Origin of the sequence: Sporosarcina sp. E16_3 (genome assembly GCF_017347125.1) — a bacterium.
In the GTDB taxonomy this organism is placed as follows: Bacteria; Bacillota; Bacilli; order Bacillales_A; family Planococcaceae; genus Sporosarcina.
In genome coordinates, this window is record NZ_JADPRX010000033.1 from 1 (window position 1) to 47,107 (window position 47,107).

Sequence of the window (47,107 nt, forward strand, 5' to 3'; positions counted from 1 at the left end):
GCGCCTCCTTACATAGACCATCCAGCGCAGGCGCGTCTTCGTGGTAGCCGGAGCGATAAGACTGAAAGCGGTCTTCTTTCCGGCTTATCGCGGGAGGCATCCACAAAGCGCCAAAGCGGTATTAGCAGGAATTCCGATTCATTCCATATATATTGATAATTACCCAGTGACCTCTGACCCACTTCGTGTGGGGCTAGAGGGAGTCTAAACGATAAAAAACCACTCCAAAGTTGTTTAAACTGGAGTGGCTACTTATGTGGACAATAATCACCCACGTGATTCAAATCCCTATAGGAATGATATACATCCCTGTTTCTTCATCATTTTTCACAACTACATCAACCCCGTAAATCTCTTTTACGTTTTGAACAGTGATCACTTCACTCGGTGTACCTTTGGCAACGATTTTTCCGTCTTTCATCGCAATAATGATATCACTGTACCGTATCGCCTGATTAATATCATGTAAAACCATGACGATTGACATACCATGTGCGCGATTCAAGCCCTTGATCAGTTCCAATAATTCATATTGATAATAAATATCAAGATAAGTCGTCGGTTCATCTAATAGGAGGAAAGGCGTTTTTTGCGCTAACGCCATCGCAATCCAGACGCGCTGCATTTGACCTCCAGACAATTCGTCTATTGGTACTGTTCGCTTATCCGTCAGATTGGTACACGCGAGCGCCCACTCAATCGCCTGCTGATCTTCGTCAGTCGCAGAAGTGAATAAACTCTTATATGGAATTCGCCCATAACTCGTTAGTTTTTCGACAGTCATATCGGACGGTGCATTATTTTGTTGATGAACAACGGCTAATTTTTTCGCCAGCTCTTTCGGTTTAAAGTCAGCGAGTGCTATTCCCTCTAATAGAACTTGTCCACTTTGCGGATGATTATTATTCGCCATCACGCTAAGGAGTGTCGATTTCCCACAACCATTCGGCCCAATAATCGTCGTCACTTTCCCACTATCAATTGTACTGTTGACGCCATGCAACGTATTTACCTTTTTATCGTAGGAGAAAGTAATAGCCTTAATGTCCATAAATACGATCACTCTTTCTCAGCAAGAATATAAGGAAAGGTCCCCCGATGACGGCCATAATGATAGAAGCTGGAATCTCATTCGGCGCGATAATCGTTCTGCCTAACGTATCCGCCGTTAAGATCAGCAAGGCCCCTGCCAGTGCTGAAAACGGTATAAGCACTTTGTGGTCCGTTCCGACCAAAGACCGCCCAATATGGGGTATAAGCAAGCCGACAAACGCAAATAGGCCCGCGACTGCAGTTGCAACGGAAGCAAGCAGTACAGCCACTAACGAAATCACCAATCGCGCCAGGTTTACATTAATTCCTAGATTCTTTGCAGTCTTATCATCTAATGCCAAGTAATTGCACCATGAATAAACGACAAACGCTAACACAAGGCCAATCGTTCCATATAAAAGGAGTACATCGACATCACTCCACTTTTTCATCGTAAGTGTCGAAGTCATCACTTGGCTCATCGATTGTGTAAGTGCACTTCCGCTAAAACCAAGCCCTTGGCTCAGCCCTGTAAATAAGGCATTCACCGCTATTCCGATTAAAATCATGCGCAGTGGATCAAGTCCGGATCTCCACGATAGTGAATACACGAGGAAAAACGCCAAAGCCCCGCCTAAGAAAGCAAAAAGGGGCACAAAAAAGTACAGTGTCGGGAAGAACGCGACAACAACTATAGACATAAACCCGGCACCCGCAGAAACGCCAATAATTCCTGGGTCTGCTAATGGGTTACGCATAACTGCTTGCAAAAGTACACCCGCCACGGATAAAGCGGCTCCTGCAAATAGAGCGATTAGAATTCGCGGAAGCCGCAAATCCTTAATGATGGCAACCTGATCATTTGTCCCCGTTACTAGTCCATGAATCAGTTCGAACGGGGTAACTTTAATACTTCCCGTAAGTGCAGATTGAATGCTAACTAGTATGAGTAGAATAATGACGCTGATAAAACTAAGCGCCTTCTTATTTTTCCGAAACATGATTATCCCTACCTTTTAGTTTGGATACAACATTTTTTGCAGTTCGCCAAGTGCTTCGACTGCCGCTAGACTGCCTGTCGTTCCAAATAGAAGTTCGTCTAAATCATACACGCGGTCATTCTTAACGGCTTCGAAATGTTGCCAAACGTCATTCGATTTGAACTCTTCATCAAACATTTGAATAACCTGTTCTGGCATACCATGTGATGCTCTCAAAATGATATCCGGTTTTGCTTGCTGTAAGTATTCTGTATTAGAAGAAAGGAACTCTACTTTTTCTCCCGTAATGACATTTTTACCGCCGCTTCGCTTAACAAGGTCACCGATATAGGAATGTTCTGTTGCAACTAGATAACTCCCTGGAATACCAAGTAAAATGAGCACGGACGGCTGCTCTTTTCCTTCTGACAGCTTATCAATTTCAGCAACTTTCTCTTCGAATTGATCGACAATCGCTTTCGCTTGTTCTTGGCGATCATACTTCTTGCCTAAATTTAAGATTTCGCTATGCATTGCGTCTATGCTTTCCAAATTTACATAAGTCATATCGATGTCACGCTCGTCAAACATCTCTTGCAAATCATATTTCAGTGTTGTAACAGACAGAATTTCTGTCGGTTTCAGTGACAACAGCATTTCCATATCAGGACTCATCGGATTCCCGACTTCTTTTGCATCAGCGTAGCGTTTCGGCAGCTCTTTATAACTTGATGGTATCCCGACTAAATCGATTTCTAGGGCATCCATAATTTCCGTCAACGCGACCGTTGTTGCAACAATCCGCTCACCCGCTGGATCGGTATTTTCTTCATTGGATGAAGTGCCTTTTTGGGACGAACAACCAGCCAGAACTACAATGGCTAGAAGCATATAGAGATGAGTACGTACTTTTTGCATATTCCTTAACAACTCCTTGCGCTTATGTAAAAAAAGGGTCTTGCTGTTTGTTCTCAAGACCCGACTACCTTGTACCTCTTACTTTTGAGTCCTTGTGCGCTGTTTCATAGCAAAGATGATGGCTCCACCAAGAATTAGAACTGCGAAAATGACGATAAACCATGTAGAAATTGAATTCGACTCAGATGTTGAATCCGCTTCAACCTCAGCATCGTTTGCTTCTTTCGTTACCTCGTCTGACTCTTCTTTTGATAAGTCTTCGGCAACGATTTCTTCTTCATTAGCCACAGACTCAGCTTCATCTTTCGGCTGCTCGGTTGGTTCGGTTGGTTCAGCGATTTTTTCTTCTGTTGTTGTATCTGTTTTTTCACTTGTAACTTCGTTAGATTCTACTGGTTTAGCTTCACTTTTTTCTTCAGTTTTCGTTTCTACTTTTGATACAGTTTGTTTGTTTTCAACTGGTTTAGGTGTCGCAGTTGCCTTTTCCGTCACTACGGGTTTAGGCGTTGGTGTTGGTTTCGGTGTTGGTTGTACTGGTTTAGGTGTTGGTTTAGAAGCTGGAGGTGTTGCGGGCTTCTCGGCGACAGGCGCTAAAGGAATATTAGAACTGTTAAATTTAAAGCGGATATCGTATTTATTGTCATATGTAAAACCGGGGATGCCCGTTACAATGACATGAATTTTGGCATTTACTAATTGCCCAATGTCTTTCACTTCAAACTTAACTACTCGTTTATCATTCGCTGTATCATTGCTCACTACTTGCACATCGGCAAAACCACCGCCTGCCTGCACTTTAAAATACTGCCACCAAGAACTGTTGTTTAACGTTACGACAGCATAGACTTTACCGTTTTGAACAATAACTTTCGCTGGACTAACCATATATTCAGCAGTCGTTGATTGCTCATTACCTGTATCTTTTAACACCGTAAACGGAACTGAATACTCACCATCGGCAAACGTCGATGCCGCCACGGCTTTTCCAGTGACAAGCGCAGGTAGTAGCATAAATAAAGCGACTACTATCATCGTTATAAAAATCGTATTTTTTCTCAAGTAATTATCTCCTTTACCTACCATTTTAATCAGTACAATGCCGGCTGTCACGAATGAAGCAGTGACGCCGGCATTGTTTGATTAATTATAGTTATTTTTGAATTTTTTCAAGCATGTAATAAACCATTTTTGAAGCATGTGCACGTGTTGCGTTTGCTTTAGGTTCAAATACATCTTTACCTTTTACTTTTTTACCGCCAATGATACCAAGACCAGCTGCCAAGTCGACAGATGTTTTTGCGTATGCAGTAATGTCTTTTGCATCTGCAAACGAAACATCATTTTTCACGCCTTCTAGTACACTTGCATCTTTGTATTCAATTGCACGGATAATCATAGTAGCCATTTGTTGACGTGTAATTGCTTCATTCGGACGGAATTTACCATCGTTGACACTGATGATACCTGCGCGGCTTGCCGCTTCAGCTTCAAATACGATCCAGTCCATGTCTTTTGTTACGTCAGAGAATGTTCCTTTATAATCTTGTTTCGGAAGTTCAAGTGCACGTGACAATAGGATTGCAAATTGCGCTCTAGTAATTTGATCGTTTGGTGCAAACGTTGTAGCCGTTTTTCCTTTAACGATTTGTTTTGATGCAAGTGACTCGATGTAAGGTTTTGCCCATGTGTTGCTGATATCTGTAAATGTAACCGGCACTACTTCAACTGGAGTTTCTTCTTCAGTTACAACTGGTTTAATAGTTGCTTTGTCAAAAGCAAGACGTACAGTATAGTTCCCTGTGTGGTTCGCTGCTGCTACAAATACTGTGAATTTCGCATTGATAATTGTTGATAAATCAGCTACTTCGAATTCAACAACTCTTTTATTTGCTTCTACATCTGTTTTTACGACAGTTGTATCTACGAATTTACCAGCTTGTTCTACTTGGAATGCTGTAATTTGTTCATTGTTTGTAAGTGTCATTGAGACAAGGTTTTTACCGTCTTTCACTGAAAGTGCTGCTGGTGTTTCGATATATCTAACCATTGAAGACGCTTTGTCTTCTTCTTCATGCAATGCTTTGTAATCGATTGTGTATGCACCGTCTTTAATTGCTTCTGGCGCTTCAACTTTTACTGCTTTAGCGCTATCTTTGTCAAAAGCAAGACGTACAGTATAGTTACCTGTGTGGTTCGCTGCTGCTACAAATACTGTGAATTTAGCATTGACGACTGTTGATAAATCAGCTACTTCAAATTCAACTACTCTTGTGTCTGCTTCTACATCTGTTTTTACAACAGTTGTATCTACGAATTTACCACCTTGTTCAACTTGAAATACTGTAATTTGTTCATTGTTTTTAAGTGTCATTGTGACAAGATTTTTACCATCTTTCACCGAAAGCGCTGCTGGTGTTTCAATATATCTAGTCATTTGAGACTCTTTGTCTTCTTCTTCATGCAATGCTTTGTAATCGATTGTGTATGCACCGTCTTTAAGTGCTTCTGTTGCTGGAGTTTCCGGTTTTACAACTGGAACTTCTGGTACCACTGGAGTTTTGCTGTTATCAAATTTCAAACGAATATCATAGCTGTGATCATACTCGCCTAGGCCTGGTACACCCGTTACGATGATATGGATTTTAGCATTCAATTCTTTGCTTAAATCTTGAACTTCGAATTTAACAAGTCTAGTATCCGCTGCTTTATCTTCACTGATTACTTCTGCATCTGCGAAGTTTGTTTCTTTAAATGTACCTGGTTGTTTTGTTTGGACTTTCAGTGACTGCCACCATTTACTGCTTAATAATGTTACATATGCGAAAGTTTTACCGTCTTCAACAACGATTTTCGCAGGACTTTTCACATATTGCGCAGTTGCTGATTTGTCATCATTTTCAACTTGTAATACATCAAGCGGTAGTTCAAATTCTTGTTTTACTGGTGTAGTTACTTCAGCTGCTTCGATTTGGCTAGCAGGTAGTACAGTAAATAAAACGAGTAGTGCTGAAAATAACATCATTAGTTGCTTCTTCATTCGTTAATCCCCTTTTAGTGTTTTATTTTTTTGATGAACTAATCTTACGCGCAAAAATAATCGCTATGATAGCGATGACTGCGAGCAATACATAAATAAGTGCTGTGTAGCTTGTTGGTTCATCCCGTGTTTCAGTCGTATCGGCAGACTTTGATTCGACAACAGGAGTATTCACAACAACCGCTGGAGCGTCTGTCACTTCCATTGTTGCTAAATCAAGTTTCAAACGAACTGAATACTTGTGGTCATACTGCGGTTCCATCTCTTTAATGATGACATGCATTTGCATAAGCAACGGCTCTGTAATATCTCCGTCCACTTTAAATGCAATGACGCGCTTATCATTTTCAAGATCTTCACTGACCACACCCACGTCAGCAAATGATTCACCGCTTGCCGATTTTATGAACTGGACCCATTTGGCATGGTTCACCGTGAATTGTAAATACTGCCCATTCTTATCAATCGTTAGTGTTGCCGGCTTTTCGAAATAATCATTTGCAATCGAAACGGAATCATTCTCTGCTTGCAACATTTCGTAATCGACAACATACGTGCCATTCGATAAGTCAGCGGCGATAACCTCTGGCGCATAAAAACCAACTATCATGCTCAGAAATAGGATGAACGAAAACGGAATAACATGTTTCTTATTCAAAAAGATAATGCCCCCCTCCACAGTGGAAGAAATTCTTGTGAGAACGGTTATCAACTATCCCCCTTCTATACTATCTGATAGATTCATGTTGTCAAATTGCTAGCCAACCTTTCACATATCGTTCACATTGTTATGTTGTCTGGGTGACGGTACCACCACGATCCGCACGCAATTTAAATCGTCTGGGAGTTTGACAGTATTTAAAATTTTTGTAATAAATGAAACCTTTCTGGAATACATTCGTAAATGTAGTATACTTACAAATTAGTAAGTAATTTTTACCAAATATTTTAATGGGGGTTTTATTTCAATGAAGAAAATTGCTACATGGGCATTGGCGTTCGTTTTCGCACTATCGTTCGCATTGCCACACGGATCAGCGGCCGCACAAGCTTCCGCACTGAAGTTAGTAGTAGATGGCGTCGAGGTTACTAGCTACGAGCAACCGTTCATGTCACATGATCAAGTTTTAATTCCAGTGGAAGATTTGTTTAAAGAAGCTGGCTATAAAGTTTCCAAGGATAAATCAGGTACAGTTAACGTAACAAACACGCACTTGACTGTTGACTTCAATGCAGCTGCAAGTTCGATTAAAGTCAACGGCAAGAAAGCGGACACTGAATTCCCGCTTACTTTGCAAAACGCTGGAAACTATGTCTCTGGCGAATTTCTAGCAACAATAGAAGGCTTTAAAATTGAAGTTTCTGAAGACAAAAAAACGGTAAACGTTACAACGAACCGTGTACAAGACGGCCCTGCCTTTTTAGAAAAAATGCTGTCAGCTGACTTGAAGAGCTATTCTTCAAAAATGACATTGGATCAAAAGATGGAGACATCATCTGAACTTGGTTCAATGGATATGCTGATGGCTATTGATATGAACGTGATTCAGGACCCAATTGCATTGTACATGCTTTCTAAGATGACAATAAATCTCGATGGTGAAAAGACGGAGGATGTTTCCGAAACGTACTTCACTAAAGATGGCTTTTTCCAAAAAACTGGCGACAAATGGGTTAAATTTGACGATGCAATGACGGAAGGCCTTCTACAGGCTTCTATCGCACAAGCAGATCCTTTGGCACAATTGGAATTAATGAAAAAGTTCACTAAAGGCATCCATATCTTTGAATACGAAGATATTTATGTTATGACACAAACGCTAACAAACGAAGAGTTTGGTGAATTGATGGAAGACGCAATGTCGCTACTTACAGGTATGTTATCACCTGGCGCTACTGGGGATTCTATCGAAGTAACTGTTGAAGGTACTGAAGTTACTGAAACTGTAAAGACTACTGAAGAAACAACAGTTAAAGTTGAAGCTACTGAAGTGGAAGCAGTTGAAGAGGAAGTTACTGAAGAAACAACAGAAGCAGTAATTGAAGAAGAACTAGAAGATATTTTTGCTGACCTTGCAATCAACATCGAAGAATACTACGTTGTCACGACAATCGACAAAAAGACGTTGTTCCCGATTGAAACATCAGGAACTACGCATATGACAATGGGTGTTGATGATGATTTAATCTCCATCAAACAACTAATCACTGGTACATTCAGCGACTACAATGCAGTAAAAGAAATCAAGATTCCAGCTGATGTTATCAAAAACGCAATCAGCATGGAAGAATATATTAAACAATTAGAGTTGGAGTTTGAAAAAGCTGAGGCTGTAAAGAAGTAAGTAGGTAGAATTGAAAAAGCGGAACGAGCTCGTAATGAGCTTGTTCCGCTTTTTAATTGTTTTATAAAGTAGTAGCTAAAAGCTTACTGTTTTGTAGCAGTTACTTTAACACCGACTTTTTGAGTGTTCGGAGTTGCTTCTTTATCAATGACAACAGCTGATAATTTCGTTTCAACTGTAATATCTTTTGTAATATCTAAAGTAGTTGGTGCGCCATCAGCTAGAGTTTTATCAATTGTAATCTTAATTTTTGTAGGGAAGCCAGATACTTTACTTGCCAATAATTCTTTTGCATCAAGATTGATAGCAGTTGAACCTTGAATTAGCGTAAAGTCAGCGCCTACTTCGCTACCATTAAGGTCAACGTTCTCGCTGTATGTCAATTCGATTGATTTATCGTCAAGAACTTTTGCACTTAATAGTACTGGTGCAACATTATCTTCAACACCTACTGTTTTTGTGTAAGTTTTTAATGTTTTACCAGATGTAGACTGGATGTTTGCTACTGTAAACACAGCCGCTTGATCAGTCTTCTCAACAGATTCAGCTGGTAAAGTAATTGTTGCTACTTTTTGAGCGTTATCTAATGTAATCGTTGTTCCTGCCGCTAGTGGTTTACCAGCCAAAGAATAATTAGCAAGGTCTGTTGCAGAGTTTGCAACTGCTCCACCTTTAACAGCTTCAGGGAATGTTACTGTAATAACATTTTTCACTGCATTTGCAGAAGTTAATTCGAACGTAGTTGCAGTTTCTGCTTGGCCAAAATCAATTGTGTAGTTGAATGCATCTGATTTGTTAGCAGTTTCTGCTTGGTCAGTAACTAATTCTTTCGCAAATGATAATGCAAATTTACCAGACACTGGAGCTGGAGTTTTAGCAGTATAAACTACTTTTGTATCTCCTGCTTTTACTGTTGTAGTGAATCCGCCAAGGAAGTCCGATACAGCTACGCCATTTTCGCTAACGATTGTTGGTAATGCAGGTGTTCCTGCAGCTAATCCTTCACTGAAGTTAACTTCAACTGAAGTAACTTTCCCATCATTGTCTTTGATTACTTTGTAGCCAGTAGCTACCGGTTTCACAGAGTCTTTTGTAAGCGTTACATTCTGTGTAGTAGCTGTAATTTTATTACCTAATTTATCTTTGTTTGCATCTGTCAATACGACAGTAAACATTCTGCTTGCTTTAATAGTGAAAACATTATTAGCTGTTACTGGAATCAAGAACTGAGTATCGTTTGAACCTTCTACTACAGTCACTGCTCCCGTTTCAACGTTATTCAATGCTTCATCTTTAACTGTTCCACTTACTAAAGCGTCTTTAACAGATTTAACATCCATTGATTTGCTAAAAGTAACAAGGATTTGTTTCTCACCTTTTGTAGCAAGTGTAACCGCTGGTACCGTTGCATCAACGTTTACAGTGAAGTTAGCAGAAGTCGTAACTGTTTTGTTACCAGCCATGTCTTCAATGTTTACTAGTTCAATTGTATGTGTTTTTCCAGCTTCAAGTGCAAGTCCAGAAACTGAAATTGTAGATGCATCAGTAAATACTGGAGTTACATATGTTCCATTCACTTTAACAAGTCCAGTAGCTTTGATTGGCTCTGAAGTTTTCAAAGTAAGGCTTGTTGCAACATTGCCGCCTGTTTTAGCTTCAACACTAGCAATTGTCGGAGCTACTTCATCTTTATAAGTAATTGTGGAAACATATTTATCTGTTTTTACTTTTGCATCAGCTTTTGTTTTTATCGGTTCAACAACAACTGTAGCTTTTGTAACATTAATCGCTTCTTTAGCAGTCAATGAAAGAACTTTTCCATCTTCTGATAGAGATTGAGCAGTGAATGTCACTCCTTGAATAGTTACTCTGTCTGCAATGTCACTAGCATCTACAGCTGCGCTGAATTTAACTTCAACTTGTGTAGCGTTCAATGCATTAACTTCAGTAACAAAGCGATCGTCTGCTGCGAAGTCGAATGTCATAGCAATCGTTTTCTCTGCTTTTGCTTCACCTTTAGTAAGTGTTACAGCAAATTCTCCAGCAGTTTTACCAGCTACTACTGTTGCTACTACGTCTTTTTCAGTTACAAGCGAAGTAACATATGTTTGAACTGCTGCTAGTTTGTTAGCATCAGTTGCATAGTTTCCACGAGCAACAGTTACTGCGCCAGCTTTAACTTGTTCAGCTGCTGCATCTACTGTTACTTGATTTTCATCTACTTCAGGTGCTTTAACAGCAGAGAAATCAGTGTTAACTGTTTTGTGTAGGAATGTAGCGAACTGTCCACGAGTTGTCGTGTTTTTCGGGTTGAAAGCTGGTGCAGCCGGGTTCGTAATATCGAAGAAATCAAGAACGTCGATTGCTGTACGAGCTTCAGCTTTCGCTTTTGCTAGATCAGTAACGTCTTTTTTGAAGTCTTGTGCTGCAACGTATGTTACAAGATCCATGTCTTTTACTTGGTCAAATGCGCGAACGATAACAACAGCCATGTTTTCACGAGTGATGTTGTCGCCCGCTAGTAGATTACCGTTACTTCCGTTGAATACGCCATTGTCTTTAACGACTGCAGCATATTGCAATAGTTCGTCATTCGATGTTGTTTTCAAGTCATCGAAACGCATCTTAGTTTTGTAGTCTGTTGGTACTTTATAGCCTTCAGATACAAGCCATTTACCCATCAATTTAACAACGTCAGAACGAGTCATTGTTTTGTTTGGCAAGAATGAACCGTCTGGATAGCCAGTGATGACACCTGCATCAGATAGTGCGTCGATTGCTGGTTCGTGCGTGTTACCTTTTGTATCGTTGAAATCTTTCGCGCTTGCTACTGGTGCTACTGCGGATGCTACTAGAGCAGCTGATGCAGCCCCTATAATAAATTTCTTGTACATTGCTGATTGTTTGCTAGTCATAAAAAAATTCCTCCTCTTAAATACTATAGAATTGCATTGCAACATTACCAATTCTTAGTGGTACTACTTATGTACCTTTTTGTTGCATCCTTATCGTAGCATGTAAGATATTGTCTATCAGAGTCCAATTTATGGATATACATATTTACTAGAGTAGTAGATGCAACAAAAATAAGCAGCATTGCCAACGTAAAATAGATGAATCCAACACGACCTACATCAACTTGGACGAGGGGCGCTTCGTTCACCTATACTATGTCTATGCCCGTTAAGCCCGTTCTTCAAACCTTTCATCCTACTTCTCTTCAAGACTGGGCTTTCTACAAGAGGACATTTATATAGAAGGAAGCTCGCTAGATAAGTCTAATTCCATTAAAAAAGACACCATCTTAACTATCAAAATGGTGTCCTTCCTATTTCCCTACTACTTATATCTCAAACTGAACACCGATACCTTGATCATTCGCTTTTCGATAAACACCTTTTGCAACGGCCAAATCGAAATATGCTGCACCTACCGATTTGAAGAAAGTAATCTCTTCATCATTCGTACGAGCATCTACCTTGCCAATAACAAGATCCATTAGCTCCCCGTGAATCCTTTCGAATCCCCAGTCGGGCTCGGTAGCAGCGTGAATCAATTCTCCAGCCTCTTCTGTTACACCTTCTAGATCATCAACGACAATTTTACTGGTACGTTGAATGAATTCGAAATCTACTTCCCTCATATGTGGTAAATACGATCCAACCCCATTTACATGCGTCCCTGGCTTAACATCGTTTCCATCGAAAACAGGTGTAGTAGAGCGAGTACTGCAACAAATGATATCTGCACGGCGAACCGCGTCAGCTACATCCCTTACAATAGTAATTTGAATCGCTTCGTTAATTCCATATGCTTGAAGTCTCTCACCAAACTTCACCGCTTTTTCTTCTGTCGGATTAACAAGGAGAATCTCTTTGATAGCGCGAACTGCTAGAACACCAAGAACTTGTTCAAATGCCATTCCCCCCGTGCCGATAACTGTTAGCACAGTTGAATTCTGCTTTGACAATTTCGCTGTCGCCAATCCACTAAGTGCTCCCGTACGTAATCTCGTTAAATACGACGCATTCATCAATGCAAGATGCTCACCATTTTGTGCATCCGTAACGAGCACTACCCCTTGAGTTGTCGGCTTTCCAATCGCTGGATTGTTCGGGAAAATTGTAACCGTTTTCACAGTAACCACTTCTTCAACTAGATCCGCGCTTGGCATATACAATGACGATGCATTATGCTCTGGGAATTCAACGACTGTCCGTGGCGGATTCTTTATCTTCCCTTCCACCTTAGAACGTAATACCTTTTCGATGTCTACTAATGCTTCTTTCATTCCATAAATGGATTGGATTTCTTTTTCATTCAATAAAAGCATGTTTATACCACCCTTCTTTAGTTATGCATCCAATTCTTGACCTTTACGATCTTTAACAGCCCAAACCGCTAGCAATGAAACGACCGCAGTAAAGACGATATACAGCGCGACAGGCACATATGAATTATTGAACTTTAGTAACAGTGCTGTTGCAACAAGCGGTGCTGTCCCGCCGGCTAAAGCTGCACCAATCTGATACCCAAGTGAAATTCCCGTATAACGGACTTCTGCTGAGAAAATCTCTGATAACATTGTACCCAGAACTGCAGTAATCGGTGCCCAGATGACTCCTAGTCCAATAACGGTTGCAATTACGAGAAGTGTGACTGAACCTTGTTTTACTAACCAGAAGTACGGGAACGCATATAGTGCCATAGCGATTGTTCCGAATACATACAATGGTTTCCTACCAATACGGTCAGACAAAGCCCCCATAAACGGAATTAAGATCGTCGTAACAATTGTACCGACCATAACCGCGCCCAATGTTGCTGTCCGAGTAAAGCCAAGATTTGTTGTTGCATAAGATACGACAAACGTACTGAAAATATAAAATGGTGCTGTTTCAACGACTTTTGCACCAATCGCGATAAGTACTTCACGCCAGTGATATTTTAACGTATGGAATAATGGTACTTTTGGAATTTCCCCTTTTTCCTGTACTGCCTTAAACGACGGTGTTTCGTCAATCCCTTTACGAATCCATAATCCAAATACGACAAGCAATGCACTTAAGATGAACGGAACGCGCCATCCCCATGTCATAAATGAATCTTCCGGAAGAAGCGTCATAATCGAAAGTGCAATTGTGCCAAGTAGCATCCCGATTGTAATTCCCATTTGTGGTACACTTCCATAAAGTCCACGTTTTTCTTTTGGTGCATATTCGACAGCGAGCAGTAATGCTCCGCCCCATTCTCCGCCGATTCCTAACCCTTGGACCAAGCGTAGTGTAATCAGTAGAATCGGTGCCCAAATGCCGATTGCTTGGTATGTTGGCAATAGCCCCATCCCGAATGTTGCAATCCCCATCAGAGTTAGTGTTACAACAAGTGTTTTCTTTCTTCCTATTCGATCACCAATATGACTGAAGATGATTCCCCCGAACGGACGTATGAAAAACGCGAGCGCAAATGATGCGTATGCTAGCAACAGCCCTACAGATGGGTCTTCTGTAACAAAGAAGACTTGATTAAAAACGAGCGCGGCTACCGTACCGTACAAAAAGTAATCGAACCATTCAATTGAACTCCCTATGAGACTCGCGAGCAATACGCGATTCATCTTTTTCTTATCCATACCAAACTCCCCTTTGTTTGTTAACTAAATTGAAGTGACACTTCAATTTGTATTAATTCCATCATATTGATACTATAATATTCTGTCAATGTTTATTTTAAGGAGTGATAAAATGCAGGATGGTACTTTGGGTATTAAAATAAAGGAAATTCGAACAAAAAAACGGATGACATTGAAAGTCCTAGCCGACATGACTGGGTTTTCCATTAGCTTTTTATCTCAACTGGAACGCGGGAAATCGTCAGCAACACTGGAGTCACTTAAAAAGATTTCCATTGCTCTTGAAGTGAATCCAAGTACCTTTTTCATCGACCCAAATGAAGAAAATGAAATAGTTCATCGGAATTCAACCGTTCCAATACGGATGAAAGAACATGATATTTATTACAAAGACTTGAGCGGTGAAATTAATCAACCAGCTTTTACACCACTTCTGGTTGTCATGAAACCTAATCAAAATGAAGGTGATCCCATCACCCATGAAGGACAGGAATTCTTATATGTTCTTGAGGGACAATTGACTGTACAAATCGGAGAAAAGCTGCATACACTCGATGCCTTCGACTCCATTATGGTCGATTCCCGGGACCTGCATTATTGGTATAATTATACTGATAACGATGTGCGTTTTTTATGTATTTCGCATGATGAGAAATAAGACAACTATCCTCCAACCAGTAATTGGTCGGAGGATAGTTGTCTTTTCCTATGTGATTTCCAACAAGAAAATGTGTTGTACTTATTGTTCTATCTAAGTTGAATTAAAGATTCCCTTCAAATTTGCTTCGGCTACCCCTTGTAAGGCGCCTTCGCTCAGTTGATATAGGTATTCAGTTGCTTATATATAACTTTCATGCTCGTGTTGGAATTGAGTAGGCGACTCCCATCAAGCCCCACTCCAGTTTGTCTTAAATGTTTCCAACTGAATCTCCGCATCTATAATTGCACGTTCTTTTTCACTCAACCATTGCATCGCTTCTTTTGCAAACTCTCTCGATTGTTCTAGAGAAGCTTTCATCGTTTCCGCGGATGGCCCGCCGTAGATAGTTCGTATCGCGACGAAATGTTGTGGACGTAACGTAGTATAGAAATCCTCTTCAGTGATGACTAGATCTTTATTCAAAACTAGTTGTGCCTGGTCGTTTGCCAGTTGCCATGTAAGCCCCATCAACGACTGTTCACCCGCTGCTGCCAATGCCTTTACACAATTACTAACGATTAGATGGGATTGTTTGAAAGTAATCTTCTCCGAACGAACCAGTGTATCAGCCAGTTCTGTCACGTTTGCAAAACTATTTTCCGCCCGTTCAAGTAGGTTTTTCTTATTTACTTTCATTGTCAAAACGACGCTTCCAAACAATTGGTAAATTCCAATCAGACGATCAATCGCTTTCCACAAGAACGGCTGCATATCATCTTCCGTATCCACAATATCCCCGAACGGTGTATTGTGTACCATCGTCAACACTGTATTCGTATCGCCTACGACCGCTGACAATAAAGAACGCATATGTTCAATCGAAACCGGGTTACGTTTTTGCGGCATGATTGAACTTATCTGAACATATGGATCAGCCAATGTGAAAACATTAAACTCCTGCGTCGCCCATGTTAGAAAATCTTGAACCGTACGCCCCAAATTTAACGCGGACAACTGGACTGCACTCGCCGATTCTGTAATATAATCCGCGCCAGCCACCGCATCCCATGAATTCTCGATAATATCGTCAAATGCCAGCAGATCCCGCATCCGTTCACGGCTTATCGCAAAACCGGTTGTCGTCAGTGCCGCCGCTCCCATACTGCTCCGATTTACCGTTCCAAACGCCGACTGTACACGTTTGAAATCTCTGCCTAGCTGATCAATAACTGCCTTTAAATAATGGGCGAGCGTCGTCGGTTGCGCTTGTTGCGTATGCGTATAGCCAATCATCACCGTATCGACATGCTCTTCACAAAATGCAATCAGCGCATCCTCCAACGCCACCATCTCACTCATTAGTTCAAGCAACTTTTTACGAAGCGTCATCCGATAAATGGCAATTCCCATATCATTCCGGCTCCGTGCGATATGCAAATTCCCCGCAATCTCCCCAGCTTCTTCAATTAAATCATGCTCAATGCGGAAAAAGAGATCTTCAAATAGTGGATTGTAATGGTCCTTGCTGTAATAATCCACATCAAGTGCATGAATTGCTTTCCCAATCGTCACCGCATCTCCTTGACTGACAATCCCTTGCTCTTCCAACATTTTTAAATGTGCGGTATGAATCTGAATCATCGAATGTAAAAAGTACTTCTTCGCTTCGTCATAAGCAGGTTGCAGCACCATTTTTCGATACGTTTTCGATGGGAACTCTTCCCCCTCAGCTTCATTGATGCGATCTTTGAAGTTCCTAATCATTAGGCAATCCATCCTTTCATTCGGAATTAAAGCGTTAAATCGCTGAACCCGCAGTCCCTTTCGACAACCTTTCGGAAATCGTCAACACAATAAGTATTAATACGATTTGCAACACACCATATGCGCAGGCTGTGCCGAATTTAAAGGCATACATCTTTTGGAAAATCGCGACCGATAAAGGCATCGTCGACGTACTATAAATAAGAATCGACGCCACAAATTCCCCAATACTTTGAACGAATGCCAGAAGTGTTCCTGCTAAAATCCCTGTCAATGTCAATGGTAAAACAATTTTACGGAACGTCATCCACCAACCTGCGCCAAGACTCCTCGAAGCCTCTTCTATCGATTGGTCCATCTGCATTAACGACGCTGATGTCGAGCGGAAAACAAGTGGCAAATGGCGAATGAAATAAGCGAGTGGCAATATCCAGAACGTTCCAATCAACACCTGATTGAAAGCGAAGATATTCTCTTCACTGAAAGCTGCAATCAAATTGACCGCAACGACAGTTCCAGGAAGTGCCCACGGAACCATGATTAAAATATCAAGCAATGTCTTCCCTTTGAAATTAAGTCGTACCATCGCATACGCTGCTGCGACACCGAATACGATGTTACCAAGGGTCGCGACAAAGCCCATTTGCAATGAGTTCCAAATCGGTCGCCACGTCCGTTCATCCGTAAATAATGCAATATAATGATCAAATGTATACGCCGGCGGCAACACTTGGGTCGTCCACGTACCATCCACAGATAACGATATAAGAACAAGCGTCAAAATCGGCAATAACAAGATGATAACGCCCGCAAAAGAAAGAACGATGGAAACCACTTTCATGGCCTTCGACTTCACTTCAGAACGATGGACACTAATTCCTTTGCTCAAGTTTTGATAGTTTCGTTTGTTTTGATACCATCTCATAATGATCAAAAACGAGATGGATACGAATGATAATATCGTCGATTGCGTAGCGGCCATATCCAAGTTGCCGTTCGTCCTCGACAAATAGATTTGCATCGTCATCGTCCGCTCCACCCCGAAAATGAGCGGCGCCGTGTATGAAGCCATCGAAATCATGAACACAAGAAGCGCCGCGGCCACAATCGACGGTGTTAGCATCGGTAAAATAACTTTTCGCCATATTCGAAGTCTGCTGGCGCCAAGGTTTGTCGCCGCTTCTTCCAGTGACGGATCGAGCCCTTTAATCGCCGCCGAAGCAGTCAAATAGAAGTACGTATACATCGTAAACGTATGGACCACAATAACGCCCCATACCCCTTTCAGCTTGAAAGGCACTTGCTCTAAATTGAATAAATGCTGAATACCCCGTGGAATAATACCACTTTCTCCATACAAAAATGTGAATGACAGCACACCGACAAGCGGTGGCAACGCCATTGGTACTAGGACGAGAACCGATAGCACACGGCGCCCCGGAAAGTCATACCGCTCAAGTAGGAAAGCCATTAATACACCGACAATCGCACACGTAATGACACTGATAACCGAAATGTACACACTCGTCCAGAGTGCTTCCAGATTGGCTGTACTTTCTAAACTGAAAAATTTTTTATAATTGTTCAGCCCTGTCTCACTACCAAAACTTTGAATGAACGTTTGGTAAAACGGAAAAATAACATAACCGAACAAAATGAGGAACAAAGGTGAAATCAGGACATAAATGAAGGAAGGAGATTGAGTAATACGTGCCCACAAACTATCTTGCGTCGAATGAAGTGTCTGTTTTTTCATTAGCTAGCCCCCCCTATTCCCCAAGAAAGTAGAGGCTTCGAGACGGGATTGATAACTGGATGGAATCCCCGATTTGCAACAGTTTTCCGCCTGTATTAATAATCATCACTTTGAGCGTAATCCCCGGAATTTTAACGATATAGTTGACACTTAGTCCAGTGAATTCAACAAATGTAATTTCCCCAGTCAGCGTGTTGTCCCCTTCACCTTGAAGAATTGATTCCGGACGAATTGACACATGGATCGTTTCTCCTTTATTCATCGGAGCAAGAGGAGAACTATTACTAAGAAGTCCAGTCAGCGTGACGCCGTCTTCATTTCTCACGATGACTTTTTCACCATCGATTGACATGACGGTCATCTCTATCGTATTCGATTCGCCAATGAACGATGAGACGAATCTGTTCACCGGTCGATTATAAATCTCCTGCGGCGTGCCAATCTGCTGAACATAGCCATTTTCCATCACCATAATGCGGTCCGACATCGCCATCGCTTCCGTTTGATCATGTGTAACATAGACCGTCGTCACACCAAGTTCCGCCTGTAAACGCTTAATTTCAATACGCGTTTCTTCGCGCAGCTTGGCATCCAAATTTGATAACGGTTCATCCAGCAGTAAAATATCCGGTTTAATGACAAGCGCCCGGGCCAATGCAACACGTTGCTGCTGACCACCAGAAAGCTCATTGATTTTCCGTTCGCCGTATTGTTCAAGCCGCACAAGGCCCCTGACTTCATCGACTTTCACTTTTATTTCTTCTTTCGAAAACTTCCGGACTTCTAAGCCGAACGCAATATTTTCATTCACCGTCATATGCGGGAAAAGTGCATAGTTTTGGAACACCATGCCGATGTCTCGCTTGTTCGGCTGCAACCTTGTTACATCACGTTCATCGAAAAAAATCTTCCCCTCCGTCGGGTAATAAAATCCCGCAATCATGCGGAGCGTCGTCGTCTTCCCACATCCGCTCGGACCGAGAAATGTGAAAAACTCGCCAGGTTGAATGTCGATATTCAACTCTTTCACGCCATGGACTTTTCCAAATGTCTTTGTTATATCTTTTAATCGAACACCCTTCATCCCGTCACCCCTTTTAATCAAATTTATATAGGTTGTTCCATTGAATTCGCTACGGCGCTCGGGGATGCCTCCCGCCCCTTGTAAGGCGCCTTCGCTTAGTTTATGTAGTTATTTACTTGTTCAGCAATATAGTCACTATGTAATGGAAAGACCTCGAGATTGATAACCCGAGGTCCTACTTTTCGCACTGTTAAATGAACGATTACTTACCTTTTCCTTTAACATTTGAATCCCAATGCTCCATCCATTCCGCTTCTTTGTCAGCCATCACTGCCCAATCGATATCAAGTGCCTTTAAGTCAAGCTCCTGGTACCAATCTGGCATATCTTCTTTGGCAATATCCGAGCGTGTCGGAATCTGATAGAGCTCTTCCGCAAGCTTCGCACGCACTTCCGGATCAAAGAGGAATTCATAAAACAGTTTCGCATTCGCTTCGTTTTTCGCTTTATTGACAATACCGACCGCATCTACAAGAATCGGCGCACCGCTCTTCGGATAAATGAAATCAAACGGCTGGTTGTTCAACTTGCTTTGCAACAGGATATCTTGCAGATTCCACAACGACACAATTCCTTCTTGGCGAACCAATTTCAAATACAGGTTCGTTGGATCTTGCGCATAATCTTTCGTGTTTGCATCTAAGCCTTTAAGCCATTCATAGCCTTTTTCAGGATTGTCGGCACCTTGGCGGAAAATCATTGATGAGTAAATTGTACGCATCGTTCCAGAAGCAAGTACACCGCGGATAACGATTTTGTCTTTCCATTCTGGCTTCAACAAATCATCCCAATCTTGCGGACCCGTTTCCGGCGTTAGTACATCGCTATTGATCATAATTACTTCCGGCAACAGCATCTCTCCGTACCATCTTCCTTCAGCATCTTTATAGTCGGCCGCAATCGCAGCATCAAATGACGGCTTGAATGGCATAAGCAGATCTTCATCCGCCGCCACCATCATTGCGGATTGTGTACCGCCCCACCAGAAGTCCGCTTGTGGATTCGCTTTCTCACCGCGGACACGCTCAAGAATTTGTTGCGCCCCCATCGTCAAATTATCCACTTGAATGTCCGGGTATTTTTCATTGAACATCCCAACGACCTTCTCAACAACGCTTTCATCACGTCCCGTGTAAATGACGAGCTTGCCTGAAGCGCCTTCTTCTTTCACTACGTCATCGTCCTTTTTAGTGTCGCCTTCCCCTTTGTCATTACCGCACGCAGCCGCAACTAGGAGAAACAGAACGAGCAACATACTAAAAATCCCTTTTTTCTTCAATCAAAAAACCCCCTTTTGATTATATAAACGATTGCATGGTACCGAGGCGTTGGTTAGCATTCTATTACTATATGGTTATTTAACTAGAAATGTCTTATTAAGTGTAAATTGGAAACTCGTTCTAGTCAAACCTATTAGTCTATTTGCAATAATTCGACCATATACGCGCAGTCAATTTCATTAAGGAACAAAAGCGCAAGCGCCTGTTCAGTCCCGACAAGCGCTGAAAGGCCTGTTAGTAAAGGCGCTCTTTTTGCCTTTACTAACGGGACAGAAGCGACTCGAGGGGCTAGGCGCTGGAGTCTAGACAGAAAAAAAACCTCTTCACACAGTCATGCATGAAAAGATTCCTTTTCACTGGATCATTTCCGGTTCGCTTTCGGCGAACTATTCATGACAGATTTACTGAGGGGTCCTCGTGTGGCTAAAAGTGGATCCGTCACTTTTAGCCACACTTTTTTCAGTAATACTGTTGCGAATAGTTGCCTGTCGCGTACCTACAATGTTCAAGTGAAAAATGCAGTTGTTTTGGAAGAAAAGAATAGATGACTTTCTATAGAGATTGTAAGTGCCCGAAGATGCAATTTCGGGCACTCTTGCACGTTGTACAATGTGCGTCTTGCTTACTTTTGGTAAAGCTTATGCATCTAATTATGTGATGTCTACTAGAAAGCAACACTTCTGAAATAAAGAAAGGAAAAACCAGTGAGAAAGTTTCAGCCGCCAAAATTGCATCTTTGGCGGCTTTTATCCAGATAAGAAGCAAGCTATTCTTTCGTCCCAAAAAGCTTTAGCACTTCGTGTATCTGTGTTTTTGAAGAGCGACGGATGAAGGACCACCATACGATTACCGAAAAAACTGTGTAGGGATGCGACAAAGTCTCATCCCTACACATCCAGACATCCCGGTAATCGTATAGAAGTCATTCAATCCAAAGCAATCCAAAGTCAACTATACACGTAGCGCCCAGTAGGTGATCATGTTATTCACTGGTTTGGTTAATCAAGAGGTGTGCTTTTTTATTCCAGTTCATTCAAACGGATAAGCGTAAACGGTATTTCCCATCCGCCCCGTAATCGTCACGGCCTGTGATAATGAATTTAAAATCGCTTCCTCTGTGACATCTGATGCACCAGAGAAAAGGTCATTCATAATCGGATGATCTTCTCTTAACTGCAGCCTTGTTTCGACAGTATCCGTAGTGATATGCGGTATTTTATGAGCTGTCGAAAAAGCGATGACAATGTCACCACTGCCATTACTAAAATGACTGCCCGTTCTCCCAAGCCCGATGCCGCATCTTTTCGCCACCCGCCTTAGCTGCCTGCTGCTCAGTGGTGCATCTGTAGCCAAGACAATCATGATGGATCCATCTGCTGGTTTAGGATAAGTAGGCACATCCTGATTGTCACTCAGTTTGTATCTGTCAATTTGAAAATCTTCTTTCCGCCCGAAGTTACTAAGAACTAAACAACCAATTGTATAGGTCCTTCCACTTTCACCGTCTTTAATGATTCGTGATGAAGAGCCGATTCCGCCTTTATAGCCAAAACAAATCATACCTTTTCCAGCTCCAACCGCCCCTTCCTCGGAAGCATCAGTGGAAGCTTTTTTAATAGAAGCAACCGCGTGACTTGGTTGAATCGGTAGCTCGCGGATTGAGTTTAGCCTGCTATCATTGCATTCCCCGACAACCAAATTAATCGTTCCAGTTGTATCTCCAATCTCAGGGTTTTGTTCTAACATATAGTGAAGCGTTCCTTGTGTAACCGCGGGAACACCAAACGTATTGGTCAGCATAATCGGGGATTCAATCAAGCCTAATTCATCTACCTGGACGAGGCCTGTTGTCTTACCGAAACCATTCAATACATAGCTCGCACCCACTACTTTATTCAAAAATAGATTGTCGCCATGCGGTAGAATAGCCGTCACGCCTGTAGCCGCGTATTCAGCCCCCTGCAATGGATTATCTAGCGTGACATGTCCCACTTTTACGCCTTCTACATCTGTAATACAATTCTTTATCCCGATCGGAAGGCGGCCAATCGTAATACCTCTAGCTCTGACCTTTTTGGGTTCTTGTAGCTTCATTTTATTCACTCCAAGTAGTAGCGTTTTTTTCAGCTTATTGATCAGTTTATGTTACCGTACTGGCAATCATAATCGAACTTCGAATCAATTGATAACACTCCAATATATCACTAGTGACAAATGAAATCGTCAGGGGCCCTGTCCTTTTCACAAAGGGCACTATCTCAACAGCATCAACCAGACCGGTATGTAAAAACTCCATTTTCACCGTATAAGGTGCCTTCATGGTAAATGGTTTAATCTCTTCGCGGTGCAGCAACGCTTTTTTTGCACCTTCTTTTATGAGTTCCCTTGCTCTAACAGGATGAACGTTCAGAGCCGTAGTTCGATTAATCGTTTGTTTTACGATTGCCTGATGAATATCTGGAATGCACGCCTTAGCTTCAATTGCCACTAAATTACAACCTGATACAAAAACAACAGGCACACCAAAATGACCAGCAACCAGGGCATTTAAACCCAATTCGCCAAGTTCCACTCCATTTACTTCAACCCTTCTGACTACCCGTCCATTAAATGTATGATTTAATATGCCGTCTGTCCCCATTCGAGTGTGATACCCGACAAAAAGAACCGCATCGAAATCCGCATTAATTCCTTCCATCATTGCTAGTTTTTTAGGTGCACCTAGAATCAGTTCAGCTTTCTTATGTAATTTCTCATGATAAATATTCCGCATAGTTCCGTGAGAGTCATTGACAACAATTTTTTCTGCTCCCGCCTCCAACACACCAAGTACGCAAGCATTAACCTCTTCGGTCATTAGCATCCGTGCATAATCATGCTCTCTACCATCCCGGGCTGTATGTTCGCCATGAACGACCCCTGAGATGCCTTCTATATCAGCTGAAATATAAACGCGCATAGTTTCTCCCTTCGGAAAGTAATTTTCATACTACATCTATTGTGATAAAGAACTCCATTGAATTCGCTTCGGCGCTTGGGGATGCCTCCCGCCATAAGCCCGATGAGATATCCTTTAACCTATATGGAGTAACCTCTTGGCATTAACTGTATAATTTCTGCAAAGAACGCAGAAATTATACAAACCGAACTCTTCGTTGTTCGGTTGGCTACCCCTGCTAAGGCGCCTGCGCTCAATCTATATAGGTATTAAAAAAACTCCTGGTAATTAGGTTTGCCAGATTGAAAGCCCTCCCAACGTCCCCTATTTAAAAGGAGTCTTCCAGAAACAAAATTACTCAGCTATGTTGCACTGACTTAACCAGTTCCATAAGTTTGTCATTCAACTTCAAAGTCATTTCCCCAGCAGAACCATCCTTAATATTCTTCCCGTCTACATTGACGATCGGCATGATTTCATTTGTTGTACTTGTAATGAAAACCTCATCCGCCTGCAACAATTCTTCAGTCGTAAATTGTTTTTCAACGAATGGAATCCCAAGATCATTCGCAAGTTCTTTTACCGCTATCCGTGTAATCCCAGCTAAAATATGCTTTGAAAGCGGTGTTGTATAGATTGTGTTGTCGCTTACTAGATACACATTAGAACTCGTTCCTTCTGTCACAAAACCATCTTTCACAAGAATCGCTTCATAACAACCAGCATCTTGAGCGGTTTGTTTTGCTAATATATTCGGCAAAAGATTTAATGATTTAATGTAGCAGTTTGCCCATCGTTCATCTTCATGGAATATCGCCTTCATTCCTTTTTCTCTGACGGCATCACTTGTTGGTTTCATAGGCCTAATTGTCATCGAAACAGAGACGGGCACGTCTGGGAATAAGTGCTTTCTCGTTGCAACGCCTCTAGTCATCTGGATGTAAACATCACAATCTGCCAAGCCTGATTTTCCAACTGCTTCGTGGATAAGCTGTTGAATCTCTTCTATAGAATGGTCACCTGGCAACCTAATTGCTTGTGCGCTTTTAAATAGCCGCTCAATATGTTCTTCCAACATGAAGAATGTACCGTCGTAAACCCGAATGACCTCATAAACACCATCACCAAATTGATGGCCTCGTTCATCGATAGGAATAACAAGCTGCTCAACTGGAATGAATTCACCATTAAAATAACCAATAGTCATTTATTAATCCTCCTCAAGATAGGGCATCGCAATTGATCGGTAAATCAGTAGATGCCAAAAAGTTAGTTCATCTAAATCAGAGCTAACGTCTAAAATCCGACGCTTGATGCTTCGTTGTGCTGCTTCAAAAAGGTTTCGCCTTTATCCGATAACTTCGTCCCGCCCCTGCCTTGACGCGCATTGACCAAACCTATCTCCTGCATTATTTCTAAACGAAGCCGGAGTTGCTGATCGGAAAACGTAATACCAGCATCGCGTAATTTCAATTTCACTGTTGCACGACCAAAGGATTCGAAGTTTTCCTTGGCTTCTTTGTAGATGGCCAAGATTGCTAAACTCTCCTCTAAAAAACCATGTTCTTCGATTTTCTCAATAATCGAACGCATTGTTTCTTCCGGCAAAGGGTTATTCTTTTCCGTTCGATCCTCAACTTTTGAACGCTTAGTAGTCTGCTGAACCGACATCTTCTTATTCTGAAGTTCGTTTTTATCAACCAACTTTTCTGCTAATGCCAATTGCGATTTATAATAGCGATTCATCAATAAAACTTGTTCCAATTCACATTTCACGTTTTTTGCTGTCTCTTGCACAGTTTTGAAATCCAGGGTCCTAGGACCAATATCAATCACATTTTCAAATTCTCTCGGAACAAGTTCCATCTCCCCTGGAGTAACAATCCAATTGATAGTGGACGGCATTAAATCTACAGGGTCATAGGCAATATAATCGTGTTCAAAATAGATGTTTTTAAGGGAAATTGCTGTTTCTACCGCATGTTCAATCGTATCGTTAATGACAAGAATCTGTTGTCCTTCTTGCAGTTTATACAATTCTTTCGTTGCTGCTATATTTACTTCGCGATTAGCAATAATGATTGGACATGATTCCGGGATGAACGGACGAGTGATTCCCTTTAGTATCTCTTTAGATAAGATAACAATATCCTGTTCCCCAATAACATCCATGGTGAGCTCTTGCAATGTGATTGCGGATAACTCGATTGCGTCTCCGAATATCTCCGCTAATTGATTGACCACAATGTCTAAATATACTTTTTGTATGGATATAACATGAAGTTTCCGCATTTAATTAACCCCGTAATTCTTCTGCAAAATGACAAGCTACAAAATGACCTTCGCCTAATTCGCGGAACTCCGGCACTTGATCTTTGCATAATTGTTGGGCAAAAGGACAACGAGTATGGAACGTACATCCAGAAGGTGGATTGGCTGGACTCGGTATATCCCCTTTTAATAAAATTCGTTCTCTTTTTAAAGTAGGATCCGGTATTGGAACTGCACTTAGTAACGCTTTCGTGTAAGGATGAAGCGGCCCTCCAAACAATGCGTCTCGGTCTGTCAATTCAACAAGCCTTCCTAAATACATAACCCCAACCCGATCCGAAATATGTTCAACTACACTTAAGTCATGAGCGATAAATACATACGTCAAATTATACTGTTCCTGTAAATCTTTTAATAAGTTAAGAATTTGTGATTGAATGGAAACGTCAAGTGCCGAAACCGGTTCATCCGCAATAATGAGCTTTGGATTCACTGCCAGTGCCCGTGCAATACCAATACGTTGGCGCTGCCCACCACTAAACTCATGGGGATAGCGATTCGCATGGTACCTATTCAACCCGACAACTTCCAATAATTGGATAACACGGTCCGCCCGTTTTGATTTTTCGATATTATGAACAATCAGTGGTTCTTCGATGATTTCCTTTACTGTTAGCCGTGGGTTGAGTGACGCATAGGGATCTTGGAAAACCATTTGGAATTCTTTTCGGAGCGGGCGAATTTCATCATCCGTTAAATCGGTGATGTCTTGCCCCTCAAAGATAATTCGTCCTTCCGTCGCATCCAATAACTTCATCAATACTCTGCCGGTAGTGGACTTTCCACAACCACTTTCTCCAACGATACTTAATGTCTCGCCCTTTTTTACAGTAAATGACACACCATCAACCGCTTTTACAAACTCTTTCTTTTTACTGAACAGTTTTTTCTTTATCGGAAAATATTTTTTTATGTTGTGTACTTCCAGCAAGTTCTGACTCATCTTGATGCACCTCCTCGTGTAACCAGCACCTAACAGAATGCTTCACTGCTACTTCTTTAAATTCAGGTTCTTTTTCCCAACAGATATCCATTGCAAACTGACATCTTGGGGCAAACTTACAACCTTCCGGCATCCTCGATGGGATCGGAACATTACCAGGAATGGATTGCAATCGTTCTACTCTTTCCCCTATCTTAGGAATAGAAGCCAGTAATCCCTGTGTATAAGGGTGTTTCGGATTAGCAAAGATTGATAGGACATCGCTTTCTTCTACTGCACGTCCGCCGTACATGACCACAACACGATCACACATTTCTGCAACTACACCCAAATCATGCGTGATAAGTAGAATGGCTGTATCAGTTGTTTTCGTTAAATTCCGCATCAAATCCAATATCTGCGCTTGTATTGTCACGTCCAGTGCCGTTGTCGGCTCATCTGCTATCAATACTTTAGGATTGCAAGCCATCGCCATCGCAATCATAACGCGTTGTCGCATGCCGCCCGATAGCTGATGCGGAAACTCATGAACAACTTTGTCCGGACGTGAAATACCAACAGCTGTTAGCATCTCAATTGACCTAACTCTCGCCTGCTTTTTCGACATCTTTAAGTGAAGGATAATAGCTTCTTCCAATTGACGCCCAATTTTAAATACGGGGTTCAATGAAGTCATTGGTTCTTGAAATATCATCGCAATTTCATTGCCGCGGATTTTCCGCATTTCATTCTCGCTGATTTTGACAAGATCTCTGCCTTCATAAAGAATTTCTCCCCCAGCAATCTGTCCAGGAGTATCTTTCAACAACCTCATGATTGACAGGGAGGTAACACTCTTCCCACTTCCCGATTCGCCAACGATGCCAAGTGTTTCGCCTTTTGAAACTTCAAAACTAACTCCATCTACCGCTTTTACAACACCAGAATCACTTGTGAAATGTGTTTGTAGGTTATTTACTTTTAGTACTGATTGATCCACTAGAATACCTCCTTTCAACCAAGTGTCAGTCCTTAATTTTCGGATCGAGCGCGTCACGTAAGCCATCACCTAAAAGGTTAAATGCAAGTACTGTAACGAAAATCGCAAGTCCTGGAAAAACCGTCACATGTGGTGCAATATTTAAATAATCCCGTCCACCACTTAGCATTGCGCCCCACTCAGGTGAAGGGGGCTGTGCGCCTAACCCAAGGAAACTCAAGCTGGCAGCTGTTAAGATTGCTGAACCAATTCGCATCGTAAAATAGACAATAATACTAGATAATGTTCCTGGAAAGACGTGCTTCCAAATAATTCGACGTGGCCTTGCACCTATTGATTTTGTAGCTTCAACATAGAGGGTAGATTTAACAGCTAGCGTGGAACTACGGACAATTCGAGCAAACACTGGCACACTGAAAATCGCGACCGCGATGACAACGTTACTAAGCCCTGGTCCCAATATCGCAATAATACCGATAGCTAACAAGATTCCAGGGAATGCAAGTAATACATCACACATCCGCATAATAATCATGTCGATTTTTCTACCGTAATAACCTGCAATAAGCCCTAAGAATGTTCCTCCAATTGCTCCTAAGAAAACGGACGTCAATCCAACGTATAAAGAAATTTGTGTACCCGCAATAATTCTACTGAAAATGTCCCTGCCATAAGCATCTGTTCCTGCCCAGTGTTGGGCTGTAGGACCCGAAAGTACATTGTCATAATCTGGTTCCGCTATATCGTAAGGCACAAAGTATGGTCCGACAAGCGCTAGTGCAATAAGGAATAGTACAAAAAAGAATGATACAAACGCAAGTTTTTGTTTTTTGAACTTCCTCCAAAACTCAGAGAATGGTGTATTCGATGTGATGTTTTCCAAGGTTCGTTGCATGTATTCTTCTTTTTTAGAAAGCTTTACTTCAACCACTTTGGTCCCCTCCTTACTCATACCGAATCTGTGGATTCAAGATGCCATATAATAGATCAACGATTAGATTAATAACGATGAATTCTAACGCAAAGATCATCATTTCTGCTTGAATAACCGGATAGTCACGGTAAGCAACTGAATCGATTAATAGTTTTCCTAACCCCGGCCAACTGAATACAGTTTCAATGACAACGGATCCTCCGAGTAAGAAACCAAATTGCAAGCCTGTCATTGTAACAACGGGTATCATTGCATTTCTTAAGCCATGTCCCCACGTAACATTGCGTTCACTTAATCCCTTTGATCTGCCTGTACGGATATAATCTTCTTTCAGCACATCCATCAAGGATGAGCGTGTAAAACGTGCAACTACAGCAGCTACACCAGTTCCAAGAGTGAATGCAGGAAGGATATAACTCTTCCATGACTCCATTCCTCCAGTAGGCAGCCAGCCAAGTGTTACTGCGAATAGTTGAATAAGCATGAGTCCTAGCCAGAATGACGGCAATGATAACCCCGAAACAGCTCCGAACATGCCCAAATAATCCTGCCATTTATTTCTCTTTGTAGCCGAAATGACACCAATCACTAAACCAACAATGACCGCCCATGCCATACTCCAAACGGTTAACCAAAACGTTGGCATGAATCGTTCGCCTATTTCTTCGCTTACCGGCCGATTTGTTTTTAGTGAATTCCCCATATCCCCTTTAAACAGGTTCTTCATATAAGTGACATACTGTTCTACAATCGGCTGATCCAAGCCTAATTCCTTTCTAACCATCTCCACATCTGCCAGTGTTGCATCTTCGCCAGCAACTAGACGAGCTGGATCTCCGGGAATCATATGTACGAATAGAAAAATCAGAATGGATACAATCAACAGGATCGGGATAATTTCGAGTAGTCTTTTAATGATGAATCGAAACAACTTAACCACTCCTTTGGTATAAAGATAGAGCGCTATATATTATGTATATATAGCGCCCTTTTATCAATTCATTACTCGATTTCGATATCTGATACGCTCAATGAACCATCCGGTAACAGATAGATTCCTTTTAGATAGTTTTTCTTACCAGCCAATGTATTGTCAGCAGATAAGAAGACCCAAGGTGCATCATTCCATATTGTTTTTTGTGCATCTTCATAAGCTTTTGCACGTTTATCCGAATCTGCTGTTTGCAGACCGTCTAGAATTAGCTGATCCACTTCCGGATTATCATAATAAGAAACGTTATATGACATAGGTGGGAATGCATCTTTTCCTCCGAGAAGTGGACGGATGCCCCAATCTGCATCTCCAGTAGATGGTGACCATCCACCGTAGTATAATTCAAGCTCAGCATCGTCAGGGTTTTGAACAGACCAGATTTTGTCTGATAGTGTACCTGATTCCATTGGTACAACTTCAACATCTATACCGACTTGTGCCAACTGCTGCTGCAAGAATTCCATTGCTTTAATCGCTCCGGAGCTGTTACCGCCCCATAGTTTCGCTTTAAAGCCCTTTTCAATACCAGCTTCTTTTAGCAGGCCTTGCGCTTTTTCAAGGTCGAATGCATAAGGCTCTTGTTTTGAGTAGAACTGAACGTCAGGTGCAATAATAGAATCCAATTCAGTTCCTTGATTGTTCATTACAACTTTAATGAAAGCTTCTTTATTGATTGCATAATTAAGTGCTTGTCTAACTTTAATATCATCATATGGTGCTTTTAATGTATTCATAGACATGTAACGGACAACAATAGAAGGCTTACTTTCTACTTCAATGCCGTTTTTCCCGTTAATTCCCTCTACTTGTTCAGTAGGAACCGGATAGATGAAGTCCGCTTCACCTGTTTGCAACATTGCAATTCTTGATCCGTTTTCCGATACCGGTTTAAATGTGATGGAATCTACTTTCGGGAATCCAGCATTCCAATATTCTTCGTTCTTTTCAATTTTCAAACCTTCACTCGGTTTCCATTCAACAAATTTAAATGCGCCTGTTCCAACTGGATGTCTTGCAACTTCTTTCCCAAACTCTTCTAACGCTTTCGGGCTGTGCATCAATCCAGCTGGGTGAGCGAATGTGTTGATCATCGCGCCGAAAGGTTCTGATAATGTAAATTTCACTTCATATTCATTAACAACTTCTATTTTTTTAATCAATGCGTAAAGGCTATGTCTTTTCAATCCGCTAGTTGGATCTGATAATCTTTCGAAGTTCACTTTTACCGCTTCTGCATTAAAAGGCGTTCCATCGTGGAATTTCACATTTTCACGTAATTTGAATGTGAATTCCGTTGCCTCGGCATTTGCCGAATGCTCTACAGCCAAAAGTGGAATAACATTCATATCTTTATCAAACCCTACAAGCCCTTCAAGCATTGCTTTTTGAGCTGAACCAGATAACGTGTCATTTGTGTCATGTGGATCCATGCCTGTAAAGTTATCTGCTACAGCAATGACAATATCCTTGCCTTCTTTTTTAGCTTTTTCAGCCGGCTTTCCATCCTCTTTACCAGCTTCTTTACTACCTTCTTTTGAATCACTGCTACAGCCAGCCAAAACGATTAGCAGCATTAAAGCAAGTAAAGAAATTAAACCATAAGCTTTTTTCATCTTCTTCTCCCCTTTACTAACATTATTTATGATAAAATGCATTATGCATTTTTCAATGAAAAGACTGGACTTAATTGTCCGATGATTTCCTGCCTTGCGTTCTTCAATTTCGGATAGTGATAGTCATGTAATAACTCACATTGTTTTTCAGTAAGTAAATCGATCTGTTTTAATACTTCCAGTGCAACAGGTGAAGTTGCTCGGCCATTGCCATCCTCGATTTTAATGGCAATTCCAAGACCTGTTTTAAGATCACCGATACAATAAACGCCTTCTGCCCCAGCTTTCCCAAACATTCTTCCGTCTACAATCCTCATGAAATCTGAACAAAAGCGTTCAGTGCCTCCGACCATTTCTGGTGCGGCCATCATAGCTGCAGTCACTTGCTCAATTGCATTTTTTCTTTTTTCAGGAAAAGATGTTGGTTTTGCCATCTTCGCAAAACTTAATGCGAGGTTTTTTAATGGAATGCCATGGACAGGAACTCCACAACCATCAATCCCAATTTCTATCTCATTTATGGGTGTTTCAGAGATATCACTTATTACTTCCATAATTCTTTTTTGAACTGGATGATCCATTTTATAGTAATCTTCCAAACTCTCACCCATATGTTTGGCTGTAGTTAGCATGCCGCTATGTTTTCCTGAACAGTTGTTGTATTCAGGTGTAACTTCCTTACCCGCTTTAATTAATCCTTCATACGCTTCCGCCCAGCGCGGGGGATGAGTGCCACATTTCAAATCGTCGGTTCCAAGGCCTAGTCTAACTAAAATAGTTTTTACCCTGTCAGTATGCTGATCTTCTCCATTATGCGATGCACAAGCTAATGACAGATCAGCTTGATTGAATTGATAATGGTCAGCTGCTCCTGTTTCAACAATCGGAATTGCTTGCAAAGGTTTCATTGACGAGCGAGCAAATGTTACTCTATCCGGATTCCCTTTGGAAAATAGAATTTCCCCTTCACTATTCACTACTGCAATATGTCCCCAATGTTCACTTTCAACATTATCCCCTCTTATTACATCTACTAAATGTTCGGCATCCATAAGTTGCACCTCTAGTTATCTATATTTTCTAATTATAATACCTCATATTACACCCCGTTACAACCCCTTATTTCGAATATGACAACTATTCTAAAAATCTATTATGGGATAATGTGTTGTTATGTGCGCGAACAGGTAAATTGTAGTAGCAACAATGGACAATTTGAACACTTTCCTGATAACTGATAGACTGTACACAAAAAAACCTTTCAAGCCGTGAATGACTTGAAAAGGTTTATGTTTTAGTGATTTTATATTTACTCGCGAACAGGTTGGCCACAATCGCCCCGACGGTTAAATTGATAACCATATTAGCAACCGCAGGGACTGCAGCAAGTGAGCTAACATGCTCCATTGCAAGGGTAGCTGCTAGTGCCGTATTACAAATTCCAGTGTGAAATAAAATCGCACGGTTATTTTCTTCTGGTATTTTCAGTGCTTTAGAAATGAAATACCCTGCCAACATGGGGATAGTCACTTGAAAAAATACAGCTAAGAAAACCAAGGGCAGTATCGATAAGTTTTCCTGCAGTGATGATTGGGCGTTTGAAATGACTGAGAGGACTACTACGAATAAAGCCAGTTGAGATAGTACAGCAGTATATGGTTTCACAAATTCGATTCTCTTAGCCCATTTCCATTGGAGAAGTAGTCCAGTAACAAGCGGGATGAAAACAATATAAATAATATTTAAAAAAAGAGGCCAAAAAGCGATTGGGATCAATTTCCCTGCAAACAGCTGAACGAGTGTAGGTGTTAGTATAGGCGAAATAAAAGTATCCATCGTCGCCATCGTGATGCTCAGTGCTACCTCTCCGCCTGCGATGAATGTATAAATGTTTGCAGAAGTGCCACTTGGAACAGTGCCTGCCAATATAACACCTGTTGCAATTTCCGCATTATCACGGAAAAATAAGTAGGCAACCGCAACTGTGACAGAAACCATAATCGTCCACTTTAAAAGCACCCCCAGGAGCGCATGCTTAGGATTTTTAATGATGGTGAAAAGTTTTTCCATTGAAAGTGACATGCCCATCAATAGAAAAATCATCCCTAAACCAGCACCAGTCAAATCGCGAATTGAAATGAACGCATCAGGAATAAGATAAGCAATGAGCGATAATAAGACAATCCAAATCGGTAAGAATTTCGATATAATCAACGAGGCTGACTGAATCAATTTCATCTATATTCCCCCAAACAACAAAACCTGTATTTGGGACGAAAACAAATCATCCCAAGTACAAGTCCTACTCCTTTTTATATAGAAACGCACCATTTTCAACTTTGTCCAAATCTACTTTGTCGCCAATTTCCACGGGTTCATTCATGCGCACAGTCACTTTTACATTTGCATCATCAAGTTGTATTAATGCAACCGTATATGGTGCAATAGCTGCGAATTCAGCGGGTGCGATATGGATATCAGTGAAACTGTAAACCGTTCCTTTTGGTGAAACTTTGAGTGATCCTAGTTTCCCTTTCCGGCATTTTGGACAGATGTATTTTGTAGACATACTATGGTAGTCGCATGTATTACATTTATAAATGTTCACTCCATTCACACCCTCTCCAAAATGTGTACAGTCGAATAAGAACCTGTACCACCTAAGTTTTGTGCGAGTGCAAGTCGCGCCCCATCAACTTGATTTGGCGCTGTTCCACGAAGCTGTCTCACGAGCTGATATATTTGTGCTACGCCTGTCGCTCCAATCGGATGTCCTCGCGATAAAAGTCCTCCACTTGTATTTACAGGTTTATCACCCGTCGACTTTGTACGCCCCTCTTCAACCGCTTTCCAGCCTTCTCGTTTGTTAAAGAAACCAAGTTCTTCAATTGCGAGTATCTCTGTCATTGAAAAACAATCATGAATTTCGACAACATCTATATCCTCTGGTCCAACGCCGGCTTTTTCATAAGCAACACGTCCGGATTCCCGAATCGCCGGGATGGACAATAAATCTTCGGAGTCTTGCATTTGTGTCGGTCCTGAAGCTTGCGCAGACGAGCGAATATGGATCGATGACTTTTTAGATGAAATCACAACTGCAGCTGCTCCGTCAGTCATCGGTGAACAATCGAACAAACCAAGTGGATTTGTAATAAGACGTGCTTCCATGATTTGATCGAACGTCGCTGGTTTTTGGAATTGAGCTAACGGATTGTTTAATGCATGCTCCCTATTTTTTAGCGCGACCATTGCCAAATGCTTCTTAGACGCACCTGTTTCATAAAAATAACGATTTGCTAGCACGCCGAAAAATCCGGGAAATGTAAGTCCTGCCTGCTTCTCATTTGAATCATTATCCATCGCAGCATTGATTGCCTGTGTAACATCCGCCGTCGAAGCATGCTTCATCTTTTCTACACCGGCAACAAGAACCGTTTCATACTCCCCACTTAAAATGCCCAATACCCCTTGTCTTACAGCAATTCCTCCGGATGCACATGCTCCTTCCACTTTTGCTGTCGGGATAAAACCAAGCCCGAGTTCATTCGCGACGATTGCTCCTAATATTTCCTGATTATAAATGGAGCCGCCCATAAAATTCCCGATATAAACCGCATCGACTTGCGGATTACCCGCATCTTCCAAAGCTTGAATACATGCGTCTAGCAACATGTCTTTCATAGTCCGATCGATGAAAGTACCAAACTGTGTCATCCCAATCCCATGTACATACACATTTGTCATACATTTACCTCCTCATGATTGTCCCGTAGTTCTCGTTTCAATATTTTTCCGTATGAACTTTTCGGTAATTCATCCACAAGATAAATTTCTTTCGGTTTTTTGAAGCTGGCCATATTTTCAATACATAGCGCTAACAGTTCTTCTGTCGTTACAGATGCTGTTCCGTTTTCCACGACATATGCAACGATATTCTCGCCCCACTTATCATCAGGCACACCGATGACGCATGTTTCTTTCACACCTGGATGTAGGCTCAGTACTTCTTCCACTTCACGCGGGTAAATATTAACACCGCCCGAAATAATGACGTCCTTTTTTCGATCTACGATGTGAACATATCCTTCTTCACTCTTCCAACCAAGATCTCCGGTGTGAAGCCATCCATCTATCAACGTATCCGCAGTTGCTTGTGCGTTGTTCCAATAACCTAACATGACAAGTGAACCTTTACATATAATTTCACCGACTTCGCCGTCTTCTACTTCTTTTCCTTCATCATCCACAATTTTCACATTGACGAAAAGTCCCGTCCGACCGCATGATTCAAGATGTGTTCCAAGTTCTTTCTTCGGCATCATCGTAATACACATCGGTGCTTCAACCTGACCATACGTCTCAGCGAAAATCGGTCCTGTTAGACTAAGCGCCTGTTCCAATTTACTTGCAGCAATTGGGGATCCAGCCATATTTATAGTTTTAAGAGTAGACAGTTTAGCAGGATCAAACCGAGGATGCTGAATCATTAAATTGACCATTGTTGGCACTAAAAAAATTATTGAAACAGCTTCTTTGGCCAAGTCATTTACAAATTCTTCAGGTTCAAACTTATCAAACACCACTTGTGTTGAACCGTATAACCAGGCCACGTGTGACAGGAAGTTACTGCCATGAGTCAACGGGGCAACATGACCAATAATGTCGTCGTAATCTGCTTCACAAACAATCGCCAGCGATAAAGCACCTGCAATCATGTTTCGATGAGATAGCATAACCCCTTTTGGATTACCGGTCGTTCCTGATGTATACATGATTGCAAATAAGTCATCTTCGAAAACTTCTTCGACGAAATGATTCCCAAGCTGGGACTGCACTACTTCCTCATATGGTCCGCCAACCGGTAGCACTTCGACATTACTTCCTATTGCATCGATTAGTTCCTTATCGCCAATAATTAGGCTAAGCTCTGCATCCTGAAGCATATATTGATGCTCTTTCGGATGTAAACGGTAATTTAAAGGGACTTTGACAAGGCCAGCAAGTGCAACAGCAACATCCAATTCGATATGTTCAAGGCGATTCGCCATCAGGATACCTATTCGGTCTCCTTTCTGGAATCCTTTGTTATGAAAGTATGCTGCCAGTGCATGTGCACGTTCAATCATTTCTTTATATGATATGGACCTATACTGGTCTTTTACCGCGACTTTGTTTGGATAAGCGGCGGCAGATTTCATAGCTAGCTGCGCTAACGTTTCCACTAGTACTCACTCCTTCTTTGAAAATTGGAAAACAGGAAGACCATATATTTCATCATTCCCCCGTTGCATTTTTACCTTTGGCAGTGGAAACAGTATAAATTCAACTGTCACGGCAACTGGATTTTCACCATGTATAAAATGCCCACCAGTTATTTTTTGATTACAATCAACGAATAAGCCATGGAAGTGGACGTCGAGTTCCCCTTCCTGGTCTATACCGACAAAACCTGTTCCCGATAATAGCTCAACGGCGGTATCACTCTTTACTTTTGGTGAATAGCTAAGCACCCCTTGATCTGTCTCTTCCAGTTGTACATATGTAGCATGTAATAGAGACCCCATACATTGAAACTGGGCTGCTTCTAAGTTGTTATTACGGCATACTTCCTTTATTCCTTCAAGCAAATCGACATCTTTTGTCAGGCGACCAACAATGCGTCCTGTTTCAGAATCGAGAACTGCTTGAATTCGTTCAGCCAAAACTGTTTCCACCATCGACTTTTAACACTTGACCCGTTGCATAACTGGATTCTGGAGAAGCAAAGTACAGGACGGCCTCTGCGATATCTCCTGGTGTACCCATCCGCTTTACAACTTGCTGGCTTAGATCATATGCGACACCTGCCGTGATACCCGTTGCTGTTGCACCCGGAGCGACTGAGTTGCACGTAATCCCATGCCCGCCAAGTTCTTTAGCAACCCATTTCGTTAATGCAATGACTGCCCCTTTAGATGCTGAATAGGCAGGACCCGAACGACCCGAACTATCATCTTGGCCCGAAACAACTCCACCATTCATGCCTGAAATCGAACTGATATTGATGATACGGCCATATTTTTGCTCCATCATATGTGGATAAACGACAGCTTGTATAAACAAAAATGCCGCTTTGACATTCGTATCCATATCACGTTCCCACACATCAAGTGTCATCGTGTCAATTCCGAGACGACCACATGTCCCAGCATTATTCACCAATATATGTAGTTCTCCGAACGTATCTGAAGCACGTGCAACACTAGCTTTAACGAACTCTGGATCCCGAATGTCCCCCAAACATTCCAATACTTTAGCATTCGGATTTTGTTCCCGAATTGAATCGATTGTTTTTGCACAAGAATTCAAGTCGACCAAAACAATATTCGCGCCTTCCCTCGCAAGATAAACCGCCGATTCTGCTCCAATACCACTTGCCGCACCTGTAATGATTGCCGTTTGTCCATTTACTCTCATTCTGTCATCCCCTTATTTAATATTTAATAAATCTGGTAAAAACGTTGAAAACCACGGTACAAATGTAATCAGCAACAATATAATGATTGAAGAAGCAACAAATGGAAGAACACCCCTTGAGATCTCCCCTAATGTCGTATCGGAAATTCCCGTCGCAACATATAAATTTAGTCCTACTGGTGGTGTAAAGAGCCCTATAGCCAAGTTCACTGTCATGAAGACACCAAACACTGTGGGATCAACTTCAAATAAAATCATGATTGGCAATAAAATCGGAATGAAAATATAATATGCTGAAATCGCATCAATAAACATCCCTGCAATTAACAGTAAAACGTTGATGAGTAATAAAATGATAATTGGGTTGCTTGATAGTCCAAGCATGGCGGCAGATATTTGAGAAGCAATTTGCTCTGTCGTAATGATATATGCATAGACAGAAGCAGCACTGACGATAAACATAACAACTGCCGTTTGAATTGAAGAAGCCACTAAAATAGCGTACAACTTTTTCATATTCAATTCTTTATACACAAAGAACCCAACGAACAATCCGTAAAATACTGCGACAACTGCCGCTTCAGTAGGTGTAAAGAAACCACCGTAAATACCGCCTAAAATGATAACAGGAATTAACAAGCCCCATAGTGCATTCGTAAATGCTTTCAAGCGTTCCTTTGCTGAAGCAGGTTTCATAGGGACGAAGCCTTCCAATGGTCCTTCTTTTATTTCCTGACGCCATCTCACCCACATCGCCGCTAAAATGAACCCAACCCCTAGCATCAATCCTGGTATAACACCTGCCATAAACAAGCGGGCAATGGAGATAGGGAGCTGATCACCTGCGACAACTGCAAATACGATGAATGCAATACTTGGTGGAATAATAATTCCAATTGCCCCGGAACTTGCAACGAGAGCACCAGCTGTTTCTTTCTTATAGCCACTTTTCACCATCGCAGGAACTAAAATTCCTCCGATTGCAGCAACGGTTGCCGGACCCGATCCAGAAATTGCAGCAAAGAAAATTGCTGTCATGACCGTTACAAAAACAATCCCACTTTTTTTATGCCCAACAAGCGCTTGTGCAAAATCAATTAATCGCTTAGAGATACCGGCCTGTTCCATAATGACACCAGCTAAGATGAAAAATGGGATAGCGAGAAGTGTGAATTTCGAAATACTCGTATACATAATATCAGCAACGAGTTCTAGACCAAATATTCCACTACCAGTAAATAGCACCGCAATTGAAGAAACCGCTAACGCTACAGCTATCGGTAAACGGAGCATAACGAGAAGGAAAAACAGACCAAATAGAATTATAGCCATCATATTTTTTGTTCCCCCTTCACGTTGTGCTCACGATATTCTTTCACCGTTACTTGAAGAGTCCGATACAAACAAAGTAATGCGCCGACAGGCATTGCCAGCGAAAACCACCATTGAGGCCATCCAAGTGATGGCGTTCGTTGGCCCATTTCAATTTGAAACGATACCATTTGAATACCAAAATATAGTAAAGTGCCAAATAACAACACCATCATCAACCCAACAAATAACGTCATAACCCTTTTAAGTGAATGATTCACCCGATCATAGATTAACGTAAAACCAAGGTGTGCGCTTTGACGCACACCTATGGCAGTTCCCACAAACGTTAATAAGACAAACAAATTGACTGTTATTTCTTCCGTAAAAGAAAGGGAATAATTTGCAAGCCCTCTCGAAAGGATATTGACAAATGCAATGATGGACATGACAGCTAAGACTATTGCAACAATCCACTCTTCTAATCTGCTAATCACTTTATCCATTCATATTCCCTCCGATATTATTGATCCTGGAATGCTTTTAGCAAGCCTTCGCCCCAAATACTTTCATATTTTTCATAGATTGGTTGTACTTTTTCAGTAAACACAGCCAACTCAGCCTCTGTTGGTTCGTAAACTTGCATTCCAGCTGCTTTCAATTCTTCAATTTGTTTCGATTCTTTGTCACGTGCTAGTTCTACTTGATACGCAGCTGCTTCTTTACCAAGCTTCGCAAACAACTCTTGATCAGCTTCACTCATTCCATCAAACAACTTTTTATTTATGCCTAATACTAGTGGATCATACGAGTAATTCCACATTGTGATGTAATCTTGAACCTCATTAAGTTTTGATGAATGGATAACATCGATTGGATTTTCTTGCCCACTAATTGTGCCTTGTTGAAGTGAAGTAAACACCTCTGAGAATGTCATAGTAGTTGGATCCGCTCCTAGTTCACGATAAAGGTCTGTATACATCGTGATTCCTGGAATCCTGATTTTCAATCCTTTCAAATCGTCAGGTGATTTAATTTCATGTTTACTATTCGTAATTTGACGGAAGCCATTTTCACCAAATCCTAATGCATGTACACCTTTCTCACCTAAAATCTTACTTAGTTCTTCTCCGCCTTTTCCGTTAAATACTTTGTCAACGCCATCTGTATTTTTAAATAGGAATGGTGCACTCGCAACACCTAAACGAGGATCTAAAATCGAATAAATGATTGTCGAGTGAAAACTCATATCTGTTGAACCTTTTGCCAGTAGCTCTACACCCTTACCTGAATCTCCACTTGATAATTGCTCATTCGGGAACAAGTCGATTATAATACGACCATCCGTTTCTTCCTTCATATCATTCGCTAGTTTTTCAGCCGCTTGGTACCAAGTGGAAGAGTCATTGACCGTCACCGACATTTTTAATTTATACGCTTTGTCATCCGCGGCTTCTGCTGAACCACCTTCATCCGAGTTACAAGCACTTAACATCAACATTCCCGCTAAACCGATTGCCGCCATTGACCAAGCTTTTCTTTTTTTCATCCAATATCCCTCCAATTATGTGGTGTCAAAACATTTTCTCGTGAATAAAATCAACCAAATGCATTGCTCTCGTCGTTGTCGAGAGTCCTTCACGTTCAACCCCTACTTTCATCTGCAATAGACATCCAGGGTTTGTCGTAATAATTGTACTTGCTTGGATCCTCTTCACCTCTTTCATTTTCGACTCTAAAATGCGGGTTGCCATTTCGGGTTGAAGAATATTATATATACCGGCAGAACCACAACACAGATCCGCACCGGGTAATTCCACGAATAGACTATCCTTTATAGCTTTCAATATGGTACGGGGCTCATCTTTAACCCCGTTTACATTTCGCAAATGACATGAATCCTGGTAGGTAATTAACTCCAATGTTTCTGTTGGTGGAATGTTTTCTAAGTACTCAGTAATCCCTAGTTTTACAAATAAAGAGGAAATATCAATCTGCTTAGTCGCAAAATGCGTAGCTTTGTCAAATAGGAGCGGGTCATCCGCAAACAATCGATCATATTCGGATAAAAACGAACCACAACCACCAGCGTTGTTGACGATGAAATCGATTTGGTTGATCTCAAACGCTTCCAAATTAGCTTGAGCATTGCGCTTAGCTTTGTCCATTTCTCCACTATGACCATGTAAAGCACCGCAACATTGCTGCATTTTTGGAACAATGATTTCACAACCAAGCTTCTGCAAAATATCAATCGTATTTCGATTAGTTTCCTGGAATAGTGTATCCATCAGACATCCAGTAAAGAAAGCTACCTTCACTTTCACCGCAGATTTTTCAACCACAGTACGTTTTCGTTTTGGCGGACTTGGCAAGACCCGCTCCATATCTTTCATAAATGGTGGGAATAGCTCTAAGAACCCAATTTTCCGCGCCACCTTCTGTAATCCTGACTTTTGATAAAACGTCACTAGATTGACAGCTTTTTTCATTTTCCGTTGATCTGCAAATAGATGATCAAAGGCACCTTTTCGGACCAATTTTTCTTTTAAAGCCCGCTTGTTGACTGAAAGAATTGCTTCCCGTGTTTCTTCAATTAACGTGCCATACTGCACACCTGCCGGACAAGCTGGTTCGCAAGCACGGCAGCCAAGACATAAATCGAATGCCTCCTCAACTGAACCATCCCACTCGACAACACCATCCCGAACGGCTTTCATCAGTGCGATTCTTCCTCGTGGTGATTGTGTTTCATCGAAACCAGAATGGATATAGGTCGGGCATGCGGGGAGACAAAAGCCACATCGCATGCAATCCATCAATCGATCATCATCAACATGAGTAACAAATGCTTCACGCATCTTTTCTATATGCGGGCTAACCATGTTGAACCACAACTCTTTTTTTCGTTTCCTTGGCAAAGATTTTTCCAGGGTTCATAATATTATAGGGATCCAGTGATTGCTTAATATTCTTCATCACATCAATACCTGATGCCCCGATTTTCCATTCTAGATAAGGTGATTTCATCTCTCCGACACCATGTTCGCCTGTAATCGTCCCTCCAAGCTGAATCGCAACTTCGAATATCTCACTAAATGCAGCTTCAACACGAATCATTTCTTCCTCATCCCGAGCATCTGTCAAACAAGTTGGATGAAGATTTCCATCCCCGGCATGCCCAAATGTACAAATAAGGAGATTGTACTTTTCAGCGATTCGTTGAATTGCCTTCACCATATTCGCAATCTCAGATCGGGGTACTGTAGCATCCTCCAATATTGTCGTGGGCCGTTTTCTAGCAAGCGCTGACAATGCGACTCTACGGGCCACTCGCAGATTTTCCGCCTCCGCTTCCGTCTGTGCAATCTGAGTGGATGTTGCTTTTTTCTCCATACAAATCTGGTGCATAAGCGCGATATCTTTCTCCACAACTAGCGGATCCCCATCTTGTTCAATTAGAAGCATTGCCTCACAATCAATCGGCAGCCCTATCTTCATAAAATCCTCAACCGTTTCAATCGTCCCTCTATCCATAAATTCAAGGGTAGCCGGTACAATCTTTGCTGCAATAATAGACGATACAGTTTCAGCCGCGTCCTCCAAACTGTCGTAAAATGCAAGTAATGTACGTTTGGTTTCTGGAGATGGAATTAATGACAGCGTAATTTCTGTAATGACGCCAAGTGTTCCTTCTGAACCAACGTACAGGCTCGTTAAATCATAGCCCGCAACATCTTTCGCAAGCTTTCCACCGGTTTTAAGTAGCTCACCATTTGGCAAAACAATTTCTAATCCTTTGACATAATCTCGAGTAACACCATACTTCAACCCTCTTAGACCGCCAGAGTTTTCACTGACATTGCCACCGATGGTAGATACGTTCATTGAACTTGGATCAGGTGGATAAAAAAGTCCTTTCGGTTCAACAAGTGCATTAACTTCCCTAGTAATTACTCCAGGTTGAACCGTTATTGTTAAGTTCTCTTCGTCAACTTCTATTATTTGATTCATTCGATTAAATAATAGTACGACTCCGCCAGACGTTGGCACCGTTCCAGCTGCTAGGTTCGTTCCTGAACCACGCGAAATGATAGGTATTCGATATTCCGAACAAACTTTGACAATTGCTTGAATTTCTTCAGTTGAACTTGGGGACAAGATTAAATCCGGTAGCGCCTGAAAGTTAGCAGTTGCATCATACGAATACGCAAGTTTTTGCGCTATCGATGTTTTTGCATATGCATTACCCGTAATCGCAATTAGTTTCTCAAGAATATGCTCATCCACTCGAAAGCCCCCTTACGCTCTAAATAATTGATTACACTTATTCTACTATTCGGATGATTTTGATGATATGGTTGTATACACAATGTTTCACCCTTTTTTCATTCATATTATTGTGAACCCAAACAAAAAAGCATCCTATAATTGGATGCTTTTCGAAATAACTATTCATTTTTAGACTCTTCTATAAACCGTAGACCTAAGTAAATAAGAACGACATCTTCAATTCTATTAACAGATAGGCCTGTTAATTGCTCCACTTTTTGAAGACGATATGTAAGTGTATTCTTGTGAATATGAAGTAACTTTGCTGTATTTTGCATAGATTGATTTTCACTAAACCAAACATGTAAATTATGTAGAAGTTCTTTATCCTCCCGTAAAGGTGCAACTGTTCGACGGACAAACTCTTCTTTCGTATTTTTTTGAATACCGTCTAATATTAAGTCGAAACGTAATTCATGTTCAAATACAATTCGCTTCATTTTTTTCGACACTTCAGTTGCCCGGTCAGCCTGATTAAACGACTTCATCATCTCATCGTAATGTACGGGTTCACCAATGCCTACCGCTAAATTGATTCTCATTTTTCTTTTCGCATGCAGAAGTACATTCCCAAGTTCATTTCTCAAATTTTCTTGATCAATCTTCGGAAGCAATAGAAGGATTTTTCCTTCTCCCCAACGAATCATTTTAGCAATTTCATGTACATTTTGTATAGACATTAAATACTCTACGTCCCCGATGCTAAATTGATTTCCCGCAGTCATCGATTCAATCACCACAACTTGCTTATACAATTCTACTTCTATTCCTAATAAGGTAGCTCGTTCCGTAAATCTTTTATCTTTTGTTATGGAAGTAAGCCAATCAAATACAAAAAATTCGAGTTCTCTTACTTTATCTTCTTTTTCTTTGCGTTTTAAAGAATCCTGTATGAATAACTCTACTACTCTTAGAATTAGTAAAGCTTGCGGCTCAATTTGATCCGGTTCACCCGTTATACCCAAAACAGCGATAGGTTTCCCATCAATGATAATAGGTAATACTACTCCTCTTCTTACACCACGCAGATTTTCTACTTCCTTGTCAGTCATGTAAAGCATCCGCTCTTGCCGCAAACTAAGTAGTGCACCTTCATGAAACTGATTTATTCTAGTTGAATCTGTACTCGCTTGGATAAATCCCCTTCGATCTGTCAATACCACTTGCTCCTGTATTAGACGGGAAAGCTCCCCGACGATTTCATGCCCCAATGTATCGAACTGAAACATTTAGCAAGCCTCCATTCTATCGGTTCCAAACATATTCTTTTAATTAGAGTTCATTAAATTTCTTCTCCCCCAATAAAGCAAAGTTAAATGAATGCCCTTCACGCTGAAGTATGAATGTTGGACCGTTACCTCTAGGGTTAGTAAAACTTAGAATGAATATATTTCATCTTAACTGAATTACTAGTTTATTCTAACACTATTTACCCAATAAAAAAAAGATAATACGTTAGTTATAACCGTCCAACTTCTTATTCTTTCGACAATAAACCGCTTCATTCTACACTGTGGATAAAGTTATTAACACCCCCACAACTGAATTATCTGTATTTGCTAACATTTCAAACAAGTTACACACATGATATCCACCGCTTTTGTGGATAAGTTTTGATTATTCTATACTTATACACCATTCCAATTATCCCTTGCTAGTTTCTCCCACTCTATCTATCATGGAGAGAGAAACTAGACTAAAGGGGCATAAAAGAGATTGAAAAAGTTTATACTGTTATCACTACTATTCTTTCTAGCATTTGCAATCTTCACAGAATCGCCTGAAGCATCAACCGTAAAATCGATAAAACTTACCGAAACCACTCCTGTTTTCGATGACTATCAGAAAGTCGCTGTTTTCCTAAAAGGCGCTTCGCACACCGTGGTGGATGAATCAAACCTTTATTACCATACAGTCATCGGTAACGATCAAGTTAAGTTCTCGAAAAAGAAAGCAATCATTAGTAAGGAGACCCCGAATAACTGGAAAGCTTCACATCCAGTTCGGGCCAAAACGTCAAAACCCGTACAAGTCTTGGATCGCCCAGCAGTTAAAGCGAAGAGCATTGGACAGATCCAACCGCATATGACGATTAATGTACAAAGATTAAAGGGTAATTATTACCCCGTCTTACTAGGCGGTAAAATAGGGTATATACATAAGAACGAGTTATTAATCGAGTCAGGTATCCCTGTTTTGATGTATCACGATCTTGTACGTAACAAAACCGATCAAAACACATCAACGCTAGAAATTGCTAAATTTAAAGAACAGATGGACTATTTGAAGGCAAACGGCTGGACCACGATTACCCCACAACAACTCGAGTCTTGGGTTGCAAAAAAGGGGTCACTTCCAAAGAAATCGGTCCTTATCACATTCGATGACGGCTATAAATCAACAATCGACTTGGCCTATCCTATTTTGAAAAATCACGGATTCCAAGCCACCTCGTTCCTGATTACAAGTCGTATCAATCGGCAGGGTGTAGTTTCTGAAATGGACATCCTCCAAACACAGGACGTCTATTCCTACCAAAATCACACACATTTATTCCATATGTTCAACTCATTTACGAATTTAAGCCTTTTGCAATATGAATCGGAATCAGCAATCTTTGAGGATATCCAACAAGCAAATAACGCCATCGAACAGATTATTGGCGGTGACTATCAAGTCATGGCCCACGCATATCCGTATGGCAAACGTAGTTTAGCAGCGATTCACGCCCTACAAGAAACTGGAATAACCAGTGCTTATACAATTGATGAAGGCAATGTCTTCCGAGGCGATTCCCTCTTCGAACTAAAACGTCAGCGTATCCACTCCAACATGAACTTGAAGGACTTTGCGAATAAATTGCAGGGAAGATAAGCTTTCTAAGCTTGATGACAGTCATCCAGGACACTATACCCATAATTTCAAAACATAAAGACCTCTTCCAACTTATGGAGAGGTTTTTATGTTTTACTTCTTATATTCCGGAAGCTTACTTATACGCCAACCAGATTTCCTCACGTATTCGTATGTAACTTTGAACGTATCAAATGAGCCTGTATAACCCACGGGCACACTCACTTCGAATACACTTTTATTCTTTTTCGATTTTACCTCTTTTGCTGTCGCCTCACTCCACTGAAGAAGCGAACCACCATCGGCTTCTACCTGCGCCAACCTCCTTTTTTGTTTAATAAAGTTTTGGTCCTTGATGAACTGTTTGGCAACTTTTTTTGTCACCGACTTCTCAAGTTCGATCCTTAATTCCTTCTTCGTATCCACATTCCCTGCCATATAGCGATATGTCTTCCCTTTATAGTTGAACCTCTTATATTCCCCTTCTGTATAGACCCCACCGGCTTGCACAAGACTCGCTGTCGATGCCCAACTTGCGGCAATCTCCACCGCTTTTTCCGGATGAACTTCACTTATTTTCACCTCGGCAATACCCGATTCCTTGCATGCAGTACATACCAACAGCACTAGCAATACACTAAGTAGCCAAAACTTTTTCAACTCAATGCCCCCTCCAATACGCTCCATATGTCCAAATTAGGTGTAGGTCCTGCCAATTATCTATATGCGAGCGAGGGGAATGATACGTATTTTGTTAAAGAAAAGCGCAAGCGCCTTGGTAGACCCGACAAGCGCTGGAGGGCCTTAAGTTAAAGGCGCTCTTTGCCTTTAACCTTAAGGACCGAAGCGACTCGAGGGGCTAGGCGCTGGAGTCTAGACAATTAGAAAAGCGCAAGGCGCCGTCCAGCTCCGACAGGCATAAGACGGTTTGCGAGGAGGGCGTACTTCAGCC

The 47,107-nt window shown here is 41.4% G+C and carries 39 protein-coding genes; 3 read left to right on the plus strand and 36 right to left on the minus strand.

The window, feature by feature from the left end:
• Positions 1 to 280: 280 nt before the first annotated feature.
• The 6 genes from I2483_RS15960 to I2483_RS15985 form a co-directional block, all read right to left on the minus strand.
• Positions 281 to 1,051 (minus strand): ABC transporter ATP-binding protein, encoded by a 771-nt coding sequence (locus I2483_RS15960; RefSeq protein ID WP_207278092.1) that lies wholly within the window; start codon positions 1,049 to 1,051, stop codon positions 281 to 283.
• Positions 1,041 to 2,033, minus strand: coding sequence for a FecCD family ABC transporter permease (locus I2483_RS15965; RefSeq protein WP_186672546.1), 993 nt, complete (start codon positions 2,031 to 2,033; stop codon positions 1,041 to 1,043). The genes I2483_RS15960 and I2483_RS15965 overlap by 11 nt, the downstream gene beginning before the upstream one ends.
• 15 nt (positions 2,034 to 2,048) lie before the next feature.
• The gene (gene isdE / locus I2483_RS15970) at positions 2,049 to 2,930 is read right to left on the minus strand and encodes a heme ABC transporter substrate-binding protein IsdE (RefSeq protein WP_207278093.1); all 882 of its coding nucleotides are present in this window, start codon (positions 2,928 to 2,930) and stop codon (positions 2,049 to 2,051) included.
• Between the two features lie 78 nt (positions 2,931 to 3,008).
• The gene (locus I2483_RS15975; RefSeq protein WP_207278094.1) at positions 3,009 to 3,989 is read right to left on the minus strand and encodes an NEAT domain-containing protein; all 981 of its coding nucleotides are present in this window, start codon (positions 3,987 to 3,989) and stop codon (positions 3,009 to 3,011) included.
• Between the two features lie 91 nt (positions 3,990 to 4,080).
• Complete coding sequence (locus I2483_RS15980; RefSeq protein WP_207278095.1) at positions 4,081 to 5,967, minus strand: NEAT domain-containing protein; 1,887 nt, start codon at positions 5,965 to 5,967, stop codon at positions 4,081 to 4,083.
• 22 nt (positions 5,968 to 5,989) lie between these two features.
• Entirely contained in the window at positions 5,990 to 6,625 is a 636-nt protein-coding gene (locus I2483_RS15985) for an NEAT domain-containing protein (RefSeq protein WP_207278096.1), read from the minus strand.
• Between the two features lie 310 nt (positions 6,626 to 6,935).
• On the opposite strand from I2483_RS15985, the gene I2483_RS15990 reads away from it, so the two are divergent.
• Positions 6,936 to 8,312, plus strand: a complete 1,377-nt coding sequence (locus tag I2483_RS15990) for a DUF6612 family protein (RefSeq protein ID WP_207278097.1) — start codon at positions 6,936 to 6,938, stop codon at positions 8,310 to 8,312.
• An 83-nt stretch (positions 8,313 to 8,395) separates the two neighbouring features.
• On the opposite strand, the gene I2483_RS15995 is transcribed toward I2483_RS15990, so the two are convergent.
• The 3 genes from I2483_RS15995 to I2483_RS16005 form a co-directional block, all read right to left on the minus strand.
• Positions 8,396 to 11,227: an S-layer homology domain-containing protein gene (locus I2483_RS15995; protein ID WP_207278098.1), complete on the minus strand. Its 2,832-nt coding sequence runs from the start codon at positions 11,225 to 11,227 to the stop codon at positions 8,396 to 8,398.
• 428 nt (positions 11,228 to 11,655) lie between these two features.
• On the minus strand, positions 11,656 to 12,645 hold the full coding sequence (locus tag I2483_RS16000) for an ornithine cyclodeaminase family protein (RefSeq protein WP_207278099.1): 990 nt from the start codon (positions 12,643 to 12,645) through the stop codon (positions 11,656 to 11,658).
• A 21-nt stretch (positions 12,646 to 12,666) separates the two neighbouring features.
• Positions 12,667 to 13,944 carry an MFS transporter gene (locus I2483_RS16005; protein WP_207278100.1) on the minus strand — a complete coding sequence of 426 codons (1,278 nt, stop codon included), beginning with the start codon at positions 13,942 to 13,944 and terminating at the stop codon, positions 12,667 to 12,669.
• A gap of 112 nt (positions 13,945 to 14,056) precedes the next feature.
• On the opposite strand from I2483_RS16005, the gene I2483_RS16010 reads away from it, so the two are divergent.
• On the plus strand, positions 14,057 to 14,602 hold the full coding sequence (locus I2483_RS16010) for a helix-turn-helix domain-containing protein (protein ID WP_207278101.1): 546 nt from the start codon (positions 14,057 to 14,059) through the stop codon (positions 14,600 to 14,602).
• A gap of 228 nt (positions 14,603 to 14,830) precedes the next feature.
• Here the strand turns inward: I2483_RS16010 and argH are convergent, their stop codons facing one another.
• From argH to I2483_RS16140, 26 genes are all read right to left on the minus strand, one after another.
• Positions 14,831 to 16,348: an argininosuccinate lyase gene (gene argH, locus I2483_RS16015; protein ID WP_207278102.1), complete on the minus strand. Its 1,518-nt coding sequence runs from the start codon at positions 16,346 to 16,348 to the stop codon at positions 14,831 to 14,833.
• A gap of 34 nt (positions 16,349 to 16,382) precedes the next feature.
• The gene (locus I2483_RS16020; protein ID WP_207278103.1) at positions 16,383 to 18,104 is read right to left on the minus strand and encodes an ABC transporter permease; all 1,722 of its coding nucleotides are present in this window, start codon (positions 18,102 to 18,104) and stop codon (positions 16,383 to 16,385) included.
• A 13-nt stretch (positions 18,105 to 18,117) separates the two neighbouring features.
• A complete protein-coding gene (locus I2483_RS16025) occupies positions 18,118 to 19,188 on the minus strand; it encodes an ABC transporter ATP-binding protein (RefSeq protein WP_207278104.1) in 1,071 nt (356 codons plus the stop codon).
• 202 nt (positions 19,189 to 19,390) lie between these two features.
• A complete protein-coding gene (locus I2483_RS16030; RefSeq protein WP_207278128.1) occupies positions 19,391 to 20,443 on the minus strand; it encodes an extracellular solute-binding protein in 1,053 nt (350 codons plus the stop codon).
• A gap of 1,054 nt (positions 20,444 to 21,497) precedes the next feature.
• Entirely contained in the window at positions 21,498 to 22,562 is a 1,065-nt protein-coding gene (locus I2483_RS16035) for a DmpA family aminopeptidase (protein WP_207278105.1), read from the minus strand.
• 46 nt (positions 22,563 to 22,608) lie between these two features.
• Positions 22,609 to 23,427: a M55 family metallopeptidase gene (locus I2483_RS16040; protein ID WP_207278106.1), complete on the minus strand. Its 819-nt coding sequence runs from the start codon at positions 23,425 to 23,427 to the stop codon at positions 22,609 to 22,611.
• Positions 23,428 to 23,764: 337 nt separating this feature from the next.
• Positions 23,765 to 24,613: a D-amino-acid transaminase gene (dat, locus tag I2483_RS16045; protein ID WP_207278107.1), complete on the minus strand. Its 849-nt coding sequence runs from the start codon at positions 24,611 to 24,613 to the stop codon at positions 23,765 to 23,767.
• A gap of 89 nt (positions 24,614 to 24,702) precedes the next feature.
• Positions 24,703 to 25,698, minus strand: a complete 996-nt coding sequence (locus I2483_RS16050; RefSeq protein ID WP_207278108.1) for a winged-helix domain-containing protein — start codon at positions 25,696 to 25,698, stop codon at positions 24,703 to 24,705.
• 4 nt (positions 25,699 to 25,702) lie between these two features.
• A complete protein-coding gene (locus tag I2483_RS16055; RefSeq protein ID WP_207278109.1) occupies positions 25,703 to 26,680 on the minus strand; it encodes an ABC transporter ATP-binding protein in 978 nt (325 codons plus the stop codon).
• Complete coding sequence (locus I2483_RS16060) at positions 26,610 to 27,659, minus strand: ABC transporter ATP-binding protein (protein ID WP_346267742.1); 1,050 nt, start codon at positions 27,657 to 27,659, stop codon at positions 26,610 to 26,612. The genes I2483_RS16055 and I2483_RS16060 overlap by 71 nt, the downstream gene beginning before the upstream one ends.
• A gap of 25 nt (positions 27,660 to 27,684) precedes the next feature.
• Positions 27,685 to 28,554, minus strand: coding sequence for an ABC transporter permease subunit (locus I2483_RS16065; protein WP_255550485.1), 870 nt, complete (start codon positions 28,552 to 28,554; stop codon positions 27,685 to 27,687).
• Between the two features lie 49 nt (positions 28,555 to 28,603).
• Positions 28,604 to 29,524, minus strand: a complete 921-nt coding sequence (gene gsiC / locus I2483_RS16070) for a glutathione ABC transporter permease GsiC (RefSeq protein WP_207278112.1) — start codon at positions 29,522 to 29,524, stop codon at positions 28,604 to 28,606.
• 71 nt (positions 29,525 to 29,595) lie between these two features.
• On the minus strand, positions 29,596 to 31,200 hold the full coding sequence (locus I2483_RS16075; RefSeq protein ID WP_207278113.1) for a glutathione ABC transporter substrate-binding protein: 1,605 nt from the start codon (positions 31,198 to 31,200) through the stop codon (positions 29,596 to 29,598).
• 41 nt (positions 31,201 to 31,241) lie between these two features.
• A complete protein-coding gene (locus I2483_RS16080) occupies positions 31,242 to 32,252 on the minus strand; it encodes an asparaginase (protein WP_207278114.1) in 1,011 nt (336 codons plus the stop codon).
• A 235-nt stretch (positions 32,253 to 32,487) separates the two neighbouring features.
• Positions 32,488 to 33,438 carry a bile acid:sodium symporter family protein gene (locus tag I2483_RS16085; RefSeq protein ID WP_207278115.1) on the minus strand — a complete coding sequence of 317 codons (951 nt, stop codon included), beginning with the start codon at positions 33,436 to 33,438 and terminating at the stop codon, positions 32,488 to 32,490.
• 64 nt (positions 33,439 to 33,502) lie between these two features.
• Positions 33,503 to 33,808, minus strand: a complete 306-nt coding sequence (locus tag I2483_RS16090) for a Zn-ribbon domain-containing OB-fold protein (protein ID WP_346267743.1) — start codon at positions 33,806 to 33,808, stop codon at positions 33,503 to 33,505.
• A gap of 5 nt (positions 33,809 to 33,813) precedes the next feature.
• Positions 33,814 to 34,947: a thiolase C-terminal domain-containing protein gene (locus I2483_RS16095; RefSeq protein WP_207278116.1), complete on the minus strand. Its 1,134-nt coding sequence runs from the start codon at positions 34,945 to 34,947 to the stop codon at positions 33,814 to 33,816.
• Complete coding sequence (locus I2483_RS16100; RefSeq protein WP_207278117.1) at positions 34,944 to 36,425, minus strand: AMP-binding protein; 1,482 nt, start codon at positions 36,423 to 36,425, stop codon at positions 34,944 to 34,946. Before I2483_RS16100 ends, I2483_RS16095 begins: the two co-directional genes overlap by 4 nt.
• Before the next feature lie 6 nt (positions 36,426 to 36,431).
• Complete coding sequence (locus I2483_RS16105) at positions 36,432 to 36,905, minus strand: PPC domain-containing DNA-binding protein (protein WP_255550483.1); 474 nt, start codon at positions 36,903 to 36,905, stop codon at positions 36,432 to 36,434.
• Complete coding sequence (locus I2483_RS16110; protein ID WP_207278119.1) at positions 36,898 to 37,659, minus strand: SDR family NAD(P)-dependent oxidoreductase; 762 nt, start codon at positions 37,657 to 37,659, stop codon at positions 36,898 to 36,900. Before I2483_RS16110 ends, I2483_RS16105 begins: the two co-directional genes overlap by 8 nt.
• A gap of 12 nt (positions 37,660 to 37,671) precedes the next feature.
• The gene (locus I2483_RS16115) at positions 37,672 to 38,994 is read right to left on the minus strand and encodes a TRAP transporter large permease (protein ID WP_207278120.1); all 1,323 of its coding nucleotides are present in this window, start codon (positions 38,992 to 38,994) and stop codon (positions 37,672 to 37,674) included.
• Entirely contained in the window at positions 38,991 to 39,476 is a 486-nt protein-coding gene (locus I2483_RS16120; RefSeq protein ID WP_207278121.1) for a TRAP transporter small permease, read from the minus strand. Before I2483_RS16120 ends, I2483_RS16115 begins: the two co-directional genes overlap by 4 nt.
• Before the next feature lie 17 nt (positions 39,477 to 39,493).
• Complete coding sequence (locus I2483_RS16125) at positions 39,494 to 40,519, minus strand: DctP family TRAP transporter solute-binding subunit (protein ID WP_207278122.1); 1,026 nt, start codon at positions 40,517 to 40,519, stop codon at positions 39,494 to 39,496.
• Between the two features lie 25 nt (positions 40,520 to 40,544).
• Positions 40,545 to 41,855, minus strand: a complete 1,311-nt coding sequence (locus I2483_RS16130; protein ID WP_207278123.1) for a (Fe-S)-binding protein — start codon at positions 41,853 to 41,855, stop codon at positions 40,545 to 40,547.
• Positions 41,848 to 43,260, minus strand: coding sequence for an FAD-linked oxidase C-terminal domain-containing protein (locus I2483_RS16135; RefSeq protein WP_207278124.1), 1,413 nt, complete (start codon positions 43,258 to 43,260; stop codon positions 41,848 to 41,850). Before I2483_RS16135 ends, I2483_RS16130 begins: the two co-directional genes overlap by 8 nt.
• Positions 43,261 to 43,421: 161 nt before the next feature.
• Complete coding sequence (locus I2483_RS16140) at positions 43,422 to 44,531, minus strand: CdaR family transcriptional regulator (protein ID WP_207278125.1); 1,110 nt, start codon at positions 44,529 to 44,531, stop codon at positions 43,422 to 43,424.
• A 487-nt stretch (positions 44,532 to 45,018) separates the two neighbouring features.
• Here I2483_RS16140 and I2483_RS16145 point away from each other — a divergent pair, with 487 nt between their 5' ends.
• Positions 45,019 to 46,176: a polysaccharide deacetylase family protein gene (locus I2483_RS16145; RefSeq protein WP_207278126.1), complete on the plus strand. Its 1,158-nt coding sequence runs from the start codon at positions 45,019 to 45,021 to the stop codon at positions 46,174 to 46,176.
• A gap of 93 nt (positions 46,177 to 46,269) precedes the next feature.
• Here I2483_RS16145 and I2483_RS16150 read toward each other — a convergent pair whose 3' ends face one another.
• Positions 46,270 to 46,815, minus strand: coding sequence for a DL-endopeptidase inhibitor IseA family protein (locus tag I2483_RS16150; protein WP_207278127.1), 546 nt, complete (start codon positions 46,813 to 46,815; stop codon positions 46,270 to 46,272).
• Positions 46,816 to 47,107 lie beyond the last annotated feature (292 nt).

Bases quoted from the DNA above. Each gene is read 5' to 3' on its own strand.
- I2483_RS15960 (WP_207278092.1), bottom strand. From the start codon at position 1,051: ATGGACATTAAGGCTATTACTTTCTCCTACGATAAAAAGGTAAATACG.
- I2483_RS15965 (WP_186672546.1), bottom strand. From the start codon at position 2,033: ATGTTTCGGAAAAATAAGAAGGCGCTTAGTTTTATCAGCGTCATTATT.
- isdE (WP_207278093.1), bottom strand. From the start codon at position 2,930: ATGCAAAAAGTACGTACTCATCTCTATATGCTTCTAGCCATTGTAGTT.
- I2483_RS15980 (WP_207278095.1), bottom strand. From the start codon at position 5,967: ATGAAGAAGCAACTAATGATGTTATTTTCAGCACTACTCGTTTTATTT.
- I2483_RS15990 (WP_207278097.1), top strand. From the start codon at position 6,936: ATGAAGAAAATTGCTACATGGGCATTGGCGTTCGTTTTCGCACTATCG.
- I2483_RS15995 (WP_207278098.1), bottom strand. From the start codon at position 11,227: ATGACTAGCAAACAATCAGCAATGTACAAGAAATTTATTATAGGGGCT.
- I2483_RS16000 (WP_207278099.1), bottom strand. From the start codon at position 12,645: ATGCTTTTATTGAATGAAAAAGAAATCCAATCCATTTATGGAATGAAA.
- I2483_RS16005 (WP_207278100.1), bottom strand. From the start codon at position 13,944: ATGGATAAGAAAAAGATGAATCGCGTATTGCTCGCGAGTCTCATAGGG.
- I2483_RS16010 (WP_207278101.1), top strand. From the start codon at position 14,057: ATGCAGGATGGTACTTTGGGTATTAAAATAAAGGAAATTCGAACAAAA.
- argH (WP_207278102.1), bottom strand. From the start codon at position 16,348: ATGATTAGGAACTTCAAAGATCGCATCAATGAAGCTGAGGGGGAAGAG.
- I2483_RS16020 (WP_207278103.1), bottom strand. From the start codon at position 18,104: ATGAAAAAACAGACACTTCATTCGACGCAAGATAGTTTGTGGGCACGT.
- I2483_RS16025 (WP_207278104.1), bottom strand. From the start codon at position 19,188: ATGAAGGGTGTTCGATTAAAAGATATAACAAAGACATTTGGAAAAGTC.
- I2483_RS16030 (WP_207278128.1), bottom strand. From the start codon at position 20,443: ATGTTGCTCGTTCTGTTTCTCCTAGTTGCGGCTGCGTGCGGTAATGAC.
- I2483_RS16035 (WP_207278105.1), bottom strand. From the start codon at position 22,562: ATGAAGCTACAAGAACCCAAAAAGGTCAGAGCTAGAGGTATTACGATT.
- I2483_RS16040 (WP_207278106.1), bottom strand. From the start codon at position 23,427: ATGCGCGTTTATATTTCAGCTGATATAGAAGGCATCTCAGGGGTCGTT.
- dat (WP_207278107.1), bottom strand. From the start codon at position 24,613: ATGACTATTGGTTATTTTAATGGTGAATTCATTCCAGTTGAGCAGCTT.
- I2483_RS16050 (WP_207278108.1), bottom strand. From the start codon at position 25,698: ATGCGGAAACTTCATGTTATATCCATACAAAAAGTATATTTAGACATT.
- I2483_RS16055 (WP_207278109.1), bottom strand. From the start codon at position 26,680: ATGAGTCAGAACTTGCTGGAAGTACACAACATAAAAAAATATTTTCCG.
- I2483_RS16065 (WP_255550485.1), bottom strand. From the start codon at position 28,554: ATGCAACGAACCTTGGAAAACATCACATCGAATACACCATTCTCTGAG.
- I2483_RS16075 (WP_207278113.1), bottom strand. From the start codon at position 31,200: ATGAAAAAAGCTTATGGTTTAATTTCTTTACTTGCTTTAATGCTGCTA.
- I2483_RS16080 (WP_207278114.1), bottom strand. From the start codon at position 32,252: ATGGATGCCGAACATTTAGTAGATGTAATAAGAGGGGATAATGTTGAA.
- I2483_RS16085 (WP_207278115.1), bottom strand. From the start codon at position 33,438: ATGAAATTGATTCAGTCAGCCTCGTTGATTATATCGAAATTCTTACCG.
- I2483_RS16095 (WP_207278116.1), bottom strand. From the start codon at position 34,947: ATGACAAATGTGTATGTACATGGGATTGGGATGACACAGTTTGGTACT.
- I2483_RS16110 (WP_207278119.1), bottom strand. From the start codon at position 37,659: ATGAGAGTAAATGGACAAACGGCAATCATTACAGGTGCGGCAAGTGGT.
- I2483_RS16115 (WP_207278120.1), bottom strand. From the start codon at position 38,994: ATGATGGCTATAATTCTATTTGGTCTGTTTTTCCTTCTCGTTATGCTC.
- I2483_RS16120 (WP_207278121.1), bottom strand. From the start codon at position 39,476: ATGGATAAAGTGATTAGCAGATTAGAAGAGTGGATTGTTGCAATAGTC.
- I2483_RS16125 (WP_207278122.1), bottom strand. From the start codon at position 40,519: ATGAAAAAAAGAAAAGCTTGGTCAATGGCGGCAATCGGTTTAGCGGGA.
- I2483_RS16130 (WP_207278123.1), bottom strand. From the start codon at position 41,855: ATGGTTAGCCCGCATATAGAAAAGATGCGTGAAGCATTTGTTACTCAT.
- I2483_RS16140 (WP_207278125.1), bottom strand. From the start codon at position 44,531: ATGTTTCAGTTCGATACATTGGGGCATGAAATCGTCGGGGAGCTTTCC.